The following is a 57671-nucleotide window of genomic DNA, read 5'->3' on the forward strand; positions in this document are numbered from 1 at the left end:
TGCCCCAGCCGGAGCCCAGGTTCACATCGCCCTTCTCGTGCAGCGCCCACAGCTGACCACCGGCGGTGACCTTGAGGACGTTGCCGTTCGGGTTGGTGCCGAGCCCCGAGGTGTGGATCAGGGTGTCGGTGCTGCTCGGCGGCCGGCTGAACGCGTAGTAACCGGTCGGCCCCTCGAAGCCGTCGCGGCCGCTGGAGCGGTAAGCCGAAATGGAGCCGCCGGCTTCACGGGCGATCAGGCTCTTCTTGCCGTAGGCGCCGTTCGGGGAGTCGTCACCGGCGAAGCCGAGGAAGTGCGGGAACTCCAGGTCGTAGCTGCCGGTCTGGTCCAGCCTGCCGTTGCCGAGGCTCGTGTAGACGAAGGCGCCGCCGTCGTTCTTGCGGGCCAGGAGCCGGACGTTGCCGTCCTTGTCGCCCTGGGCGAGGACCTGGTCGAACTGCTGCCAGCCGTGGCCGATCGGAACGGCGTCACCGAACGGGGCGTCGGTCTTGCCGGTGGCGGGCTTGAAGTACAGCAGGCCGTCCGAGCCCCGCATGATCAGGTCGGCCAGGCCGTCCTTGTCGAAGTCGTAGCCCGTTACGAGGTTGAAGAGGTTCCAATGGCCGCCCTTGACCTCGATCGGGTCCGCGTAAGGGCTGGTGGTGTCCGCCTTGCCGGTGCCCGGGTAGAGGAAGAGCTGCCCCTTGGTCGTACGGGCCAGCAGGTCCGGGTGGCCGTCGCCGGTCAGGTCGCCCGCACCCGCCACCTTGTTGAACACGTGCCAGCCGCCGGACGCCCAGCCGGTCGGCGTGGAGCCGTGCGTGGTCGCGGTGTGCAGCTGGATGCCGCCCTGGGTGTTGATGGTCAGGAGCTCGGGGCTGCCGTTCCCGTCGAGGTCGCCGACCGGCACGACCTCCTTGTGCTCGTCGACGTTCTTGATCTCCCCGGTGATCGGGAACTCGGCGGTGGCGCCGGAGTCGTAGCGCACCGACCAGCCGCCCCACACGTTGCGCAGGAGGAAGTCGTCCTTGCCGTTCCCGTCGATGTCCAGGCGCGGGGAGACGGCCGCCGCGGCCTTGCCGGCGGTCTTGGCCTTCGGGGCGGCGACGGCGCCGCCCGGCTGCGGGACGGCCTGTGCGGCGGCGGTCGACTTGCCGGGGACCACCGGCGGCTCGGAGGCGAGGGCCTGCCCGGCGGTGATCATCCCGGTGGCCAGGGCGAGGGCGGTGCAGGTGAGTACGCGCAAGCGGCGAGAGGTGGTGCGGGCGTTCATGAAAGTGTCCCCCAGGACTGCTGTCTCGACCTCCCCCCCTGGGAGGCAAGATGAAATCTAGATCATGCAAAACCCCTGGTGGAAGGGGGTTTTGAGGGCCGGGTGGTGCTGCGGCGGCGCGGTGACGGCGCTGTGACGGGCCGGTGACAATCGGGTCGGGAAGGGGTCGTTCCGATACTCGGGAAGGGGCGGTCCGATACGAGGGCCGATACGAGGGCCGATACGACGCGGGGTCGGACACGACGCCGGCCCGCCCCACCGAGGCGGTGGGACGGGCCGGCGTCGTACGACGGGGCGGGCGGATCAGCCGCGCAGCTCCTCGGCGACCAGCTCGGCGATCTGGACGGCGTTCAGCGCCGCGCCCTTGCGGAGGTTGTCGTTCGAGAGGAACAGCGCCAGGCCGTTCTCGGCCGTCTCGTCGGTGCGGATGCGACCCACGTACGAGGCGTCCTTGCCGGCGGCCTGGAGCGGGGTCGGGATCTCGGAGAGCTCGACGCCCGGGGCGTCCGCCAGCAGCTCGTAGGCGCGCTCGACGCTCAGCGGTCGCGCGAAGCGGACGTTGACCTGGAGCGAGTGGCCGGAGAAGACCGGCACGCGCACGCAGGTGCCCGAGACCTTGAGCTCCGGGAGTTCGAGGATCTTGCGGGACTCGTTGCGGAGCTTCTGCTCCTCGTCGGTCTCGAAGGAACCGTCGTCGACGATCGAGCCCGCGAGCGGCAGCACGTTGAAGGCGATCGGACGCTTGTAGACGCCCGGCTCGGGGAAGGCCACGGCCTCGCCGTCGTGCACCAGCGCGGTGGCCTCGCCCGCGACGGCCTTGACCTGGCCGTCGAGCTCCGCGACACCCGCGACGCCCGAGCCGGAGACGGCCTGGTAGGTGGTGGCGATCAGCGCGGTCAGGCCGGCCTCGTCGTGCAGGGGGCGCAGCACGGGCATGGCGGCCATGGTGGTGCAGTTCGGGTTCGCGATGATGCCCTTGGGGCGGTTCTTGATCGCGTGCGGGTTGACCTCGGAGACGACGAGGGGGACCTCGGGGTCCTTGCGCCAGGCCGAGGAGTTGTCGATCACGACGGCGCCCTGGGAGGCGACCTTCTCGGCGAGGGCCTTGGAGGTGGCGCCGCCGGCGGAGAAGAGCACGATGTCCAGGCCCGAGTAGTCGGCCGTGGAGGCGTCCTCGATGGTGATCTCGCGGCCCTCCCACTCCAGCGTCGAGCCCGCCGAACGGGCCGAGGCGAACAGCCGCAGCTCGTCCACCGGGAACTTGCGCTCGGCGAGGATGCCGCGCATGACTCCGCCGACCTGTCCGGTGGCTCCGACGATTCCGACCCTCACGGTGACTCCTCTTGGTACGTACGACGCGGGCGCGCGTGGAGCCATCATGCGTTCGACCCCACGAGCCTTGTCCAATCCATTGTCCGAGGTGCGGACGGTGTCCTGAATGTGAACCCCCGTGACGACTCCGTGGCGGGTGTGTTGCACCACCTCGAAAGGGCCGTTTACCCAGCGCAGAGCCGATTAGCGTCCGATCGGGCCGTGACCGTTATCCGGACACGGCGTATCGGACATCGAAACGACTGACTCGGGGAGAACCATCGTGCGAGCCATCCGCCACCGCCGCGGGCCCATACCGGCGCCGGCCGCCCTCGCGGCCGTCGCCGTCGCCGCATCCGTCCTGCTCACCTCCACCCCGGCGAACGCCCACGGGCCGCGCCAGGGAGCTTTGGCCAAGGAACTGGTCGAGGAGGTCACCGCCCGCGGGGCCTACCGGCACCTGGCCAGGTTCCAGCAGATCGCCGACGCCAACGGCGGCAACCGGGCCGCGGGCACGCCGGGCCACGCGGCGTCCGCCGCGTACGTCCACGACACGCTCAAGAAGGCCGGCTACCGGGTCTCGTACCAGGACTTCGACATCCACGAGGCCCACACCAGGACGGAGAAGGCCACCGTCGTCGGCGCCGGGGGCCGCGAGCTCGCCACCGCCGCCTTCACCTTCACCAAGTCCACCCCGGCCGGCGGGCTCACCGCCCCGCTCGCCCTCGCCCGGGTCGACGAGACCCCCGGCTGTGAGGCCGAGGACTACGCGGCGGGCTCCTTCGCCGGAAAGATCGCCCTGGTCAAGAGAGGCGCGTGCACCTTCTTCGAGAAGGAGAAGGCGGCCGTGGCGGCCGGCGCGGCCGGGCTGATCGTCTACAACCACAGCGGCACCACCCCGGTGCGCGGCACCTTCTCCTCGCCCGCCGAGGGACTCGTGCCGAGCGCGGGCATCAGCCTGGCCGACGGTGAGGCGCTCGCCGCGTCGGCCGCCGCGGGCGAGGTGACGATCCGCCTGGACCTGGACCAGGAGCACGTCAAGAAGACCACCCGGAACGTGATCGCGGAGACCAGGGGCGGCCGCTCCGACCGCGTCGTCACCGTCGGGGCCCATCTGGACTCGGTTCCCGAGGGCCCGGGCATCAACGACAACGGCTCCGGCTCGGCGGGTCTGTTGGAGGTCGCCCTGAAGCTGGCCGAGGAGACGCGCGGCGGGAAGGGCGGACAGCCCGCCAACAAGGTCCGCTTCGCGTGGTGGTCGGCCGAGGAGCTCGGGCTGCTGGGTTCGGAGCACTACGTGGCGAGCCTGTCCGAGAAGCAGAAGAAGGACATCGCCCTCTACCTGAATTTCGACATGATCGCCTCGCCGAACCCGGCGCAGTTCGTCTATGACGGCGACGACTCGGACAAGACGGGCGAGGGCGCCGGTCCGGCCGGGTCCGCGCAGATCGAGTCCCTGATCAACGGCTTCCTCGACAGGAAGGGCAAGCCGCACGAGGGCAGCGACTTCGACGGCCGCTCCGACTACGGCCCGTTCATCGCGAACGGCATCCCGGCCGGCGGCACGTTCACCGGCGCCGAGGGGATCAAGACGCCCGAGCAGGCCAAGCGGTACGGCGGCACGGCCGGCGCCCCGTACGACCCGAACTACCACGGGGCGGGGGACACGCTGAAGAACGTGGACCTCAAGGCCTTCGACACGAACCTCGACGTGATCGCGCACGCGGTCGGCACCTACGCCGCCGACCTGAGGTCGCTGGGCAGGTAGGCCCGGGGCGGCGGGAACGCCGAAGGGGCGGGCGCTCGGTTCGAGCGCCCGCCCCTCCGTCATGCGATCAGCCGGTCGCCGTTACGGCAGGACCTTCTCGATCTGCACGCTGCCGGTGCCGGCGGCGGTGCCGCGGGCGTTGAGCAGCTTGACCTGGCCGAAGAACTGACGGCCCTCGGGAGCCGCGCTGTTGACCAGGACGTTCGCCGAGACCTGCGCGGAGGCGCCGGTGGCGAGGTTCACCGCGGCGGCCTCGTCGACCTGGACGGAGCCCAGGGCGGCCGAGAAGAACACGTCGCGGTAGTCGTACGTGGTGGTACCGGCCGGGATCGCGTAGCCGATGACCTTCACGGAGTAGGTGCCGGCGGCCGGGTTGACCAGGCTCACGGCCTCCTCGGAGTCGCCGTCGGCGGAGGTGCCGACCTTGACGCCGTCCTTGTAGACCTCGAGGTCGAGGTCCGCACCGGTGTCGGAGACCTTGCCGATCGCGACGTCGAGGCGGGAGACGCCCTCGCCGATCGTGACCTCGCTGGTCTGGGTCTCACCGGCGGCGATGGTCGGCTTGGCGACCTTCGCGGAACCGAGCGGGCCGCCCTGGAGCTTGCCGCCGGAGATGGCCGCGGCCTCGTTCTTGACGGTCAGCTGGACCGGCGCCGGGGTGCCCTGCTTGACCTCGGGCAGCACCTTGACGGCCGGGTCGAAGACCGCGCCGAGGACGGAGACGTCCAGCTTGTACGGGTTGTCGAGCAGCGGCGACGTGCGACGCGACTCGACCTCGATCTCCCAGACACCGGGCTGCGGTTCGGCGTACGACCGCAGGTCGGGGCGGCAGGTGTTCGCCGGGTTGTTGTAGTTCGGGTAGCACTGGGTCGTCGCGCTGTCCTCGACGCCCACGCCGTACGGGTGGATCGAGATGAAGCGCGTCTGGCTGCCGTCCTTCAGACCGCCCAGGGCGACCTCAAGGGTCTTGGCGCCCTGCGGGACCGTCACGAAGTACGACTTGTGGCTGTTGCGCTGCACCGAGGAGGTGTCCGACAGCGTGAAGGACGGCTTCGCCAGCGGGGTGGCGGCGACGACCGTGGTGAGGATCTGCTTGTCGATGCCCTCGGTGGTCGGGTCGTCGAGCTGCAGGATGCCGCTGTGGACGCCGGCCGACTTGGCGTTGGCCTCGACCTTGATGGTGACGGGCTTGTTCAGCGGCAGCGTGACGTAGTCGTAGCCGCCGATGACCTTGAAGGTCCCGTCGTTGTTGCGCCAGGTCAGGTCGTGCCGGGTGCCGTACTTGACGCCCGTGGTGCGGGTGACGACGACGTCGTAGACCTTCTTCTGGCCGACCTTCAGGCCGCCTTCGCGGTCGTAGACGCCGGTGCCGAAGCCCGGGGTCTTCAGGAACTGGTCGATCGCGGTGTCGACCGGGGCCTTGACCGTGAACTCCTCGGCCTTGGCGTTGCGCTGGATGGACTCCCACGCGCCGACGACGTCGATCAGACCGGAGCCCTGGGCATGCGCCGGGACGTCGGCGATCTTCTTCGCGGTGCTGGTGAGCGCCACCCGCAGGCTCGCCGGGGTCAGCGCGATGTGCTGCTGCTTGGCGGCCGAGATCAGCAGGGCGCTCGCGCCCGTCGCCTGCGGCGAGGACATCGAGGTGCCCTGGAGCATGGAGTAGCCGGCCGGCAGGGTGTAGCCCGCCTCGGCCACCGGGGAGCCGGGCAGCCAGGTCTGGGTGGTGTTGATGGCCGCGCCGGGGGCGGTGATGGTCGGCGTGAAGCCGCCGTCCTCACGCGGACCGCGCGAGGAGAACGGGAACATGTTGTACTTCTTGCTCACGCCGGAGCCGTAGTTGGCGGCCCAGGTGTCCTTGGAGACGGCGGCACCCACGGAGATGACCTTGTCCGCGAGACCGGGGTCGCCGATGGTGTTGACACCGGGGCCCTCGTTGCCCGCCGAGATGACGAGCTGGACACCGTAGGTGTCGATGAGGTTCTTGTAGAGCTCGGAGCGCGCGTTGTTGCCGTCGTTCAGCGCCGGCAGGCCGCCGATCGACATGTTGACGATGTCCACGCCGCGGTTGACGACGAGGTCGATCATGCCCTCGGTCAGCGCGATGTTGGTGCAGCCGCCCGACCAGGAGCAGGCGCGCGAGGAGACGAGCTTGGCGCCCGGCGCCTCGCCGTTCATCTTGCCGCCGAAGAGGCTGTTGGCGGCGGTGATGCCGGCGACGTGCGTGCCGTGCTCGGACTCGATGATCCCGACGTTGACGAAGTCGGCCTTCTTGCCGACCCAGTCACCGCCCAGCGGGTCCATCGGGACGTCCTTGCGGATCTCGATCACGAACGGGATGCGCTCGGCGACATCGGTCGCCGGGTTGTCCGTGCCGAAGTAGCCGATCTGGTAGCCGTCCTTGTACGGCTTCATCGGCTCGTTGTTCGTGAAGTCGCCGTCCTGGTCGGTGTCGACGCGGACGGTCCCGGCGACCGGGTCGTAGAGCAGGCCGAACCGGTCGGTGGTGTCGCCGTCGCGGTTGACGTCGCCCTTGGCGTCGCCGGTCGCGGTGATCGACTCGCTGAAGCGGCTCCACTGGAAGGTGCCCTCGGGGGCCTTCCAGCTCTGGCCGCCCGCGGTGAAGCTGCCGCCGGCGGGGGTGACCGGGGTGATCTGGGCGCGCCAGGTGGCGTCGTTGTCCGTGATCGGGTCGGTCGCGGTGACCCAGTCGACGATCTTGCGCTCGCCGGTGGTGGTCTTCTGCAGGGCCGGGTGGCCGAGGTCGACACCCGAGTCCATGATGCCGATGGTCACGCCGCGGCCGTCGGCCTTCGGGTTCTTCTTGACGAAGTCCACCGCGCCGGTCTCGAAGGACGGGTTGTACGGGTTCTTCGCGGGGGTGTCCTTGCCCGGCGCCGGGTAGGTCTCGGCCGCGGTCTTCTTGGCCTTGCCGGTCTCCTTGCCCGCGTCGGGACGCGGGTCCGGGAGCTGGATCTCGTGCCGCAGGTCGATGCCGTGCACCGAGGACAGCTTGCCGGCCGCCTTCAGCGCGGCCTCGGCCTTGTCGGTCGGCAGGGTGGCGCGTACGTAGCCCAGCTTGTCGTACGTCCGGCCCACCGAGGCGCCCTGGACGGCGTCGAGCTGCTGTGCGACCTGCTTGGTCTCGCCCGGGGCGGTCGCGACCATGACGGTGACGTTCTTGTCACCCTTGGCCTTGGCCTCCTGGAGCAGTTCGGCGTCGGCCGAACCGAGCTTCTGGTCCGCGGACTTGACCGGCGCGGAGGAGCCGGGGTCAGTGGCTCCCGTCGCGGCGAAGACGGGAACGGCTCCGGTCGCGCAGAGCGCGGCCACCAGGCCTGCGGCGGCCGCGACGCGGGCGACGCGTCTGGCGCCGGGTATGGCCCCGGGCGTGGAGCTGGGGGATTCGAGGGTCATCAGCATCCCTGGCTAAGTGAAAGATACGGTCCGGATTTCGGTGCCGGATGACCGGTCAGCTTTGCGCAAGTGACAGCTGTTTGGGGAGTGTTGTCATTGACCGAGACCTGACATGGCGGACTCCCGCCGGCGCGCGGAACCCGCCATGGGCCCCGGACCAGGGCATAGCGGGACGCATCGCAGGGGTCGGAGAGTGGATTTATCGACTTACCGGTCGCATGTCGGCATCACGGTGGACTTCAGCCGTGGGGCAGGTGTGACAACTTTCGAGCGTTCAGCGCTCGCGCGTGCGCGCGTTGTGTCGCGGGCCCTCGACGCGGTCGCCGCACGCCGTCGAACACCACCGTCGGGTGCCGTCGCGCGAGACGTCGTGGAAGTGCAGCCCGCACGTCGGCGAGGCGCACACGCGGATCCGATCCGCGGCGCCGGCCGCCAGGTCCAGGTGGCCGCGGACGGCGATCCAGGCCGGGCCCCAGGTCGGATCGGCGAACTCGGCGCGCTCGCCCGCGCCTTCGGCGGTGAAGGTGATCCGGATCCGTCCGTGCTCCAACACGGCGTCGAGCAGGGCCCGCGCGCTCGCGTCGGCCGGATCCGCTACCGCCCGCGTCAGGGCCTCGCGGGCGGTCAGCAGGTGGACGAGGGTCGCGGCGTCGGCTCGGAAGCGGTCGGCCAGACCGGCGCTCTCCAGCCAGACCGCGAGCCCTTGCACCCGGGTCAGCCCGGCGGCGCCCGCGAAGAGGTCGACGGGCTCCCCGTCCTCGACCCAGCGGGTGTTCAGCAGGTCGAGCGAGACCGGCTCGCCGGTCAGCGGGCGCGGGTCCGCCCCGGTCCCTGTCGTCATGTCCTCGCCTCCCGCCGCCCCTCGCCAACCCTGCGAGGGTACGTGACCGCTCCGCCCCGCCGGTGGTCCCGCGTACGGGGCTCGGACGCCGTCCCGCACTCGGGTGCCGTCCGGGGCTCGGGCGCTCGGGCGCTCCGAGCTCACCGGGGGAGGACGACCAGGTAGGCCGCGGGCTCGCGGTCTCCCGACGCCGTCAGGGCCGTCCGTACCACCGAGGCCTGCTGTTCGGGCCAGTCGCGGAGCTTGCGGGGGGTGAGGTGCAGGACGGTCACCCCGAGCCGCTCCAGCGCCTCCCGCTTGCGGACGCACTCCGCCCACTCCTCGTCCTGGTCCTGGCGCGGGGCGCGGGTGTCGATCTCGATGGCGACGGCCTGCTCGGGCCAGTACGCGTCGACCCCGCCGAGGTGCGGGCCGCCGGGCAGCCGCAGGTCCACGTTCCAGACGGGCTCGGGCAGGCCGTGGCCCCGAACGAGCTGGTACAGCCGGTCCTCGGCGATGGCCCGGCCCTCGGCGAGCAGGGATTCGACGGCGTCGACCACGTGGGGCCGGTTCAGCAGCCGGGCCACGGTCAGCTCCCGGACGACGGCGGCCGGTTCGCAGTGCCCGCCGCGCACCGCCTCGCTCAGCAGGCGGCGTACGACCCCGGCGTCGGAGATCCGGGCGACGGCGTCGGCGACGGCCCGGGCGACGGGGGCCAGGGGGAGGCCGGACACCTCCTGTGGCCGGGGCGGGGTGTGGGACCGCAGGATCCGCACGTCGCCGGTGGAGCGCAGCCGGCGGGTGCCGGGTACGAGCACGTCGATGTGCGGGAGTCCGGCGAGCGGGGGAGCGGAGGTGAACCGGTACAGGGCCAGGGCCGCCATGCCGGTGATCATGGCCTCGCCGGCGGCGCGGCGGCCCGCGTAGAGCAGCGCCGCGTGCAGTCGCTCCTCGCTGGTCGCGGCGCCCGAGTGGAGCAGGAACACCCCGGGCAGGATCTGCCGCCAGGGCCGCCCGGCGGCGTCGGAGGCGCTGACGCCGTGCTCGCGGAGCTGCGCGAGGGTGAGCACGCGGGGACGGCTGCCGGTGAGGTGGGCGAGGGGGAGGGGCGTGTTGTGGTTCATGTGCCGGAGGTTCCCGCACGGCGGGCGCCCGCTAACCCTTGTTACAGTCCCGTCGACAAATCGGGACAACACCGCACTAAAGTACGGACGTTCGACTGCCGATAGCGCCGTTCGCCCGGGGCCGTTCACCTGCGCGGATCCGGCGCGCCGGCCCAGGCCCGCCGCCCGGCCCCCGCCCGGCCCGCGACCTGCCCGCGCCCGCCTCGCGTACGAGGCGGGCGCGGGTTCCGGGGCGGCGCGGGGCCTAAGCCGTCGTCGCCGCCGCGTCACAGGCCTGGGCGCGCAGGGCACGGGCCAGGTCGTCGCGGGACTCCAGGACCAGTCGGCGCAGCGCCGGCGGGGCCGACTCGTGTGCGGCCAGCCACGCGTCGGTGGCGTCGACCGTGCCCTGCGAGTCCTGGAGGGACGGGTACATCCCCTTCACCACGTGCATGCCGATCTGGATCGAACGGTCGGCCCACACCCGCTCGATGGCCTCGAAGTAGCGGCCCACGTACGGGGCCAACAGCCCCCGCTGCGAGGACTGCTGGGAACCGGAGATGGTCGCCTCGACCAGCGCGTTCGACAGCGCGTCCGATTCCACGACCGCGGCCCACGCCTGGTCCTTGACCGCGGCCGACGGGCGCGCCGCCAGGCACCGGACCTGGTGCCGCTTGCCCGACGCCGTGTCGTCGCGGGCGAGTTCCGCGGTCAGGGCCGCCTCGTCCACCGCCCCGTGTGTCGCCAGCGGCAGCAGGAAGTCCCAGCGCAGCTCCTGGTCCACGTCCAGCCCGTCGATCCGCGCCGAACCGTCCATCAGCCCCAGCAGCAACTGGAAGTCGCCCTCGGTCGCCGCGCTCGCCGCGAAGAACCGGGCCCACGTCAACTGGGACTCGGAGCCCGGCTCGGCCATCCGCAGTTCCTGGAGCGCGACCGCCGACAGCACCCGGCCGCCCTGCTCGCGCCACTCCGCCGCCGCGTAGTGGGAGACCGCCGACAGGGCCTGCGCGTGCAGCTGCTGGAGCACGCCGACGTCCGTCTCGCGCCCCGCGTGCGCCAGCACCAGGGACACGAAGTCCCGGGCCGGCATCAGCCCGTCGCGGGTCAGGTTCCACAGCGCCGACCAGCACAGGGCCCGCGCCAGCGGGTCGGTCAGGCTGCCCAGGTGCGAGCGCAGGGTGGACAGCGAGCGCTCGTCGAAGCGGATCTTGCAGTAGGTGAGGTCCTCGTCGTTGACCAGCACCAGGTCGGGCCGCTCCTGCCCGGCGAGTTCGGCCACGGCCGTCCGGGCGCCCGCCACGTCCGTCTCGGCGCGCGCGAAGCGCACCAGGGCGCCGTCCTCGATCCGGTACAGGCCCACCGCGACCCGGTGCGGCCGGAGTTCGTCGCCCTCCTGCACCACCGCGAGTTCGGTGATCCGACCGCCCGCGTCGTGGGTCACCACCGGCGTCAGCGCGTTCACGCCGGCCGTCTGGAGCCAGGCCCGCGACCATTCGGCCATGTCCCGCCCGGATACCTCGCCGAGCACCGACAGCAGGTCGTCCAGGGTGGTGTTCCCGTACGCGTGCGCCTTGAAGTAGCGCCGCGCGCCCTCCAGGAACGCCTCCCGGCCCACGTACGCCACGAGCTGCTTGAGGACCGCCGCGCCCTTGGCGTAGGTGATCCCGTCGAAGTTCAGCTTCGCGTCCTCCAGGTCACGGATGTCGGCCGTGATCGGGTGCGTGGACGGCAGCTGGTCGGCCCGGTAGGCCCACGCCTTGCGGTTGTTGGCGAAGGTCACCCACGCCTGGTCGAAGCGGGTGGCCTCGACGAGCGCGAAGGAGCCCATGAAGTCCGCGAAGGACTCCTTGAGCCACAGGTCGTCCCACCACTTCATCGTGACGAGGTCGCCGAACCACATGTGCGCCATCTCGTGCAGGATGACGTTCGCGCGGCGCTCGTACGAGGCCTGCGTGACCTTCCCGCGGAAGATGTACTCCTCCCGGAAGGTCACCATCCCCGGGTTCTCCATCGCGCCGAGGTTGTACTCGGGCACGAAGGCCTGGTCGTACTTCCCGAAGGGGTACGGGTAGTCGAACAGCTCGTGGAAGAGGTCGAAGCCCTGCTTGGTGACCAGGAAGACGTCGTCCGCGTCGAAGTGCTTCGCGAGCCCCTTGCGGCACATCGCGCCGAGCGGGATCGTCAGGTCCCCGCGCGTGTAGGTGTCCGTCACGTAGTGGTACGGGCCGGCCACCACGCAGGTGATGTAGGTGGAGATCGGCGCGGTCTCGGCGAACCGGCGGGTCAGCCCCTCGCGGGACTCCTCGACGCCGTTGCTCCACACCTGCCAGCCCTCGGGCGCGGTCACCTCGAAGCGGTACGGGGCCTTCAGGTCGGGCTGCTCGAAGTTCGCGTACACCCGCCGGGCGTCCGCCGGCTCGTACTGGGTGTACAGGTAGACCTCGCCGTCCTCGGGGTCGACGAAGCGGTGCATGCCCTCGCCGGTCCGGCTGTAGGCGCAGTTCGCGTCCACGACCAGGACGTTCTCGGCGGCCAGTGCCTCCAGGGCGATCCGGGAGCCGTCGAAGACGGCGGCGGTGTCCAGCTCGGTCCCGTTCAGGGCCACGGAGTTCACCGAGGGGGCGATCAGGTCCGCGAACGTGGTGGAGCCGGCGGCGGCCCGGAAGCGGATCGTCGTCACCGAGCGGAAGGTCCGGGGGCCCTCGGCCGGCTCGGCCTCGTCCACCGCCGACCGCAGGTCCAGGACCACCTCGTACCCGTCGACGGACAACAGCGCGGCCCGTTCGCGGGCCTCGTCACGGGACAGATTCTCTCCGGGCACGTGCACTCCTTCGTGCGTGATCGTCGTCTTCCGTCGAATCCTCGCACGGGGGGAATGCGGGGGGTTCCGGGCTGGTTGGGGAGGGGGAACACGACCAGAGACGCCTTATGTGACTTGAGGAGAGACATGCCCGACACGCAGGTGCGCGAGAAGACCCCGGTCGATTTCTGGTTCGACCCGCTCTGCCCCTGGGCCTGGATGACGTCCCGCTGGATGCTCGAAGTCGAGAAGGTGCGCGACGTCGAGGTCCGCTGGCACGTGATGAGCCTCGGCGTGCTCAATGAGAACAAGCTGGACGAGCTGCCCGAGTCCTACCGCAAGCTCCTCGGCCCCGAGGCCTGGATCCCGGTCCGCGTGGTCATAGCGGCGCAGCAGAAGCACGGCTCCGAGCTGACCGGCAAGCTCTACACGGCGCTCGGCACCCGTATCCACAACGAGGGCCGCGGCAACACCCCCGAGGTGATCGCCGAGGCGCTGGCCGAGGTCGGTCTCCCGGTGGAGCTGGCCGCGTACGGAACCTCCGACGAGTACGACGAGGCCCTGCGCGAGTCGCACAACGAGGGCATCAACCGGGTCGGCCAGGAGGTCGGCACCCCGGTGATCTCCGTGCCCGGCGACAACGGCAAGGACGTCGCCTTCTTCGGTCCCGTCGTCACGCCCGCCCCGCGCGGCGAGGACGCCGCCCGCCTGTGGGACGGCACCCTGCTCGTCGCCTCCACCCCGGGCTTCTTCGAGATCAAGCGGACCCGCGACAAGGGCCCGTCGTTCGAGTAGTCCCGCGAGCGGTACCCGGCCGGTCCGCCGGCCCGACACCACGAAAAGCCCCCGCGAGTCACGTCCTCGCGGGGGCTTTCCGTTGGACACGCCCGCACGTGAAGGTTGAGAAGACGATCACGGGGCGGACGGGACGGTGGCGCCGATCAGCCCTTGGCGGGGATCAGCAGCGGGGTGTTGGCCTTGGCGTCGGCGTACCGCTTGGAGACGTCCTGCCAGTTGACGACGTTCCACATGGCCTCGATGAAGTCCACCTTCTGGTTCTTGTACTGAAGGTAGAAGGCGTGCTCCCAGGCGTCGAACACGAGGACCGGCACGGAGGCCTGCCCGACGTTGCCCTGGTGGTCGTAGACCTGCTCGACGATCAGTCGGCCGCTGATGGGCTCGTACGCCAGCACGCCCCAGCCGGAGCCCTGCGTGGCGGACGCGGCGAAGGTCAACTGCTTCTTGAACTTCGCGAAGGAGCCGAACGACTCGGTGATCGCGTCGGTGAGGTCGCCCAGGCCGTCGGCCGCGGTCGGCTCGCCGCCGCCCTCGCCGGTCTTCGGGCTGGCCATGTTGTGCCAGTAGATGCTGTGCAGGATGTGGCCGGAGAGGTGGAACGCGAGGTTCTTCTCCAGGCCGTTCAGCGCGCCCCAGTTCTCCTTGTCGCGCGCCTCCGCCAGCTGCTCCAGCGTGTTGTTGGCCCCGGTGACGTAGGCCGCGTGGTGCTTGTCGTGGTGCAGCTCGATGATCTGCGGATTGATCACCGGCTCCAGCGCCGCGTAGTCGTACGGAAGCTCAGGAAGCGTGTAGATGGCCATGCGTGTATCCGGTCCCCTCAGCGTGCCAACCGCTCATGGTGCGACAGTTATTGCAATCAATGCGCAACTGCACGCTAGCAGTATCTATTCCTGTCGACGAGTAAGGGTTGCCTCTCTTGTCAAGACCGCCGGAACGCCGAAAGCCGGGCCCATGCGATGGCATGAACCCGGCCTTCGACCAGGGGTGGAGCGGGGGTGGAACGGCGGAGCGGGAGGTGTCGGAGGGTCAGACCGTTTCGCGCGACCCCGCCCGACGCTGCATCACATAGCCGGTGACCGCGAGGGCTACGGTCAGTCCGCCGGTGAAGAGGACCTGGACCCGCGTGTCGTCACCGCGGACCATCAGCGCCAGCACGCCGACGACCCCGGCCAGCGCCACCCAGGTCAGGTACGGGAAGCCCCACATCCGCACGACCAGCTTCTCGGGGGCCTCCCGCTCCAGCCGGCGGCGCAGCACGAACTGGGAGACGGCGATGAAGCCCCAGACGACCAGGATCACGCCGCCGACCATGTTGAGCAGCCAGGCGAACAGGGTGTCCGGGTACCAGTAGGACAGCAGCACGGTGACGAAGCCGAAGCCCGAGGAGGCGAGCACCGCGCGCCGAGGCACGCCCCCGGAGGCCTTGCCGAGCGCCTTGGGGCCCTGCCCGCGGGCGACCAGCGAGTAGGCCATGCGGGAGGAGCCGTAGATGTTGGCGTTCATCGCGGAGAGCAGCGCGATCAGGATGACCACGTTCATGATCTCGCCGGCCGCGGGGATGCCCAGGTGGTCCAGGGTCGCGGCGTACGGTCCGTCCTCGGGCACCGCCGGGTCGTTCCACGGCAGCAGGGTGACGATGACCAGCATCGAGCCGACGTAGACGATCGCGATCCGCCACATGGTGGTCTTCACGGCCTTGGCGACGCCCTTGACGGGGTTCTCCGACTCGGCCGCCGCGATGGTCACCGTCTCCAGGCCGCCGTACGCGACGACCGAGGCGAGCAGACCGACCAGCAGGCCGTCCATGCCGTTGGGCAGGAAGCCGCCGTCGTGGAGCAGGTTGGCGGAGCCGGGGGAGGAGGTCCCGGGCAGCAGGCCCAGGACGGCGAGCACGCCCAGGCCCAGGAACAGCGCGATGGCGCCGATCTTGAGGGCGGCGAACCAGAACTCGAACTCGCCGAAGTGGGAGACCGCCGCCAGGTTGGACCCGCAGAAGAGCGCCATGAACGCCAACACCCACATCCACGAGGGGGTGCCCGGGAACCAGCCCGTCATGATGTGCGCCGCGCCGATCGCCTCGATGGCCACGCCCACGCACAGCAGGGTCCAGAACATCCAGCCGGCCGTGAAACCGGCCCACGGGCCGATGGCGCGGTCGGCGTGCACGGAGAAGGAGCCGGAGGCGGGGTTGGCGGCGGACATCTCGCCGAGCATCCGCATCACGAACATCACGAGGATTCCGGACGCGGCGTACGCGATCACGATCGACGGGCCCGCGGCCGCGATGCCGGCCCCGGAGCCCACGAAGAGCCCGGCCCCGATGACCCCGCCGAGGGCGATCATCGAGAGGTGGCGCTGCTTGAGGCCGTTGCCGAGAGGGGAGGACCCCGGTTCGGTCGGCGGTGACTGCCGGTCGGACGGGTTCAGGGTGCTCTGACTCATGGGGGTGATGCCTTGTCCGGTGCGGGGACGGGATGGGGCCCAGTCTGCCGATCGTCCGATAACCGGACGTTCGCCGTCCAGCATGCGGACTCTCGCCTCACGGGACGTGATCACCCCCGCGCGGAGGCGGAACAGGCCCGGGACACCGGTGCCGGGCCTGTTCCGCGTACGTCGGCGAGCGGGCTCAGGCCCGCCGGGCCCGCAGCTCCCGCACTCCCGCCACGACCAGCACCGCGGCGGCCGCGCCCGTGGACCACAGCAACTGCGGCCGCGCCGAGTCGTCGAACAGCATCAGGACCAGCACCACGGCCATCCCGACCAGCGCCGCCCACGTCAGGTACGGGAACAGCCACATCCGCAGCGTCAGCCGCTCCGGCATCTCCCGCTCCAGCACGCGACGCAGCCGCAGCTGCGAGACCGCGATCAGCGCCCACACGAACAGCAGCACCGCGCCGACCGCGTTGAGCATGTAGAGGAAGACCGTGTCCGGCCACAGCAGGTTCAGCACCACCGAGACGAACCCGAACGCCACCGAGGCGAACACCGCCCGCCGCGGCACCCCGCCGCCCGAGACCCGCAGCAGCCCCTTGGGCGCCTCGCCCCGCTCGGCCAGCGAGAACACCATCCGCGAGGACCCGTACAGGTTCGCGTTGAGGGCCGAGAGCAGCGCCACGAAGACCACGATGTTCATGATCTGACCGGCCGCCGGGATGCCGATCGAGTCCAGCACGGCCACGTACGGGCTCTGGCCCGGCTCCAGGGAGTCCCACGGCAGCAGGGTCACGATGACCACCATCGAGCCGACGTAGAAGAAGAGGATGCGCCACACCGCGCTGCGCACCGCGCGGGCGACCGAGCGGGCCGGGTCGTCGGACTCGGCCGCCGCGATGGTGACGACCTCCAGGCCGCCGAAGGCGAAGACGACGGCGAGCATGCCGGCGACCACGCCGCCCATGCCCTGGGGGAAGAAACCGCCGTGGCCGGTCAGGTTGGCCGCGCCGATCGGGTCGGTGTCGGGCAGCAGGCCGAGGATGGCGAGGGTGCCCAGGATCAGGAAGAGGACGATCGCGCCGACCTTCAGCGCGGCGAACCAGAACTCGAACTCGCCGAAGTTCTTCACGGCGGCCAGGTTGCTCACGGTGAAGACCACCATGAAGATCAACACCCAGATCCACTGGTCGACCGACGGCACCCAGCCGTTCGCGATCTTCGCGGCGCCGGTCGCCTCCACGGCGAGCACCACGACCAGCAGGAACCAGTACAGCCAGCCGGCGGAGAAGCCGGCCCACCGTCCCAGGGCCTTCTCCGCGTACACGGAGAAGGATCCGGAGGCGGGCATCGCGGCCGACATCTCGCCGAGCATCCGCATCACGAGCATCGCGAGGACGCCCGCGAGCAGGTACGAGCAGATGATCGCGGGGCCGGCGATGCCGATGCCGGCGCCGGAGCCGACGAAGAGCCCGGCGCCGATGACGCCGCCGAGGCCCAGCATGGTCAGGTGGCGCTGCTTCAGGCTGTGGCTGAGGGGTTCGGAGGGGAGCTCACCCGTGGTGGCGGGCGGGTCGGGCAGGAGGTCGCGCATGAGGAGTGCTCGTACTCTCGTTCGGCCTGGCGGCGGTGGGGGCTCCGCGACTGGTTGGAGGGAACCTACAGTCTCGCTGGAGGCCGTCCATCCGCGCAAAACGGACGTGCGGGCGGTAGTTGCTCGTGATGCGGATCACTTCACCTGGGGTGTGACCCGGGCTCTTTGTGTACTCCCCACCAAACCGGGGAGTACGGCTTTGTCCCGGCCGGCGGTGGGGCGGAGCCCTGCACCGGACTAACGTCGGTGATCGTCCCGTCACCACCACCCCCGGAGCCTCCCGATGAGCACCGCTTCCGTCTCCTTCCGGCCCGGCGCCGTCCTCGCCGACCTGCTGCCCGCGAGCCGCGTCCGTGACATCGCGCTCGTCGTCGGCGGCGCCGCGCTCACCGGCATCGCCGCGCAGATCTCCGTGCCCGTCCCCGGCTCCCCGGTCCCGGTCACCGGCCAGACCTTCGCGGCCCTGCTGGTCGGCACCGCGTTCGGCGCGCGCCGCGGCTTCCTCGCGCTGGCCCTGTACGCGCTCGTGGGCATGGCGGGCGTGCCGTGGTTCGCGGGCGGCACCTCCGGCGCGGGCGGCGCCTCCTTCGGCTACGTGCTCGGCATGCTGCTCGCCGCCACCGTCGTCGGCGCCCTCGCGCGGCGCGGCGCCGACCGCTCGGTCGCGCGCACGGCGGCCACGATGGTGCTCGGATCCGCGCTCATCTACGCCGTCGGCGTGCCCTACCTGGCGCTGTCCACCGGGATGTCCTTCGGCGCGGCCGTCGCGGCGGGCCTGACCCCGTTCCTGCTCGGCGACGCGCTCAAGGCCGCGCTGGCCATGGGCGCCCTGCCGGCGGCCTGGAAGCTGGCCGGCCGCCGCGGCTGATCCCGTACGCGTCGACGACGCAGCCCCCGGACCGCGAGCGGCGGTCCGGGGGCTGCTGTCGTTCACGGGCGATCGATCGCTCAGACGCGCGCGGCGGCCTTGCGGCGCATGTCGCGCACCACGCCGATGGCCAGCACCACGGCCGCCACCAGCAGGGAGAGCAGGACGACCTGGCGGTTGTCCTTGTCGTAGACCATGTAGGCCAGGACGAAGGTGATCATCCCCGCGGTGGCCCAGGTGAGGTACGGGAAGAGCCACATCTTGACGGTGAGCTTCTCCGGGGCCTCGCGCTCCAGGATCTTGCGCATGCGCAGCTGGGTCAGGCAGATGACCAGCCACACGAAGAGGGCGATGGCACCCGAGGAGTTCAGCAGGAAGCTGAAGACCGTGTCCTTGAAGGCGTAGTTGAAGTAGACGGCGACGAAGCCGAACACCACGGAGCCCAGGATGGCGGCCGTCGGGACGCCCCTCTTGTTGACCTTGGCGAAGACCTTCGGGGCGTCACCGCGCTCGCCCAGCGAGAACGCCATGCGGGAGGCGGTGTACAGGCCCGAGTTCAGGCAGGACAGCACGGCGGTCAGGACGATCACGTTCATGATCTGGCCGGCGTGGGCGATGCCGATGGAGTCGAGGGCGGCCACGTAGGAGCCCTTGTCGACGATCGACTTGTCGTTCCACGGCAGCAGGGTCAGGACGATGAAGATCGAGCCCAGGTAGAAGATGCCGATGCGCCAGATCACCGAGTTGGTGGCCTTGGTGACCGCGCGGCGCGGGTCCTCGGACTCGCCGGCGGCCAGGGTGACGATCTCGCTGCCCATGAAGGAGAAGACGACCATCAGCACACCGGTGAGGATCGAGCCCCAGCCGTTGGGCATGAATCCGCCCGCGTCGGTGAGGTGCGCGAATCCGGCGCCGGGGTTGTCCGAGCCCGGCAGCACGCCGAAGACGGCCAGCATGCCGATGATCACGAACGCGCCGATGGCGACGACCTTGATGCCCGCGAACCAGAACTCGAACTCGCCGTACGAGGCGACCGAGCCGAGGTTGGTGACGGTCAGGACCGCCATGACGATCAGAGCCCAGGCCCACTGCGGGACGGCCGGGACCCAGCCTTCGAGGATCACCGCGCCGGCGGTGGCCTCCACGGCCAGCACGACGACCCAGAAGAACCAGTACAGCCAGCCGATGGAGAAACCGGCCCAGCGACCGAGCGCGCGGTCGGCGTAAGCGGAGAACGAGCCCGAGTTCGGGCTGGCGGCGGCCATCTCGCCGAGCATCCGCATCACGAAGACGACCATGGCGCCGACGAGTGCGTACGAGACGAGGATGGCGGGACCGGCCTTGGCGATGCCGCCGCCGGAGCCGACGAAAAGACCGGCGCCGATGACGCCGCCAATGGCGATCATGGACAGGTGGCGGTTCTTGAGACCGGCCTTCAGACCGTCGGAGGGCTTGGCGTCGCCGGGGGTGCCGGAGGGGTCGCCTGCCTTCTGAAGGGTCGTCGTGGAGCTCATGGACGATTCCTTAGGTTCTCGGGTTGCGAGCCCCGGCATTCAAACCTGAGTTACCTCCAATACGGAAGAGTTTCTTCCGATGGTTGCCTTGGGCACAAGGTCCGGGACGAAGGTCCCGACCCGTCCTGTCTGGGTTCTTTGGGTTTATTTGAGGTTGAGAAGTGATTTACGCGACACCCGCTGCGGGCCGCGGGTCCGGCTCGTGCCACACTCGACCCATGCGCGTGTACCTCGGATCCGACCATGCCGGCTTTGAGCTCAAGAACCACCTGGTGGACTGGCTCAAGAACAACGGCCACGAGCCCGTCGACTGCGGGCCCCACATCTACGACGCCGTGGACGATTACCCGCCCTTCTGCCTGCGGGCCGCGGAGCGGACCGCCGCGGACGGCGAGAGCCTCGGCATCGTGATCGGCGGCTCCGGCAACGGCGAGCAGATCGCCGCGAACAAGGTCAAGGGCGTCCGCGCGATCCTCGCCTGGAGCGTGGAGACCGCCAAGCTCGGCCGTGAGCACAACAACGCCAACGTGATCTCCGTCGGCGGTCGGATGCACACGCAGGACGAGGCCCTCAGCTTCATCGAGGCCTTCCTGGCGACCCCGTACTCCGGCGAGGAGCGCCACACCCGCCGCATCGACATGCTCTCCGCCTACGAGCTGACCGGCGAGCTGCCCCCGATCCCGGCCCACCACCCGCAGGCCTGACACCCCTCCGCCGTGCCGCCGGAAAGCCCCGGTGGCGCGGCGGTTTCATGCCGCCGTCCGGCCGTGCGGCGGCGCCGCGGCGCGTCCGCCCGGCCGCCCCGTCGTCGAGGCGTCCCGTCGTCCCGTCGTCCCGTCGTCGTGTCTCAAGGAGCAGCGCCGTGCCCGAGGGGCATACGATCCACCGCCTCGCCCAGGACCACACCGAGCGGTTCGCCGCCCGCCCGGTCCGGGTCAGCAGCCCGCAGGGCCGGTTCGCCGAGAGCGCCGCACTGCTCGACGGCCGGGAGCTGGAGAGCGCCGAGGCGCACGGCAAGCACCTCTTCCTGGAACTCGGGGACGCCTGGATCCACATCCACCTCGGCCTCTTCGGCAAGCTCGGCTTCGGTCCCGCCCCGGCCCCGCCCGCCACGGACACCGTGCGGCTGCGCCTGCTGAACGCGGACCACTGGGCCGACCTGCGCGGCCCCACCGCCTGCGCGCTGATCGGCGACGGCGAGAAGAAGGCGATACACGACCGGCTCGGCCCCGACCCGCTGCGCCCGGACGACGACCCGGACCGGGCCTGGGCGCGGATCTCCCGCTCCCGCACCACCGTGGCGGCCCTCCTCATGGACCAGAAGGTGATCGCGGGCGTCGGCAACGTCTACCGCGCGGAGGTCCTCTTCCGCCACGGGATCGACCCGTACCGCCTCGGCAGGGACCTCACCCGCCGCGAATGGGACGCGATCTGGGCCGACCTGGTCCTGCTGATGCGCGAGGGCGTACGGAACAACCGGATCGACACCGTCCGCGACGAACACCTGCCCGAGGCCATGGGACGCCCGCCCAGGGTGGACGACCACGGCGGTGAGGTGTACGTCTACCGGAGGGCGAACATGCCCTGTCACATCTGCGGGGGCGAGATCCGCACCGCCGATCTCGCCGCCCGCAACCTCTTCTGGTGCCCCGACTGCCAAACGCGCTAGCGCCCGACCGGGCGCCGCCCGCCGCAACGCGTGCGCCCGCCGGAACCCGTGCCGCGCTAGAACCCGTGCGGCAGCCAGGGGGCCACATCGCCCCGGAAGGCGCGCGAGGCCTCCGCCAGGGCGCCCGGGCGCAGCTCGCGGACCCGCCCGGCGGCGGCCAGCGAGCCCAGGGTGATCCCGCCCAGGTAGGCGGACCCGAGCTCCCGGACGGACAGCTCCAGCTCGGCCGGCTCGGCCGTCCGTACGCAGGTCGCACCGCCCTTCTCGTCGACGGTCAGCCGCCACCGCCCCTCGTTCCACGGGCAGAACGCGTCCTCCACCTCCAGGACCACGTCCAGCGGCGCCCCGTACGCCCGCGCCTCCAGCGCCGCGCTGACGTCCACGAGTCGCACGTGCAGCGTGTCGCGCGGGAACGGCCGGGACCGCCGGATGTCGCTGACCAGGTGCAGCACCGGATCGTCGACCGGCCGCCTGGTCGCCCGTACGGAAGAGGTCAGGTCGATCTCGAAGAGGTAGCGCCACAGCGCGGCCGTGGCCGTCGGATCCAGCGCGTCGAGGTCGGCCAGATCGACGCGGCCCTCGGCGCCGGTCAGCTTCCAGTCGGGCTTCACCCGATAGCGCGCGTACCCGACCACCTCCCCGTCCGGGCGCTGCGCCACCACGCACTTCAGCGGGGACGCCCCGTCCCGCATGCTCTCCGGGTCCAGCAGCGCCTGCCGTTCCCAGCCCGGCTGCCGGGCCGGCATCCCGGGCCGCCGGGGGACCAGCTCGGCGTACACCCGCTCGCAGTCGGGCAGCGCCTTCTCCGGGTCCACGAGCCGCAGCACGACCTCGTCCGTGCCCGGCGGCACGGCGAGCCGCACCCGGACCGTGTCGATGTCGACGGCCAGGCCGTACGCGCCGGTGCCGTAGCCGAATCGCCCGTAGATCGCCGGTTCCGAGGCCGTCAGCACGGCGAGCGCCTCACCACCCGCCCGGATGTCGTCCAATTGGCGGCGCATCATCGACGTCAACACCCCGCGCCGACGGTGCGTCGGCGCCACACCCACCATGGTCACCCCCGCCGCCGGCACCACCGAGCCGCCGGGTACGGAGAGTCGGAAACTGAACGCGCCGGCCGAACCCACGCAGGTCTCGCCGTCCCAGACGCCGAGCGAACGCTCGTGCTCCGTCAGAGACTTGTACAGTTCCCGCTCCGCCGGGGATTCGGGCACACCACCGAACGCCAGTTCCAGGTGGTCGTACCAGGCATCCCACTCATCAGCCTTCAATACGCGCGTCTCAAGAGCCATATGGCCATCCTTACCAGGGCATTCCGTCCCAGTCGAAATGATTTCGACCGGCGATGTGCCTCAGGTCCGGGGGTACCCCTGCGCACGCACAGCCAGGATGGATAGGGTCCCGATGCAATGGCCGGAGCACGTGTGGAGACGCTCATGGCCCGGACACGCATGCTGTGGCACCGGGCCCGCACCACCCTGCGCAAATCGGCGGTCGACTACTTCCGCGGCGACGGCTCGGACTGGCTCGCCTTCGGCGGCCTGCTCCTGACCATTCCCGCCATCGCCTGCGGCACGCTGATGATGCCCGTCTGGTTCTCGCCGGCCGCTCTGGTCCTGCCCATCGTCGCCGGCGGCCTGCTGCTGAGACCCGCCAGCCTGCTCGCGCTCTACGCCGCCTCCGCCGCCGCCCTGATCGTCGAGGCCCTGGTCCTCGGCCCGTACACCCAAGGCCCCGCCCGGGTCACCCCGGGCACCGTGCTCGTCGTCGCCGCCTGCGGGTTCTTCGGTCTGGTCATCGCCCAGTTCCGCAGCCGCGTCGGAGTGCCCTGGCGGCGCGGCGGCACCATGCTCTTCGACCTGCGCGAACGGATCCGGGTCCAGAGCAAACTGCCCTCCCTGCCACCCGGCTGGCATCGCGAGATGGCCCTGCGCCCGGCCGGCGGACAGTCCTTCTCCGGCGACTTCGTCGTCGCCGCCCGCACCAACGGCGGCCGCACCCTGGAAATCGTCCTGACCGACGTCTCCGGCAAGGGCATGGAAGCCGGCTCCCGCGCCCTCCTGCTGTCCGGCGCGTTCGGCGGCCTCCTCGGCGCCCTCCCGCCCCACGGCTTCCTGCCCGCCGCCAACGGCTACCTCCTGCGCCAGGACTGGGAGGAGGGCTTCGCCACCTCCATCCACCTCGTCCTGGACCTGGAGAGCGGCGACTACGAACTGCTGTCCGCCGGCCACCTCCCCGCCCTCCAACTCTCCGCCGGCACCGGCCGCTGGCAGGAGGTCTCCGGCGAGGGCCCGCTCCTCGGCGTCTACGACGGGGCCGAGTTCGAGCCCGCCCGCGGCAACCTCCGGCGCGGCGACGTCCTCATGCTCTTCACCGACGGCCTCGTCGAGACCGCCGACCGCGACATCAGCGAGGGCATCGACCGCCTCACCGGCGAAGCCGACCGGTACGTCGCCGCCGGCTGGGAGGGCGCGGCCTGGCACCTCATCGAGAAGGTCGCCAAGGACGTCAACGACGACCGCGCCCTGCTGCTCATCCGCCGCTCCATGTGACCCGGTGGTGGGGTTTACCCCACCACCGACCCGCCTGGTTCCGCCATGGTCCGCACCCCGACGTGCTCCGTAGCGTCGGAACCACGATCAGGACCTGATCGGCGGACACGGACGAACGGGCACACCATGGGGATCCTGCGGAACAGGCGGCGGCGCGAGGAGCGGGAACCGGCGGACGCCCGGTACGGATCCCCGTCCCCCACGGACGCCCCGTACGGCACCCCGCCGCCGGCCGCCGCCGTCGAACTGCGCGGCGTGCGGCGCCGCTACGGGCGCGGCGGCGGCGCCGTGCACGCCCTGCGCGGCATCGACCTCAGCCTGCCGCGCGGCAGCTTCACCGCCGTCATGGGCCCGTCCGGCTCCGGCAAGTCCACCTTTCTCCAGTGCGCCGCCGGCCTCGACCTGCCCACCGAGGGCTCCGTCCGCCTCGGCGGCACCGAGATCACCGGCATGAACGAGAACCAACTGACCGAACTGCGCCGCAGCCGCCTCGGTTTCGTCTTCCAGGCCTTCAACCTGCTGCCCTCCCTCACCGTCGAACAGAACGTCCTGCTCCCGATGCGCCTCGCCGGCGGCGGATCCGCCCGCCAGGGCCGGGCCCACGCCGCCGAACTGCTCGCCCGCGTCGGCCTGGAGGGCAAGGGACACCGACGCCCCACCGAACTCTCCGGCGGCCAACAGCAGCGCGTGGCCATCGCCCGCGCCCTCGTCACCCGCCCCGACGTGATCTTCGCCGACGAACCCACCGGCGCCCTCGACACCACCACCGCCGCCGAGGTCCTCGACCTGCTGCGCACCGCCGTCGACTCCCTCGGCGCCACCGTCGTCATGGTCACCCACGACCCCGTCGCCGCCACCCACGCCGACCAGGTGCTCTTCCTCGCCGACGGCCTCATCGCGGACCGGCTGCCGCGCACCGACGCCACCACCATCGCCGCCCGGATGCGCACCCTCACCACCCGCCCCGCCCTCGCGGGAGCGGCGGCCTGATGCCCACCCCGAACGGACTGGCCCGCGCCGCACTGCGGTTTCGCCCCGCGGCGTTCGCCGGCACCTTCATCGCCCTCCTCCTGACCGTCGCCATCGTGTCCGCCTGCGGAATCCTGCTGGAGAGCGGACTGCGGGCGAGCGTCCCGCCCACCCGCTACGCCCAGGCCCCCGTCGTGGTCGCCGCCGACCAGCGGGTCCACCTGCAAGCCGGAGCCGGCGAGGGCACCTACGAGGTCACCGCCGCCGTCCCCGAACGGGCCCGCGTCGACGCCGCCCTGCTGGAGCGGCTCACCCCGCTCGGCCGCACCGTCCCCGACGTGAGCTTCCCCGTACGGGACGACGCCGGAGCCACCCTCGACGCCTCCGGCTGGGGCTCCACCGCCTTCACCGGCGAACACCTCGCCACCGGCCGGGCCCCGACCCGCCCCGGAGAGGTCGCCCTCGGCACGGCCGGCCCCGACCGGATACGCCTGGACACCCCCGCCGGCCCCCGCGAGTTCCGCGTCGTCGGACGCGCCGACCGGCCCGGAGCCTGGTTCTCCGACACCGAGGCCCGCGCCCTGTCCGGCCACCCCGACGCGCTCGACGCCATCGTGCTCCTCGACGCGGACCCGCGCGCCGACACCCCGGCGGTCCGCGCCGCCGTCGGGAACCGCGCCCAGGTCCTCACCGGCACCGCCCGCGTCATGGACCCGCGGCTGGAGGGCGCCAAGGCCCTGCTGTCCGGCCTCGGCGGCTCCTTCGGCGGCGTCGCCACCCTCGTCGCCGTCTTCACCGCCGCCGGCACCGTCGCCCTCTCCGTCGGCCAACGCTCCCGCGAGTTCGCCCTGCTGCGGGCCATCGGCGCCACCCCCCGCCAGATCCGACGCACCGTCGCCACCGAGGCCCTGCTCATCGCACCCGTCGCCGGCGCGCTCGGCTGCGTACCCGGCATCGCCCTGGCCTCCTGGTGGTTCGGGCAACTCCAGGGGAAGGGCGCCATCCCCGACGCCGTCGAACTGTCCGTCTCCTGGATCCCCCTGCTGTCCGCCATCGGCATCGGCCTCGCCACCGCCCTGCTCGCCGGCTGGGCCGCCGCCCGCCGACCCGCCCGGATCCGGCCCGGACAAGCCCTCGCCGCGGCTGCCGTCGAACGCCTGCGCCCCGGCTGGATCCGCACCCCGCTCGGCCTCGCCGCCCTCGCCGGCGGGATCGTCTGCGCGGGCCTGGCCGCCGGGAACACCGGCGAGGACGCCGCCAACGCCTCCCTCGGCGTGGTCATGCTCTTCATGCTCGCCGTCGCCCTGCTCGGCCCGCTCGTCGCCCGCGCCTGCGCGGCCGTGTTCGGCCTCCCGCTGCGCGCCACCGGACCCGCCGGCCGCCTGGCCGCCGCCAACTCCCGTACCAACGCCCGCCGACTCGCCTCCGCGATCACCCCCATCGTGCTCGCCATGGCCTTCTCCTCGACCCTCGTCTTCCTGCACACCAGCCAGGACCGGGCCACCCGCCAACAACAAGAGGCCGGACTGATCGCCGACCACGTCGTCACCGACCCGCGCTCCACCGACGGCGGCATCGCCGTCACCCGGACCTCCGTCCTCGCCGTGATGGGCTCCGGCGCCGACCGGTGGCTCCAGTCCGCCACCGCCCAGGGCGTCTCCGGCGACCCGACCCCCGTCCAGGACCTGGGCGTACGCTCCGGCTCCCTCGCCCGCCTGCGCCCCGGCACCGTCGCGGTCGACCGCAGCCTCGCCGACTCCGCGCACGCCTCGGTGGGCGACCGCATCGACCTGCGGCTCCCCGACGGCACCCCGACCCGCCCCGAGATCACCGCCGTCTACACCCGCGGCCTCGGATTCGCGCAGGTCACCCTCCCCGCCGCGGACCTCGCCGGGCACACCACCTCGGGCCGCCCCACCGAACTCCTCGTCCGAGGCCCCGTACCGGCCGCCGCCGGCCCGGCGATCCCCGCCTCCCGATGGACCGCCGCCCAGGACCTCGACCGCGCCCTCAACGCCTGGGCCAACACCACCATGGCGGCCGTACTCGGCGGTTTCGCGGCCGTCGCCGCCGCCAACACCCTCGTGATGACCGTCCTCGACCGCCGCCGCGAACTGCGCATGCTGCGCCTCGTCGGCTCCACCCGCCGGCAGGTCCTGCGCATGCTCCGCTGGGAGGCCCTGCTGATCACCGGCGCGGGCATCACCCTCGGCTCCGCCATCGCCCTGGTCACCCTGATCCCGCTGACCAAGGCCGTCACGGGCGAGGGCCCGTACGTCCCACCCCTGGTATACGCGTCCTTCGCGGCGTCCGCACTGCTCCTCGGCCTCACCGCCACGGCCCTCCCCGGCCGCCTCCTCACCCGCCGCCCGTCGCCGACGACCTGACCCGCGGTCCGGGGGAGGGGGCATCCCCCTGGGGCTCAGGGGGCCGGGCCAATCCCCCCCGATTGGCCCGCCCCCGAAGCCCCGCGAAGACCTAACGTGCCCCCATGCACCACACGCTCGCCGCCGACCTCGCCCGTCTCCCGGACCTCCTCGACGCCACCCGCCGGGCCGCCGTCGAGGCCCTCGCCGGCCTGGACACGCGTCCCGTCGTACCCCCGCGCCCCACGACGGATCCGCACCCCGAACCCCTCCCCGTCCACGGGGCCGGCGCCGCAGCCGCCCTGGACGCCTTCCAACACCGCTGGGCGCCCCTCCTGTCGGCCTCCGCCGGCCCCCGCTACCTCGGGTTCGTCACCGGCGGCGCCACCCCCGCCGCCCTCGCCGGCGACTGGCTGACCGCCGCCCACGACCAGAACTCCAACTCCGCCCTCGACGGCGCCGGCCAAGACCTGGAACGCGAGACCGTCTCCTGGCTCCGCGACCTCTTCGGCCTCTCCGACGCCCACACCGGCACCTTCCTCAGCGGCGCCACGATGTCCAACACCACCGGCCTCGCCATCGCCCGCGAATGGGTCGGCGAACGGCGTGGGATCTCCGTCTCCGAGGACGGCGCGGCAGCGCTCGGCCCCGTCCGCGTCCTCTCCGGCGCCCCGCACTCCTCCATCGCCAAGGCCCTCTCCGTCCTCGGCCTCGGCCGTAACGCCCTGGTGCCCGTCCCCACCCTCCCCGGTCGGGAAGCCGTCGACCCCGCCGCCCTGGACCGGGCCCTCGCGGACACCCCCGGCCCGGCCGTCGTCGTCGCCAACGCCGGCACCGTCAACACCGTCGACTTCGACGACCTCCGCGCCATCGCCGCCCTGCGCGAACGCCACGACTTCTGGCTCCACACCGACGCCGCCTTCGGCGCCTTCGCCGCGCTCTCCCCGGAACACGCCCACCTCGTCGACGGACTCGACGCCTCGGACTCGGTCTGCGTCGACCTGCACAAGTGGCTGAACGTCCCCTACGACAGCGCCGTCCAGTTCACCCGACGCCGCGACCTCCAGGCCCGCGTCTTCCAGAACGCCGCCGCCTACCTCGGACCGCTCGGCGAACACCCCGACCTGGTCCACCTCACCCCGGAGAACTCCCACCGACTGCGCGCCCTCGCCGCCTGGTTCACGCTCCGCGCGTACGGCCGCGAGGGCCACCGGGAGATCGTCGAACGCGACATCGCCTGCGCCCGCTCCCTGGCCGCGGAACTCGCCGAGGACCCCGCCTTCCGCATCCTGGCCCCGGTACGCCTCAACGTCGTCTGCCTCACCCTCGCCGAGGCCCCCACCGCGGCCCGCCTGACGGCCCTGCGCGAAGCCGTCCAGACGGAGGTCTTCCTCACCCCCACCGTCTACGCGGGAACCCCCGCCCTGCGCGCCGCGTTCTCCAACTGGCGTACCACGCAGGCGGACGTACGCCGAGCCGCACAGGCTCTCCGTACGGCGACAAGGGAGCTCACATGACGGATCGTGCCCTGACCCTCATCGAGGTCGAGGCCCTCGCCCGCGCGGCACACGAGGGCCAGACCGACAAGGCCGGCCGCCCCTACGCCGAGCACCTCGCGGCCGTCGCCGAAGGCGTCCGCCTGCGCGGAGGCACCGCCGAACAACAGGCGGCGGCCTGGCTCCACGACGCGATCGAGGACGACGCCCTCACCCCGGACTGGCTCGAATCGGCCGCTCTGCCCACCCCCGTCAAGGACATGGTCCTCGCCCTCACCAAGATCCGGGGCGAACCGGTCGAGGGGTACGCCGCCCGCATCCTCGCCACCCCGGGCGCCCTCCTGGTCAAGGAAGCCGACCTGGCGCACAACGCCGACCCGGTACGCCTGTCCGTACTCGACGCCCCCACCCGCGACCGCCTGTCAGCCAAGTACGCGCACGTGCGCTCCCTCCTCGGCCTCACCACCCCGTGACCCCCGCGCCGCGCCCGAAACACGCGCCCCTCACATCCCATTGACGGCAAAGTCACCATGCCCATTCCTCACGGGACGGATAGTCAGGCCCGGTTGGTGGGAGGATGGTGCGTGTGGGGGCATGGGCCCCAGGCCGACCAGGGGACGACCGAAGGTGTGATCAGAAGTGGCCATTTCGCTGTCAGTGGTGGTTCTGTTGGCGATCATCCTGGTGATCCTGATCCGCGGCAAGCACATCAAGGCCGGCCCCGCGATCATCGCGGTCCTCTTCGGCTTCTTCCTGGCGTCCAGCTCCATCGCCCCGGACGTCAACCGCTTCCTCAACTCCCTGGCGGACACGATCGCCGGCATCAAACTCTGAACCCCAGGTCACGGCAACCGAACGAGCCGGCCGCACCACGGCGCGCCCGGCCCGTCCGCCACACCCCCCCACGCCCCGACGCTTCAGCCCGTCACCAGGTGGCGATCGTCGCGCGATAGTGCGAACCGATCACATCACGGTCGAGCCCGACCCCCTCGGGAACCGCCGGCGCGCGGGAGTTGACGTCGCGCATGGGCCACAGCACCGCCCGCGCCGCGCTGGTCTGCCGGCACGCCAGTGCCGATCGGGACCGGTTGATCGCCGACGCGTTGAGCGGGCTCGTGAAAAAGGGGCGCAGGAAGATCCACGGCGCAAGGGGCGCGCAGGGGACACGGAGAGCCGGTCTCGCCCCCCGGAACGGCGAAGGGCCAGGTCGAGGAGATGATCCTCTGACCTGGCCCTTTTCGCTTCAGAGCGGGTGACGGGAATCGAACCCGCGTAGCTAGTTTGGAAGACTAGGGCTCTACCATTGAGCTACACCCGCAAGACGTGCGACGCAGGTCCGGGGACTGCGGCACGGACAGCATCCTAGCGGGTCGCGGCGGGGGATCGCACACCGCTTTCGGGGGCGGCGTCGTGTCCGGTGTCGGTCCGCGGCCACGCGCGTGCACGCCTCTGCGGGAAACGCGCGCGTCGGAGGGTCTCCGGGCATGTACCCTACGTGTCGCACCGACGGGGTGTGGCGCAGCTTGGTAGCGCGTCCGCTTTGGGAGCGGAAGGTCGTCGGTTCGAATCCGGCCACCCCGACCAGCCAGCCTTACCCGCACGATGATCGCGTTCGATGATCGCGTTGTGGGCTGATTGCCGCTTGCGGTTACTATGCAAGCTGCGTGCCCGTGTGTCTGATGCCGGGCCGAATCCGCTGAACCGCTGAATCACAGCGTGACGGCAGAACCCCCAGCAGTCAGCCACAAGGAGACCGAACCGTGAAGAGCGCCGTGGAGACCCTGAACCCGACTCGGGTTCGGCTCACTGTTGAGGTGCCCTTCGAGGAGCTCAAGGACAGCCTCGACGCGGCCTACAAGAAGATCAACCAGCAGGTCACGGTGAAGGGCTTCCGCAAGGGCAAGATCCCGGCCCGCGTCATCGACCAGCGCTTCGGCCGCGGTGCGGTGCTGGAGGAGGCCGTCAACGACGCCCTCCCGAAGTTCTACACCGAGGCCGTCAACGAGGCCGACCTGAACCCGCTGGGCCAGCCCGAGGTCGACATCAAGGAGCTGAAGGACGGCGAGCTGCTGTCCTTCACCGCCGAGGTGGACGTCCGCCCCGAGATCGAGATCCCGGACTACGCGGGCATCGAGGTCGAGGTCGACGCCATCGACGTCTCCGACGAAGAGGTCGAGACGGCCGTCGAGCAGCTGCGCGGTCGCTTCGCGTCCACCAAGGACGTCGAGCGCGCGGCCGAGGACGGCGACGTCGTCACCATCGACCTTGAGGCCAAGGTCGACGGCGAGGTCCTCGAGGACGGCGTCGCCCAGGACGTCTCCTACACCATCGGCTCGGGCGAGCTTCTCGAAGGCATCGACGAGGCCGTCAAGGGCCTGGAGGCCGGTGGCGAGGCCACCTTCACCTCCCAGCTGAAGGGCGGCTCCGCCGAGGGCAAGGACGCCGAGGTCACCGTCAAGGTCACCAAGGTCTCCGCCCGTGAGCTGCCGGAGCTGGACGACGAGTTCGCGCAGATGGCGAGCGAGTTCGACACCCTCGACGAGCTCAAGGCGGACAGCCGTACCCGCCTGGAGAACCAGAAGCAGTACGACCAGGCCACCCAGGCCCAGGAGCGCGTCCTGGAGAAGTTCCTGGAGCTCGCGGAGATCCCCGTTCCCGAGAAGCTGCTCGCGGACGAGGTCCAGACCCGCAAGCACAACCTGGAGCACCACCAGCTCGGCCAGATGGGCCTGACCATCGAGAAGTTCCTGGAGATCCAGGGCAAGACGGTCGAGGAGTTCGAGGCCGAGACCGGCGAGCAGGCCGTCAAGGGCATCAAGACCCAGTTCCTGCTGGACGCCCTGGTCAACAAGGAGAAGCTGGGCGTGACCCAGGAGGAGCTCACCGAGCACCTCATGCGCCGCGCGCAGTCCTCCGGCATGTCCCCCGACCAGTTCGCCCAGGCGGTCGTCGAGGGTGGCCAGGTTCCGATGCTGGTCGGCGAGGTCGCTCGCGGCAAGGCCCTCGCGGTCGTCGTCGAGAAGGCCAAGGTCACCGACACCAACGGTGAGGTCGTCGACCTGTCCGACGAGGACGAGGACGAGGCCGCCGTCGAGGCGAACGCCGAGGTCGTCGAGGCCGACGCGGACGCCGACGCCGACGAGGCCAAGGCCGACGAGGCCAAGTAACACCTCGGGCGACGCCTCGCGCGGAGCCCGCCCCGCATGGCTTGAAACATGCCCCGAAGGGCCCGGACGCAGCAGCGTGCGGGCCCTTCTGCGCTTGCCGGCGACGGCTCTGACCTTGCGCTCCGAGCGAACAGTTCGGGAAGCGGGATGGCGTTGTCCCACCTGCGCGTTAGGGTCCATGAATACGAGGGCACGGGAGTACCCGAAGCCGGCGGACGTCGTCCGTACCGGTTGGTCCGCGCCCCAGAACGAGACGCTGAGACGGCATGTGGCCGTCGGAGACGAGCAGGTGGATACGTGACGAATCTGAAGCCTTACGCCGCGGGTGAGCCGTCCATCGGTGGCGGCCTCGGCGACCATGTCTACAACCGGCTGCTCGGCGAGCGCATCATCTTCCTCGGCCAGCAGGTAGACGACGACATCGCGAACAAGATCACGGCGCAGCTCCTGCTCCTGGCCGCCGAGCCGGAGAAGGACATCTTCCTGTACATCAACAGCCCCGGCGGCTCGGTGACGGCCGGCATGGCGGTCTACGACACCATGCAGTACATCCCCAACGACGTCGTCACCATCGGCATGGGCATGGCGGCCTCCATGGGCCAGTTCCTGCTGACCGGCGGCGCCAAGGGCAAGCGCTTCGCCCTGCCGAACACGGACATCCTGATGCACCAGGGTTCCGCCGGCATCGGTGGCACCGCGTCCGACATCAAGATCCAGGCCCAGTACCTGCTGCGCACCAAGCAGCGCATGGCCGAGATCACGGCGTTCCACTCGGGCCAGACTGTCGAGGCGATCATCCGCGACGGTGACCGCGACCGCTGGTTCACCTCCGAGGAGGCCAAGGAGTACGGCCTCATCGACGAGATCATCTCGGCCGCGTCCAACGTTCCGGGCGGCGGCGGCACCGGGGCCTGATCCCCGGCGAGCACCGTCAGTCCCCAGTCGACAGCCCGCAGAACGCCACCAGGATGGTGAACACCCAGATGCACATGAACAACCTCTCTCCCGCGAGCGGCCTTTACACCGGCGCTCAGGTGGACAACCGCTACGTCATCCCGCGCTTCGTCGAGCGCACCTCGCAGGGCGTGCGCGAGTACGACCCGTACGCGAAGCTCTTCGAGGAGCGCGTGATCTTCCTCGGCGTGCAGATCGACGACGCCTCCGCCAACGACGTGATGGCGCAGTTGCTGTGCCTGGAGTCGATGGACCCGGACCGCGACATCTCGATCTACATCAACAGCCCCGGTGGCTCCTTCACCGCGCTGACGGCGATCTACGACACCATGCAGTTCGTGAAGCCGGACATCCAGACGGTCTGCATGGGCCAGGCGGCCTCCGCCGCCGCAGTCCTGCTCGCCGCCGGCAGCCCCGGCAAGCGCATGGCCCTTCCGAACGCCCGTGTGCTGATCCACCAGCCCTCCGGCGGCACCGGTCGCGAGCAGCTCTCCGACCTGGAGATCGCGGCCAACGAGATCCTGCGCATGCGTGACCAGCTGGAGACCATGCTGGCCAAGCACTCGACGACGCCGCTGGAGAAGATCCGCGACGACATCGAGCGCGACAAGATCCTGACGGCCGAGGACGCCCTGGCGTACGGCCTGATCGACCAGATCGTTTCCACCCGCAAGAGCAACGCGGTCTGATCCTTGCCGCCAGTTGGCGTGGGCGTGTCGTCGGACGAGGCGATGTGAACCACGTCAAGGGGGCCCCGCAGGGGCCCCCCGGCAAGGTACCGTCGGATATGAGGCACCAGGAGCGCTGAACCAGGCGTCTCCCAGGCGAAGGGGAAGCACCTCGTGGCACGCATCGGTGACGGCGGCGACCTGCTCAAGTGCTCGTTCTGCGGAAAGAGCCAGAAGCAGGTGAAGAAGCTCATCGCAGGACCCGGTGTGTACATCTGCGACGAGTGCATCGACCTCTGCAACGAGATCATCGAAGAGGAACTCGCGGAGACCTCCGAGGTTCGGTGGGAGGAACTCCCCAAGCCCCGTGAGATCTACGAGTTCCTGGAGAGCTACGTCGTCGGCCAGGAGCCGGCGAAGAAGGCGCTCTCCGTCGCGGTCTACAACCACTACAAGCGGGTCCAGGCCGGCGAGAACGGCGGCGCGCAGGGCCGGGACGACGCGATCGAGCTCGCGAAGTCCAACATCCTGCTGCTGGGCCCGACGGGTTCCGGCAAGACGCTGCTGGCGCAGACGCTGGCCCGCATGCTCAACGTCCCGTTCGCCATCGCCGACGCGACGGCGCTGACGGAGGCCGGCTATGTCGGCGAGGACGTCGAGAACATCCTGCTCAAGCTGATCCAGGCGGCCGACTACGACGTCAAGAAGGCCGAGACCGGGATCATCTACATCGACGAGATCGACAAGGTCGCCCGCAAGAGCGAGAACCCGTCGATCACCCGCGATGTGAGCGGCGAGGGCGTGCAGCAGGCCCTCCTGAAGATCCTGGAAGGCACGACGGCCTCCGTCCCGCCGCAGGGCGGGCGCAAGCACCCGCACCAGGAGTTCATCCAGATCGACACGACGAACGTCCTCTTCATCGTGGGCGGCGCGTTCTCGGGTCTGGAGAAGATCATCGAGTCGCGCGCGGGCGCCAAGGGCATCGGCTTCGGGGCGACGATCCGCTCGAAGCGCGAGATCGAGGCGAGCGACCAGTTCCACGAGGTCATGCCGGAGGACCTGGTGAAGTTCGGGATGATCCCCGAGTTCATCGGCCGTCTGCCCGTGCTGACCTCCGTGCACAACCTGGACCGCGAGGCCCTGCTCCAGATCCTGATCGAGCCGCGCAACGCCCTGGTCAAGCAGTACCAGCGGCTGTTCGAACTCGACGGTGTGGAACTGGACTTCGAGCGCGAGGCGCTGGAGGCCATCGCCGACCAGGCCATCCTGCGCCAGACGGGTGCGCGAGGCCTGCGCGCCATCATGGAAGAGGTCCTGATGTCGGTGATGTACGAGGTTCCGTCCCGCAAGGACGTGGCCCGCGTGGTCATCACCGCGGACGTGGTCCGCTCCAACGTCAACCCGACGCTGGTCCCGCGGATCGTCCCGAAGGACCAGGGCCCGCACGAGAAGTCGGCGTAACGGCAACGTAGTTGTGTGAAGGGGGCGCCCCGGCCGGTCGGCCGGGGCGCCCCCTTCTTCACGTCGCGTGACGCGCTGAACTCACTTCTTGACGCGGGAGGTGTTGTAGAGCTTCGCCGCGAGGTCGGCGTTCTGCTCCAGCGTGTAGCCCGTCTTGCCGCTCATCACGGCGGCGAAGTCGACCGTCGTGACGATGCCCACGGTGCTGAAGTCCCCCCAGATGCAGACGGGGGCGACGACCTCCTTGGGGCCGAGACCCGTGGTCTTCTTGGAACTGAGCTTGATCTCCTGGCACTTCATGACGGCGCCCTCGAACCCCTTCGGGCTGATCTCCTTGGGGGTGCCGATGAGTTCGGCCGTGGCGTCCTTGCTGCCCTTGGCCGCGTTGAGCTTCGCCAGGGCGAAGTAGCCGTCGATCGTCTTCTCGGGGCTCGCGATCTCGCCGTAGAAGCCCTGGAAGTCAATGGTCTTGATCGACAGGGGGTTGCTCGGGTCGCCGCTCTGGTAACCCATGCTCACCTTGTTCGGGCCCTTGATGCCCGCGGCCTCGGCCTTCTGGCGTTCTTCGTCCGTGAACTCCGGCTTGTTGTACTTCGGGTTCTGCTTGAAGTCGTCCACGTTCGCCGGGGCGACCAGCTTGTAGCCCTTGGTGTCGTCCGACACCGCGCCCGCGCCGCCGCTGCCCAGGAAGTACCAGGCGCCGCCCGCGACGGCCGCCACCAGGACGACCGACAGGACGATCACGCCGGCCTTGGACTTCTTCGGCGGCTGCTGCGGCGGCATTGCGCCGTACGGCGGCTGCTGGGGAGGGACCCCCGGTTGCTGCGGGTAGCCGTAACCCTGCTGCTGCGGGGGCTGCTGGGGGTAGCCGGGCTGCTGCGGGTAACCCTGGGGGGCGCCCGGCGGAGGCGGCTGCTGCGGGTATCCGTAGCCGGGCTGCGGGGCCGGCTGGCCGTACGGGTTCGGCTGCTGCGGAGGCGGACCTCCGTAGGGCCCGGGCTGCTGCGGCTGCCCGCCGCCGTACGGTCCCGGCTGGTTGTAACTCATGACCGCGTCCCCCTTTAGGAACTTCTTATGTTGCTCTCATCCTGACGGAAGGACGGCGGGTTCCGGCCGCCGGGGCCCCAGGCGTTACGGAACCACGACGCCGACGCGGCCCCGAACCGCGCGATCGGCCGGAGAGCGGGCCGGGAGACGGAACGGATTCGTGGCCGGGGCGGCGCCGCCCGTATCCTGTGCCCCGTGACCGAGAACACGCAGACACCCAGCGCCCCCACCTCCGACCTGCCGACCCAATACGCGCCGGCCGAGGTAGAGGGAGAGCTCTACGAGCGCTGGGTCGAGCGCGGTTACTTCACCGCCGATCCGGCGAGCGAGAAGCCGCCGTACACCATCGTCATCCCGCCGCCGAACGTCACCGGCTCGCTCCACCTGGGACACGCCTTCCAGCACACGCTCATGGACGCCCTGACCCGCCGCAAGCGGATGCAGGGTTACGAGGCGCTGTGGCTGCCGGGCATGGACCACGCCGGCATCGCCACCCAGAACAAGGTCGAGCAGCAGCTCGCCGAGGAGGGCAAGTCCCGCCACGACCTGGGCCGCGAGGAGTTCATCGAGCGCGTCTGGCAGTGGAAGGAAGAGTACGGCGGCAAGATCCTCGGTCAGATGCGTCGCCTCGGCGACGGCGTCGACTGGTCGCGTGAGCGCTTCACCATGGACGAGGGCCTGTCCAAGGCCGTCCAGACCATCTTCAAGAAGCTCTACGACGACGGCCTGATCTACCGCGCCGAGCGCATCATCAACTGGTGCCCCCGCTGTCTGACCGCCATCTCCGACATCGAGGTGGAGTACCAGGACGACGCGGGCGAGCTGGTCTCGATCCGCTACGGCGAGGGCGAGGACAGCCTCGTCGTCGCGACGACCCGCGCCGAGACGATGCTCGGTGACACCGCCGTGGCCGTCCACCCCGACGACGAGCGTTACAAGCACCTCGTCGGCACCCGGATCAAGCTTCCGCTGACCGACCGGACCATCCCGATCGTCGCCGACACGCACGTCGACCCGGAGTTCGGCACCGGCGCCGTCAAGGTGACGCCCGCGCACGACCCGAACGACTTCGCGATCGGGCAGCGCCACGGCCTCGAATCCATGACGATCATGGACGAGCGGGGCGTCATCACCGTCCACGGCCCCTTCCAGGGCCTGGACCGCTTCGAGGCCCGTTCGGCCGTCGTCGGCGCACTGCGCGAGCAGGGTCGGATCGTCGCCGAGAAGCGTCCGTACCAGCACTCCGTGGGGCACTGCTCCCGCTGCCGCACCACCGTGGAGCCGCGCCTGTCGCTCCAGTGGTGGGTCGGCGTCAAGCCGCTCGCCACGGCGGCCGGTGACGCGGTCCGCGACGGGCGGGTCACCATCCACCCGCGCGAGATGGAGAAGCGCTACTTCGACTGGGTCGACAACCTCAACGACTGGTGCATCTCGCGCCAGCTGTGGTGGGGCCACCGGATCCCGATCTGGTACGGCCCGGAGGGCGAGATCGTCTGCGTCGGACCGGACGACGAGATCCCCACCGGCGAGGGCTGGACGCAGGACACCGACGTCCTCGACACGTGGTTCTCCTCCGGCCTGTGGCCGTTCTCCACGCTCGGCTGGCCGGAGAGGACCCCGGACCTGGAGAAGTTCTACTCCACCGACGTCCTGGTCACCGGCCACGACATCATCTTCTTCTGGGTCGCCCGGATGATGATGTTCGGTTTGTACGCCATGGACGGCGAGGTCCCCTTCAAGACGATCGCGCTGACCGGCCTGGTCCGTGACGAGCGCGGCAAGAAGATGTCGAAGTCCTTCGGCAACGTCGTCGACCCGCTGGACTGGATGGACAAGTACGGCTCCGACGCCGTCCGGTTCACCCTCGCCAAGGGCGCCAACCCCGGCACCGACGTCCCGATCGGCGAGGACTGGGTCCAGGCGTCCCGGAACTTCGCCAACAAGATCTGGAACGCGACCCGCTTCGCCCTGATGAACGGCGCCACCGTCGAGGGCGAGCTGCCGGCCCCCGAGCAGATGTCGGCGACCGACCGCTGGATCCTGTCGCGGCTGAACAAGACCGTCGAGCAGGTGGACGCGTACTACGAGGATTTCCAGTTCTCGAAGCTCAGCGAGGCGCTCTACCACTTCGCGTGGGACGAGGTCTTCGACTGGTACGTCGAGCTGTCGAAGACGACGTTCTTCGCGGGCGGCGAGGGCGCCAAGGTCTCCGGCCGCGTCCTCGGCGAGGTCCTCGACGTCACGCTGCGCCTGCTGCACCCGGTGGTCCCCTTCGTCACCGAGACCCTGTGGACCACGCTCACCGGCGGCGAGTCCCTCGTCATCGCCGACTGGCCCAAGGACAGCGGCTTCCGCGACGAGGCCGCCGAGCGCGAGATCGAGAACCTCCAGGCCGTCGTCACCGAGGTCCGCCGCTTCCGCGCCGACCAGGGTCTCCAGCCGGGCCAGAAGGTCCCGGCCCGACTGGACCTGGCCGGTACCGCGCTGGCCGCGCACGAGGGTGCGATCCGGCAGCTGCTGCGCCTCCAGCCGGAGGGCGAGGACTTCAGCGCCACCGCGACCCTGCCGGTCGCCGGCGCCACCGTCGCGCTGGACCTGTCGGGCACCATCGACGTGGCCGCCGAGCGCAAGCGGCTGTCGAAGGACCTGGCCGCCGCGGAGAAGGAGAAGCAGCAGGCGGAGGGCAAGCTCGGCAACGAGGCCTTCCTGGCCAAGGCCCCCGACAACGTCGTGGACAAGATCAAGGGCCGGCTCGCCAAGGCGGAGTCGGACATCACCCGGATCCAGGCCCAGCTGGGGACGCTGCCGCCCGCCTAGCAGCCGGCAGGGCACGGGCCAAGGCCCCCACACCGTCGAGCGGCGTGGGGGCCTTCGCCGTACACCGCCCACGCCGACCCTGCCGGAAATCACCCCGAGTGCCACAAATCACTTCTTATGCCCCGTCACCTGATTCGATCGGGGCCGCTCACCACGGATGATGGGGGACATGCACGCCAAGCCCGTCGTCTCGGCGCTCCGCCAAGCCGTGGCCACCGGCCGCCGGCTCAGCGAGGGATGGGCCGGGTCTCCCCGGGCCATGGACGTCCTGACCGCCCTGAGCTGCCTCGCCCTGATGGCGCTGGACCTGCCGGGCCTGGCCGCCGCCGACAACTCGCTCAACGGCTGGATGGCCGCCGCCGTACTCACCGCGGGCTGCGCGAGCCTGCTGGTACGGCGCCGCATGCCCTGGCTCGCGTACCTCACCGCCCTGCTGTTCGTCGGGTGGCTGCACGAGCTGACGCTGATCCAGTTCGCCCTGTACTCGGTCGGCCGCTACCGGGGCCGCCGGGCCGGAATCCTGGCCACCCTCGGGTACGTGGCCTTCGCGCTCGCGGTGTTCAGCATCCCGGGATGGCCCGAGCCGCGGGCGCAGAGCCTCAGCGCCTTCCTCGGCCTGGTCGTGCCGATCGGGGTGCTCGCCTCGGCCGTCGGGATCGCCGCGTACCGGCACGACCTGGTGCGGGAGCTCGACGTCCGGCGGGCCGAGTCGGCCGTCCTCCAGGCCGTGCAGCAGGAGCGCACCTCCGTCGCCCGGGACGTGCACGACTTCGTCGGGCGGGAGCTGACCCTGCTGACCGTGCGCTCCGAGGTGCTGTCGACGCGGGCGCGCGAGACGACGTACGCGAAGGACTTCGAGGAGCTGGCCGACACCGCGCGCCGAGCCCACCTGGTGCTGAACGAGATCATCGTGCAGCGCGGCGGACCGTCCGCGACCCCTGGTGTCGAGGGCCTGGCGGCGCTGGCGCAGGAGAGCGGACGGGCCGGTTCACCCGTCCGCCTGGTGATGGATCCCGAGGTGCACGAGGTGTCGCCGCTGCGCCAGGCGGCGGTCTACCGGGTGGTGCAGGAATGCCTCACCAACGCGGCCAAGCACGCCCGGGGCGAGACGATCGACGTGTCGATCGAGGCCGCCGGCCCGCACCTGCGGATCGCCGTCATCAACAGCCTCCCCGAGCGCACCCCGACCCGCGCCCCCGTCTCGGCGGGCTCGGGCACGGCGAGCATGTCCGAACGCGTGCGCAGCCTGGGCGGAACCCTGAAGGCGAAGCGGACCGACGAGTCGTACGTGGTGATCGCCACGCTGCCGCGCGGCTAGGCCGCCCCTTTCGGATCCGCGGCCCGGCGGTCAGGCCTTGGCGGGGGACAGCAGGCCGTTCAGTGTGTCGAGGTCCTCGACGCACTTGCCCGACCCCAGTGCCACGCAGTCCAGCGGGGCGTCCGCGACGAACACCGGGATGCCGGTCGCGGAGGCCATGCGCAGGTCCAGGCCGGGAAGCAGGGCGCCGCCGCCGGTGAGGACGATGCCGTGCTCCATCACGTCGCCGGACAGTTCCGGCGGGCATTCCTCCAGGGTGCCGCGCACGGCGGCGATGATCGCCTCGACCGGTTCGTCGAGGGCGGCCCGTACGCCGACGACGGTCAGCTCCAGGGTCTTCGGCATTCCGCCGACCTTCTCGCGGCCCCGCACGGTGAAGGCGCCGGTCTCCAGCTCCGGCCGCTCCGGGACCGGCCAGGCCGAGCCGATGGCGACCTTGACGTCCTCGGCGGTGCGCTCGCCGATGAGCAGCCCGTGCTCCTTGCGGACGTGGTCCATGATGGCCGCGTCCAGTCGGTCCCCGCCGACCCGCAGCGACCGGGCGGTGACGATGCCGCCGAGCGAGATGACGGCCACCTCGGTGGTTCCGCCGCCGATGTCGACCACCATGGAGCCGCGCGCCTCGGACACGGGCAGCCCGGCGCCGATCGCCGCCGCCATCGGCTCCTCGATCAGGTGCACGGTCTTGGCGCCGGCCCGGGTGGACGCCTGCACGATGGCCCGTCGTTCGACCGGGGTGACCCCGGACGGCACGCAGACCACCATGCGGGTGCGCGGCCGGCGGCCCGGGACGGCCTTGCGGACGAAGTGCCGGATCATCTCCTCGGCGGCCTCGTAGTCGCAGATCACCCCGCCCTGGAGGGGGCGGATCGCGGTGATGGAACCGGGGGTGCGGCCGATGGTCTCCTTGGCCTCGGTTCCGACGGCCAGCGCGGTGGTCGTACCGGCCTTCACGGCGACCACGGACGGCTCATTGAGGACGATTCCGTGGCCCCGGGCGTAGACGAGCGTGTTCGCGGTCCCCAGGTCGATCCCTATGTCGCGGCTGGAATTCGTCTTGTTGCTGCTGGCCTGCGGCATTTGTTCCCCTATCTCCTGCCCGCAAGGCTTGCATAACGATCCGGTCGCTTTGATCGCCCAAGGTCCCGAAACGGCCGGGCCGAAAGTCCCGGGGGTCCTCGTCCGTAGACTGGCCCTGTGAGTGAGCAGCAGCCCGAGAGCCATGGCCCCGACGAACCGGGCCGCCCCTTCGACGGGATCGACGCGTTCGACCAGATCATCGCGGAGGAGTCCGACCGCGACGCCGACCTGGCGGTGATCGAGGCCGGCAGTCGCACCCTGCGCGCACACGGCGGAGCGCCGCTGGGCGACCAGGTGCCCGCCGTCCCCACCGACCCGGAGGCGGCCAAGGCGCTGCAGGAGGTGGAGCAGGAGCTGGCCGGCCGCTGGGGCGAGACGAAGCTGGAGCCGTCCGTCTCGCGGATCGCCGCGCTGATGGACGTCCTGGGCGAGCCGCAGCGCGCGTACCCGTCCATCCACGTCACCGGCACCAACGGCAAGACCAGCACCGCCCGCATGATCGAGGCCCTGCTGAACGCCTTCGAACTGCGCACCGGCCGCTACACCAGCCCGCACGTGCAGTCGGTCACCGAGCGGATCAGCCTGGACGGGGCGCCGATCACCCCGGAGCGGTTCGTGGAGACCTACCACGACGTCAAGCCGTACGTGGAGATGGTCGACGCCGCCGAGGAGTACCGGCTGTCGTTCTTCGAGGTGCTCACCGGGATGGCTTACGCGGCCTTCGCGGACGCCCCCGTGGACGTGGCGGTCGTCGAGGTCGGCATGGGCGGTACCTGGGACGCCACCAACGTGATCGACGGCGTGGTCGCCGTGGTCACCCCGATCAGCCTCGACCACACCGACCGGCTCGGCTCCACCCCCGGCGAGATCGCGCAGGAGAAGGGCGGCGTCATCAAGCAGGACGCCACCGTCATCCTGGCGCAGCAGCCGGTCGACGCGGCGCAGGTGCTGCTGAAGAAGGCCGTCGAGGTCGACGCGACCGTGGCCCGCGAGGGCATGGAGTTCGGGGTCGTCTCCCGCGAGGTGGCGGTCGGCGGCCAGATGCTGACCCTGCGCGGCGTGGGCGGCGAGTACGACGGCATCTTCCTCCCGCTGTACGGCGCCCACATGGCGCACAACGCGGCCGTGGCGCTGGCGGCGGTCGAGGCCTTCTTCGGGGTCGGCGCGGAGCACGCGCGGGAGCTGGACACGGACACCGTGCGCAAGGCCTTCGCCTCGGTGACCTCGCCGGGCCGCATGGAGGTCGTCCGGCGCAGCCCGACCGTGGTCCTGGACGCGGCCCACAATCCGGCGGGGGCCCGGGTGACCGCCGAGGCCGTCACCGAGGCATTCGGCTTCAGCCGGTTGATCGGGGTCATGGCCGCCAGCGAGGGCAAGGACGTCAGGGGCGTCCTGGAGGCCTTCGAGCCGATCTTCGCGGAGATCGTGGTCACGGAGAACTCCAGCCACCGGGCGATGTCGGCCGACGAGCTGGCGGGCGTGGCGGTGGAGGTCTTCGGGGCCGACCGGGTGCAGGTGGAGCCGAGGCTGGACGACGCCCTGGAGGCGGCGATCACCCTGGCGGAGGAAGAGGCCGAATACGGCGGGGCCGGGGTCCTGGTGACCGGCTCGGTGATCACGGTGGGCGAGGCCCGCCTGCTGTTCAAGAGGGGCTGAGGGAATGCGCACGCTCTGCGCGAGCACGCTGATCGGCGAGTTCTTCGTGATCGGTTTCGCGGGCCTGGTGGCCATGAAGGACCCGGACCTGACCCAGGCGACCGTGTGGACGGTGTGCGGCGTCGCGATGCTGCTGTCGATCCTGCTGTGCGGGATGCTGTCGCGGCCCGGCGCGGTGCAGCTCGGATGGGCCCTTCAGGTGGGCCTGATCCTCAGCGGTTTCGTGGTGCCGACGATGTTCTTCCTCGGGGCGGTCTTCGCCGGCCTGTGGTGGTGCTCCGTGCACTACGGACGCCGCATCGACGACGTGAAGGCCCGTTGGGCCGCCGCCCATCCGGAGCACGAGGCGCAGGCCTGAGGTCACGGGTGCGTCACCCCTGGGCGGCCGGCACCCGGCGGGGCCGGTCCGGCCCCGGCGCACCTGTAGATTCGTCCCACCGCACCCGTTTGCCGCAAGGAGTTTCCACATGACCCAGCGCACGCTCGTCCTGCTCAAGCCCGACGCCGTCCGTCGTGGCCTGATCGGCGAGATCATCGGCCGCATCGAGCGGAAGGCCGGCTGGACCATTCCCGCGCTGGAGCTGCGCACGCTCGACCAGGAGACCCTGGAGGCGCACTACGGCGAGCACAAGGGCAAGCCGTTCTACGAGCCCCTCATGGGCTTCATGTCCGGCGGCCCGGTCGTCGCTCTCGTGGTCGAGGGCGAGCGCGTGATCGAGGGCGTTCGCGGCCTCGCCGGCCCGACCGACCCGATCGCCGCGGCGCCCGGCTCGATCCGCGGCGACTTCGGTTCCATCACCCGGGAGAACCTGATCCACGCCTCGGATTCCGAGGAGTCCGCGGAGCGCGAGCTGAAGCTGTTCTTCCCCGCGCTCTGAGGCCGTTCCCCCATCAAGCGGAACGCTGTCACCGCAGTCTCCTCTGACGCGAGATCAGCCGAATAGCGCTCACGACCTGGGGCGACCGAAGTAATTTCGGTCGCCCTTCGGTATTACCGGCGCGGACGGGGAACGCATGTGCAGGACACGACGTCACCACTAAGGGGGCGGGTATCCGTTCCGGCGGGATTGCCGGAGTCCCGTCGCGCGATGTCCGTACATGCGGCACTACGATGGGGCCTCCACCCACACACCCACCTCGCCGACCTGACAGCAGCCGCTATCAACTGGAAGGCCAGACGCTCCTCATGGGGAACAAGGGGAACACTATGTCGTTCATCGGCCGTGACATGGCGATCGACCTCGGGACCGCCAACACGCTGGTGTACGTGAGGGGCCGGGGGATCGTCCTGAACGAGCCGTCCGTGGTCGCCATCAACACGAACACCGGTGGCATCCTGGCGGTCGGCTCCGAGGCGAAGAAGATGATCGGCCGGACGCCCGGCAACATCGTCGCCGTCAGGCCCCTCAAGGACGGCGTGATCGCCGACTTCGAGATCACCGAGCGCATGCTCCGGTACTTCATCCTCAAGATCCACAAGCGCCGTTACCTGGCGCGTCCGCGCGTCGTGGTGTGCGTGCCCTCCGGCATCACCGGAGTGGAGCGCCGCGCCGTCATCGAGGCGTCCACGCAGGCCGGCGCCCGCCAGGTACACATCATCGAAGAGCCCATGGCCGCCGCCATCGGCTCGGGCCTGCCCGTCCACGAGGCCACCGGCAACATGGTCGTGGACATCGGCGGCGGCACCACCGAGGTCGCCGTCATCTCCCTCGGCGGAATCGTCACGGCGCAGTCCATCCGGGTGGCCGGTGACGAGCTGGACAACGCGATCATCCAGCACATCAAGAAGGAGTACTCGCTCCTCCTCGGTGAGCGCACCGCCGAACAGATCAAGATCACCATCGGTTCGGCGTACGACCTCGACAAGGACGAGCACACCGAGATCCGCGGCAGGGACCTGGTGTCCGGGCTGCCGAAGACGGTCGTGATCTCGGCCGCCGAGGTCCGCAAGGCCATCGAGGAGCCGGTCAACGCCATCGTCGACGCGGTCAAGACGACGCTGGACAAGTGCCCGCCGGAACTCTCCGGCGACATCATGGACCGCGGCATCGTCCTGACCGGCGGCGGCGCGCTGCTGCGCGGCCTGGACGAGCGACTGCGCCGTGAGACCGGCATGCCGATCCACATCGCGGAGGATCCGCTCGACTCGGTCGCGCTCGGCTCCGGCAAGTGCGTGGAGGAGTTCGAGGCACTCCAGCAGGTTCTGGACGCCCAGCCCCGGCGGTGATCGACTCCCCGTCACGGGGCACGCGGAACACAAGGATCCGCCGTACGGGTGCTAGCGCGCCGGTGCGGCGGATCGTTGATATACAGGCAACAGTCCGGTGCGATCACAGCTGCACGTCTCACCGGAGCGGCTCTGCCGCACGGGTATCTACGAGGAAGGCACGGCCGCCGCACGTGAGGGACACACGAGAGAGCCGGCTGCTCCTGGTGCTTCTGATCGCCATCGCGTTCGCATTGATCACGGTGGACATCAGAGCGGGCGAGGAGTCACCGGTCGACGGTGCCCGACAGGCCGCCGCAGCGGTCTTCGGCCCCGTCGAGAAGGGCGTGGCGACGGCGGTGGATCCGGTGGCCCACGCCATAGGAGCCGTACGCGACTCCGGCGAGCGCCACAATCGGATCGCGACGCTGGAGCGCGAGAACACCGCGCTCAAGGCCAAGCTCGGCAGCGACGACCAGAACCGCAGCCGCGTCCGCGAGCTCGACGAGATGCTCAAGCGGGCCGGCGCGGGACAGTACGGGATCAAGGGCGCCGAGGTCATCGCGATAGGAGCGGCCCAGGGCTTCTCCTGGACCGTCACCATCGACGCGGGCAGCAAGGACGGCATCGAGCGCGACATGACCGTCCTGAACGGGGAGGGCCTCGTCGGCCGGGTCTCCACCGTCGGCCCCGACACCGCCACCGTGGTCCTCGCCAACGACCCCGACTTCACCGTCGGCACCCGACTGGAGAAGACCGGCGAACTCGGCTTCGCCACCGGCCAGGGCGACCGTGCCCTGTCCGTGCAGATGCTCAACGGCAAGGCCAAGATCAACGCGGGCGACCGGCTCGTCACCTTCGGCTCGCGCGGCAACAAGCCGTTCGTGCCCGGCGTGCCGATCGGCGAGGTGGTCAAGGTGGACCCCTCCCGCGGAGACCTCACCCGTACCGTCTGGGTGCGCCCGTTCGTGGGCTTCTCGCGCCTGGACATCGTCGGCGTCGTCGTGATGCCGCCGCGCGAGGACCCGCGCGACGCGGTCCTCCCGCCGAAGCCCGCGGCCCCCAAGCCCACCCCGACGGTCACCGTCACGGTCACCCCGTCCGCCAGTGTGCCCGGCAAGCCGGACGACGAGTAGGAGCTGACCGACCATGCGTTTCAACCGGATCCTGCTCTCGGCCACGCTCGTGGTGGTCGCCCTCGTGGTCCAGGTCGCCGTTCTCGGCCGGCTCCAACTGCCCGGCGCGGTACCCGACCTGGTCCTCCTCACCGTCGTCGCCCTCGCCCTGGTGTACGGCCACCTCAGCGGAGCCATCATCGGCTTCGGCGCCGGCCTGCTCGCCGACCTGGCGCCGCCCGCCGACCACGCCGCCGGGCGGTACGCGCTCGTGCTGTGCCTCATCGGCTACCTCGTCGGCCTGGCCCGCCCCGACAACGGGCGGTTCCGCTCGGCCTGGGGGCCGATGCTGACCGTCGTCGCCGCCGCGATCGGCTCCACCCTGCTGTACGCGGGCGTCGGCGCCCTCGTCGGGGACACCGCCGCCCGCCACGTCGGCCTGGCCGGCCTGCTGTTCACGGCGACCCTCTACGACCTGCTGCTCGCGCCCTTCACCGTGCCGTTCATCATGGCGCTCGCCCGGCGCGCCGAGAACGACCCGATGGCCGTCGAGGCCGGCGGCGGCCCGCCCCAGGGCAAGGACGTCTCCTCCGGCTGGCTGGCCGGCGGCACGGGGCTGCGCATCGGCAGCCAGCGCGGTGGACTGCGCCTGAAGACCGCACGCGGACGCGCCAACCGGGCCGGCCGCATAAAGGGCGTCAAGGGTGTGAAGAGCGTCAAGAAACTGTGAGGGAGGAGAAGGCGTGAGCAACAACCCCGACACCGGCCGCACCTCCCGGGTACGGATCCGACTCGTCATCATCCAGGTGCTCGTCTTCTCCCTGCTCCTCACCCTCGGCGGGCGCCTCTGGTACCTCCAGATCCGCAACGGCGACGAGTACTACCACGAGGCGAAGAACAACCACGTCCAGCAGGTCGTCCAGCCCGCCGTGCGCGGTTCGATCCTCGACGCGCGCGGCATCGCGCTCGCCGACAACGAGACCCGTCTGGTCGTCTCCGCCAGCCGCACCGAGCTGATGAAGATGAAGGACAAGGGCAAGGGGGTCCTCACCCGGCTCTCGGACGTACTGGACATGACGCCGCAGGACGTCATGGACAAGGTCCGGCTCTGCGACTCGCGGACCCCCCAGCCCTGCTGGAACGGCTCCCCCTACCAGCCGATCCCGGTCACCAACAAGGCCACCACCCAGCAGGCCCTGCAAATCCGCGAGCGCCCCGAGGAGTTCCCCGGCATCACGGCCGAGCCCACCGCGGTCCGCCGCTACGCCGCCCCCGGGGGAGCCAACACCGGACAGGCGCTGGGCTACCTCTCCCCGGTCACCGACGGCGAGATCACCCGGGCGAAGGACACCAACTCGCCCTTCCTGCGCTCCGACCAGGTGGGCCGCTTCGGCCTGGAACGCACCTACGACAGGCCCCTGCGCGGCAAGTCCGGCGTGACCCGCTACGAGGTGGACAACCTCGGCCGGGTCATCGGCATGGCCCAGAACGATCCCGCGATCCCCGGCGCCAACCTCGTGACGAGCATCGACGCGCGCGTCCAGGCCGTCGCCGAGTTCGAGCTGAACGCGGCCATGGTCGAGGCGCGCAAGCAGATCGACCGCAACACGGGCGTTCCCTACAAGGCCGACGCGGGCGCCATCGTCGTCCTGGAGTCCAAGACCGGCCGCGTCGTCGCCATGGCCTCCAACCCGACCTACGACCCGAACGTCTGGGTCGGCGGGATCTCCGCCAAGGACTACGCGAAGCTGACCGCCAAGGACTCCAACGTCCCGCTGATGAACCGGGCGATCCAGGGCCAGGCCGCGCCGGGCTCCATCTTCAAGGTGATCCCGACCGCCGCCGCCGTCAACGCCGGGTACAAGTTCGACGGCGAGTACCCCTGCCCCAGTTCGTACTCCATCGGCGGACAGGTCTTCAAGAACTTCGAGTCCCAGGGCCACGGCTCCATCACCCTCGGCCGGGCACTGGAGGTCTCCTGCGACACCGTCTTCTACGCCCTCGGCCACCAGCAGTGGCTGAAGGACGGCGGGCTCAAGCCGAAGAAGCGCCCGGCCGAGATCTTCTACAAGACCGCCCACCAGTTCGGGCTCGGCGCCGAGACCGGCGTCGACCTGCCGGGCGAGGAGAAGGGCCGGGTCCCGGACCGCCAGTGGAAGCAGCGGTTCTGGACCGCCAACAAGGACATGTGGTGCAAGACGGGGAAGAAGGGCGGCACCTACGTCGAGCTGCTGTCCTACGAGAACTGCCTCGAAGGCAACCTGATGCGCGCCGGTGACGCCGTCAACTACTCCATCGGCCAGGGCGACACCCTCGTCACGCCGATCCAGATGGCCACCATCTACGCGGCCATCGCCAACGGCGGCACCATGTGGAACCCGACCATCGGCAAGGCGATCATCAGCGCCGACGGCAAGCGGGTCGAGAAGATCCCGCCGCGCGCCCACGGCCGGCTGCCGGTCACCCCGGAGACCCTCCGCAAGATGGACGGGGCCCTCGCCGGCGTCGCCACCGAGGGCACCGCCGCATGGCGGTTCGGCGGCTGGCCGCAGAAGGAGATCCCGATGCACGCCAAGACCGGCACCGCCGAGGTCTACGGCAAGCAGACGACCTCCTGGTTCGCCACCTACACCTCGGACTTCACGATCGTCATGACGATCTCCCAGGGTGGTACCGGTTCCGGGGCATCCGGCCCCGCCGTGCGCAACGTGTACAACGCCATCTACGGTCTGGACATGGCCGGCAAGCAGGACGTCAAGCGCGCCCTGCTGATCAAGCCGGAGGCGAACCTGCCGACCATCCAACCCGACGGATCCATCGACGCCCCCGTGGTCAGGCCCTACGTGCCCCCGTCCCCGGAGGAGGTGCCCGCGCTCGCCGGGCCGCCCGCACCGCCCGCAGCAAGGCAGGACTGATGCAGACCGCGAACAAGTTCTCCGTATCCCGGTACGCCCCGGAACGCGGAGCCATGGCCAAACTCACCGCCCGCGACTCGGTGGTGCGCCGGCTCGACTGGCCGATACTGCTCTGCGCACTGGCGCTGTCCTTCATCGGCTCCATGCTGGTGTGGTCGGCGACCCGCAACCGGACCTCCCTGAACCAGGGGGACCCGTACTACTTCCTTTTCCGGCACGCCCTGAACACCGGCATCGGCCTGGTGCTGATGATCGGCACGATCTGGCTCGGGCACCGCACCCTGCGCGGCGCGGTCCCGGCCCTCTACGGGCTCTCGCTGCTGCTGATCATCGCCGTGCTCACCCCGCTCGGCGCGACCATCAACGGCGCGCACGCGTGGATCGTGATCGGCGGCGGATTCTCCATCCAGCCCTCCGAGTTCGTCAAGATCACGATCATCCTGGTCATGGCGATGCTGCTGGCCACCCGGGTGGACGCGGGCGACCTCGCCCACCCCGACCACCGCACCGTCGTCAAGGCGCTGTGCCTGGCCGCCGCCCCGATGGGCATCGTCATGCTGATGCCCGACCTGGGCTCGGTCATGGTGATGGTCGTCATCGTGCTCGGCGTGCTGTTGGCCTCCGGCGCCTCCAACCGCTGGGTGCTGGGCCTCATCGGCGCGGGCGCCGGCGGGGCCATCCTGATCTGGCAGCTCGGCGTCCTCGACGAGTACCAGATCAACCGCTTCGCCGCCTTCGCCAACCCCGAACTCGACCCGGCGGGCGTCGGCTACAACACGAACCAGGCGCGCATCGCCATCGGCTCCGGCGGACTGACCGGCTCGGGCCTCTTCAAGGGCTCGCAGACCACCGGCCAGTTCGTGCCGGAGCAGCAGACCGACTTCGTGTTCACGGTCGCGGGGGAGGAGCTGGGCTTCGTCGGGGCCGGGCTGATCCTCGTCCTGCTGGGCATCATCCTGTGGCGGGCCTGCATCATCGCCCGCGAGACCACCGAGCTGTACGGGACGATCGTCTGCGCCGGGATCATCGCCTGGTTCGCCTTCCAGGCCTTCGAGAACATCGGGATGACGCTGGGGATCATGCCGGTCGCGGGACTGCCGCTGCCGTTCGTGTCCTACGGAGGCTCGTCGATGTTCGCCGTGTGGATCGCGGTGGGGCTGCTGCAGTCGATCCGGGTGCAACGGCCCCTTTCGGCCTGATCACCCGGGCGGCGGGTTTGGCTCCTGCCGACCTTCTCGCCGCCGGCCGGGCGGGACTAGATTCGATGCATGGCCGAGACGAAGCGCGAGATCGAGCGGAAATTCGAGTTCACGCGAGCCGACGCGGGTCGGGGGAGCGGTTCGGGCTCCCCCGACCGGTCCGGTCCCCCCGACCGGAAGCCGGCCCCTGAGGCCCGCCCCCGGGTACCGGACCTCACGGGCACCGCGGGCGTCGAGACCGTCTCCCCGCAGGGCACCGTCGACCTCGACGCCGTCTACTGGGACACCCCCGACCAGCGGCTCGCCGCCGACGGGCTGACCCTGCGCCGCCGCACCGGCGGCGCCGACGCCGGCTGGCACCTCAAACTCCCCGTCTCCCCGGACGTCCGCGACGAGGTCCGGGCACCGCTCAGTGACACCGTCCCCGACCGGCTCGCCGAACTGGTCCGCTCCCGGGTACGCGACGGCCGGCTGGAACCGCAGGTACGGCTGCGCTCCTCCCGCGAGGTCAGCCACCTCCTCGACGCCGACGGAGCCGTGCTCGCGGAACTGTCCACCGACACCGTCCGGGCCAGGCGGGGCAAGGCCAGGGCCACCTGGACCGAGGTGGAGGTGGAACTCGCCGACGGGGTGGACCCCGAACTGCTCGACGCCGTCGAACGGCGTTTCCGCGAAGAGGGCCTGCGGGTCTGCGAGGCCCCCTCGAAACTGGCCCGGGCACTCACGGAGACGGGCGGCGCGCCCCCCGCCCGGACCGAGACCGGGCCCGCCGAGGACACCGCCGGCGCGCAGGTGCTCCGGTACCTGCGCGAACAGCGCGACACCCTGGTCGCCCAGGACCCCGCCGTCCGCAGGGAGCTGCCCGACTCCGTCCACCAGATGCGGGTCGCGATGCGGCGGATGCGCAGCGCCTTCAAGACGTACCGCAAGGTCCTCGACCGGGCGGCCACCGACCCGCTCGGGGAGGAACTGCGCCGGCTCGCCGCCGAACTCGGCGTCGCCCGCGACCAGGAGGTCATGGCCGAACGCCTCCTGGCGCACCTCGGCGAACTCCCCGACACCCTGCGGCTCGGCCCGGTCCGCGGCCGACTGCGCGTCTGGGACACCACGCGCGGTCACGCCGCCCGGCAACAGGCCCTCGCCGCACTCGACAGCGACCGGTACGTCGCCCTGCTGGACGCCCTCGACGCCCTGCTGGCCGACCCGCCCCTGCGCGGGGCCGCCGGGCACCCGGCGGCCGACGTCCTGCCCCAGGCGGTGACGCACGACTTCGAACGGCTCGCCGGCCGGGTCGAGACGGCACTCGACCTCGCCCCCGGACACGACCGCGACCTGGCCCTGCACGCCGCCCGCAAGGCCGCCAAGCGGGCCCGCTACGCGGCGGACGCAGCCGTACCCGCCCTCGGCAAGCCCGCCGCACGCCTGTCCAAGGCCGCCAAGAAGGTCCAGACCCTGCTCGGTGACCACCAGGACGGCGTGGTCGCCCGCGAGGCCCTGCGAACGATCGCCGTCCAGGCGACCGCCGCGGGCGAGTCCGCCTTCACCTGGGGCCTGTTGTACGCCCGAGAGGAAGCGTTGGCCGAGCGGAGCGAACGCCGGCTCCCGGAGGTCTGGCGCAAGGCGGCGGCCGTGCGGGACCGGGTGGACCTCACCGGGTAGGTCCCGTCGTGGCCGGTGATCTTGGCGGCGGGCGGCTGCCGGGCATCGGGGTACGCTTGAGAGTCGCCCCCTGCCCGCTTCACGAAAGTCGCGTGATGTCCGAGTCGGTCTTCCCACAGCTCGAAGCTCTGCTCCCGCATGTGCAGAAGCCCATCCAGTACGTCGGTGGTGAGCTGAACTCCACCGTGAAGCCCTGGGAGAGCACGGACGTCCGCTGGGCGCTCATGTACCCGGACGCGTACGAGGTCGGTCTGCCCAACCAGGGCGTCATGATCCTTTACGAGGTGCTGAACGAGCGCGAGGGCGTCCTCGCGGAGCGCACCTACAGCGTGTGGCCGGACCTCGAAGAGCTGATGCGCGAGCACAAGGTGCCGCAGTTCACCGTCGACTCCCACCGCCCCGTCGGTGACTTCGACGTCTTCGGGCTCTCCTTCTCCACCGAGCTCGGCTACACCAACATGCTCACGGCGCTGGACCTCGCGGGCATCCCGCTGGAGGCCCGCAACCGCACCATCGACCACCCCATCGTCCTCGCGGGCGGCCACGCGGCCTTCAACCCCGAGCCGATCGCGGAGTTCATCGACTGCGCGGTCATCGGCGACGGCGAGCAGGCCGTCCTCGACATGACCGAGATCATCCGCGCCTGGAAGGCCGAGGGCCGGCCCGGCGGACGCGAGGAGGTGCTGCTGCGCCTCGCCAAGACCGGCGGCGTCTACGTCCCCGGGTTCTACGACGTCGAGTACCTGCCCGACGGCCGTATCGGCCGCGTCGTCCCGAACCGCTCCGGCGTGCCGTGGCGCGTGTCCAAGCACACCGTCATGGACCTCGACGAGTGGCCCTACCCGAAGCAGCCGCTGGTCCCGCTCGCCGAGACCGTCCACGAGCGGATGTCCGTGGAGATCTTCCGCGGCTGCACCCGCGGCTGCCGTTTCTGCCAGGCCGGCATGATCACGCGCCCCGTGCGGGAGCGAAGCATCACCGGCATCGGCGAGATGGTGGAGAAGGGCCTCAAGGCGACCGGTTTCGAGGAGGTCGGCCTCCTGTCGCTCTCCTCGGCGGACCACACCGAGATCGCCGACATCGCCAAGGGCCTGGCCGACCGCTACTCGGACGACAAGGTGGGCCTGTCCCTCCCGTCGACCCGCGTGGACGCCTTCAACGTGGACCTGGCCAACGAGCTGACCCGCAACGGTCGCCGCTCCGGTCTGACCTTCGCCCCCGAGGGCGGCTCCGAGCGCATGCGCAAGGTCATCAACAAGATGGTCTCGGAAGAGGACCTGATCCGCACCGTCGCCACCGCGTACGGCAACGGCTGGCGCCAGGTGAAGCTGTACTTCATGGTCGGGCTGCCGACCGAGACCGACGAGGACGTGCTCCAGATCGGCGACATGGCGGTCAACGTCATCGCCAAGGGCCGCGAGGTCTCCGGCCAGAACGACATCCGCTGCACGGTGTCGATCGGCGGGTTCGTGCCGAAGCCGCACACCCCCTTCCAGTGGGCGCCGCAGCTGTCGGCCGAGGAGACCGACGCCCGCCTCGGCAAGCTCCGCGACAAGCTCCGCGGCGACAAGAAGTACGGCCGTGCCATCGGCTTCCGCTACCACGACGGCAAGCCCGGCATCGTCGAGGGCCTGCTCTCCCGCGGCGACCGCCGCATCGGTGACGTCATCCGTGCCGTGTACGAGTCCGGCGGCCGTTTCGACGGCTGGCGCGAGCACTTCAGCTACGACCGCTGGATGCAGGCTGCCGAGAAGGCGCTGCCCGCGTACGGCGTGGACGTCGCCTGGTACACGACCCGCGAGCGCACCTACGAGGAGGTCCTGCCCTGGGACCACCTCGACTCCGGTCTCGACAAGGACTGGCTCTGGGAGGACTGGCAGGACGCCCTCGACGAGACCGAGGTCGAGGACTGCCGCTGGACCCCGTGCTTCGACTGCGGTGTCTGCCCGCAGCTCGACCTCGACATCCAGATCGGCCCCACCGGCAAGAAGCTGCTGCCGCTCACGGTCGTCAAGTGACCGTCGTGCGAAGGCGGTGACCCGACGGCCGTTGAAGGCGGCCATCGGGTGACGCCCCTCGGTCACATTCGGTAACGCCTCGGTCTCGACAGGCCCCCACCCGCAACGGTGGGGGCCTGTCCCGTGTCCCTACCTGCATGGAACTCGACAAGGGGCGACCGGCGAACGGTGGCGAGGGCTGCCTCGTCGGCGTCGTCCGCATCCCCGTGAAGATCGTGGCCGTGCTCGTCGTACTGCCCGTACGGGTGGTGTGGGACCTGCTCGTGGCGTTCGGGCGGACACTGAACCGGCACCTCTTCGGCCCGATCGGCCGCGGCCTGTCCTGGTGCCACCGGACGGTCGTCCGCCCGGTGGCACGCGCCCTCGGCCTGGTCCTCGTGACCCTGCTGAAGCTGGTGTTCGTCTGGCCCTGGGCGGGGCTGTGGCGGTACGTCCTGGTCCCGGTCGGGCAGGGCCTGACCCGGCTCGGGAGCGCCCTGACCAGCCACGTCCTGGCCCCGATCGGCGGCGCGCTGCTGCGGTACCTGCTCCGGCCCGCCGGACAGGGGATCTCCCGGCTGGCCCGCGCCGTGTACGCCCACCTGCTGACCCCCCTCGGTCACGGGTCCGCCCGCGTCCTGTCGTTCCTGGGCAAGGCGCTTTTCGTGTGGCCCTGGGTTGCTTTGTGGCGGTACGTCCTGGCACCCGTCGGGCGGGGCGTGGCCTGGTCGGCGCGGTGGAGCGGTGCGGGTCTCGGGTGGCTGGCGAAGGCGCTGCTCGTATGGCCCTGGGTGGCTTTGTGGCGGTACGTCGTCACCCCGATCGCGGTCGGCGCGTACCGGTACGTGCTCGCCCCGGTCGGGCGGGGGCTGTACACGTACGTCCTCACCCCCCTCGGACACCTGCTGCGCGGAGCCTGGTACCTGGCCGGCCGGATCAGTCGCGCCCTCGGCCGCGGCCTGCTCCTCCTGTGGCGCGGGCTCGTGGTCCGGCCCGCCCGCTGGGCGCACCGGCGCATCGCCACCCCCGTCGGACATCTGGTCCGGGAGGTGTGGCGGACCTCCCGCACCGCGGTGCGCGAGGCGCGCGCCGAGGTGCGACGGGCGCTGTTCGGTACTCCTCCCGGGGAACCGGCGAGGTCACGGGCGCGTAGTCTGGGTAGTACGACAGCCGCAGGCAACACGCCCGCCCCCGAGATCTCCCTCCACAAACGGCAGGGGTGAGCCGGCCGGTGGGGCGTGGCCGGCAGGCTCACCAGACCTCAGGGCGACGTGCGAGCCGCGGAGCCCCGCACAAGGAGAAGAACCACTGGGCAAGCGACAGCCCGAAGGCCCGCCTCCCGCACCGGTGGTGCAGCGCATCCGACTGCGCTACACCAAGCGCGGCCGCCTCCGGTTCACCAGCCACCGAGACTTCCAGCGTGCCTTCGAGCGGGCCCTGCGCCGCTCCGAGGTGCCCATGGCGTACTCGGCAGGCTTCACCCCCCACCCCCGGGTCTCCTACGCGAACGCCGCACCCACCGGCACCGGCAGCGAGGCCGAGTACCTGGAGATCGCCCTCGCGGCACCCCGCGACCCCGACAAACTCCGGATCCTGCTCGACGAATCGATGCCGGTCGGCCTCGACATCGTCGACGCGGTGGAGGCCAGGACGTCCGGGCTCGCCGAGCGACTGACCGCCTCCGTGTGGGAGCTGCGCCTGGACGGCGTCGAGCCCGCGGACGCCGAGCGGGCCGTGGCCGCGTTCCTCGCGGCCGAGGCCGTCGAGGTCCAGCGCCGCACCAAGAACGGCATGCGGACCTTCGACACGCGCGGCGCCGTGGTCAGTCTCGAAGCACATCCGGCCCCGGCTGATAGGCCTCTGGACAATGCTTGTGCGATACTGCGGCTGGTTGTTCGGCATTTGACACCTGCCGTACGACCCGACGACGTCCTGTCCGGTCTCCGAGCTGTGGCCGACCTGGCGCCGCCGGTCCCCGCAGCGGTGACCAGGCTGGCGCAGGGGCTCTTCGACGAGGAGTCCGGCACGGTGACCGACCCGCTCGCGCCCGACCGCGAGGCTGTCACGGCCGCCCCACCCACGGCCGCCGTAGCCGCCGACGCGAAGGCGCCGGAAGGTCCCGCCGCGTAAGGAACGCCGTTGTCGCGCCGCCCTGGCACTCGGAAGCCTCCTGTGCCGGGCAGCGCACACAGACCTGAAGACTTCCGCCAGGCCGTACGGACAACACGTACGGAACCGGCGGCCATGAAACTGAGCTCCCGTGTGGCGAACGCGCCCCGGAGGCCGGTTCCGCGCTCATTACGCGGCGCCGTGCCGGACCGGATGTCAGCCGCGGCGCCCGGGAGCGTGACGGGAGAACCGCCCGCAATGCTCAACAACGAAACGTCTGAGAACAACCACACCGCCGGCAACGCCGACGGTGGAAGCCCCAGCGACAACCTGCCCCCGCGCAGGCGTCGCCGCGCCGCCTCCCGGCCCGCGGGCCCGCCCGGCGCCACCGCCGCCGAGGCCGTGACCGAGACCCCGGCCGCCGCCCCCGCCGCTCCCGCCGTCGAGGAGCCCGCAGCCCCCGCGCCGCGTGCCCGTCGTCGCGCCACCCGCGCCGTGACCGCGCCGGCCGCTCCGACGGCCGAGGCCACCCCGGCGCCCGCAGTCGAGGCCCCGGTCGTCGAGACCCCGGCCGCTCCCGCCGTCGAGGAGTCCGCAGCCCCCGCGCCGCGTGCCCGTCGCCGTGCCACCCGCGCCGTGACCGCCCCGGCCGCTCCCGCCCCCGAGGCCGCCCCGGCCCCCGCGGTCGAGACCCCCGCGCCGGCCGCCGAGGCCCCGGTCGCCTCCAAGGCCACCGTCACCGTCGCCGACGCAGTGGACTCCCCGAAGCGCGGCGGCCGTCGCCGCGCCACCCGCTCCGGCGCCGTCACCCCCGCCGCCGCCCCCGCGCAGCCCGCCGCCGAGGCCGAGGCGCCCGCCGCGCCGGCCCAGTCCCGCGCCGGCCGTCGCGCGGCCCGCCCCGCCGTGGCCGTGTTCCAGGCCCCGGTGTTCGCCGAGCCGATGTTCCAGACCCCGGAGACCGCCGCCATGGCGGCCGCTGCCGCTGCCGCCGCCGGCCAGGTCGACGACGAAGAGGACGAGGACGACACGGAGGTCGTGGCCGAGGCCGTACAGGCCCCCGCCGCCCAGCCGGCCGGCCGTCGCCGTCGCCGCGGTCGCGGCGCCGCCGAGCCCGCGGCCCCGGCCGTCGAGTCCGCCCCCGTCTCCCTCGCCGACGTGGAGCTCCACGAGGCCGAGGAGACCGAGGCCGACTCCGCCGACCTCGACGAGGACGACAACGAGAACGACGGCGAGCGTCCGTCGCGTCGCCGTCGTCGTGGTGGCCGTCGCCGCCGTCGCGGCGAGTCCGCCGACCTCGACGAGTCCACCGACGAGGACACCGAGGCCGAGTCCGCCGACCAGGAGAGCGAAGAGGAATCCGCCGAGGAGGACGACGAGTCCGACGAGGGCGCCCTCGGCTCCAGCTCCAGCCGTCGTCGCCGGCGTCGCCGCCGTCGCAGCGGTGACGGCGGTACCGACGCCGACGCGGCCGAAGAGGACGGCGTACGCACCGTCGTCAAGGTGCGCGAGCCGCGCCCCGCGCGCGAGCGCTCAGAGTCCGCCGCCGGTTCCGGTTCCACCTCCTCCGACGAGGTCC

Annotated in this window: 43 protein-coding genes and 2 tRNA genes (2 of these 45 only partly in view); 31 read left to right on the forward strand and 14 right to left on the reverse strand. The window is 71.0% G+C overall.

Annotated features, from left to right (window positions below; genetic code table 11):
- Both ADK55_RS00740 and ADK55_RS00745 read right to left on the reverse strand, forming a co-directional pair.
- On the reverse strand, window positions 1-1252 hold the 5' portion of the coding sequence (locus ADK55_RS00740; protein WP_053674882.1) for an FG-GAP repeat domain-containing protein. It extends 497 nt beyond the left edge of the window; 1252 of the gene's 1749 nt are visible here — the first part of the coding sequence; its start codon is at window positions 1250-1252; the stop codon falls past the left edge of the window.
- A gap of 303 nt (window positions 1253-1555) precedes the next feature.
- A complete protein-coding gene (locus ADK55_RS00745) occupies window positions 1556-2584 on the reverse strand; it encodes an aspartate-semialdehyde dehydrogenase (protein ID WP_053674884.1) in 1029 nt (342 codons plus the stop codon).
- A 262-nt stretch (window positions 2585-2846) separates the two neighbouring features.
- On the opposite strand from ADK55_RS00745, the gene ADK55_RS00750 reads away from it, so the two are divergent.
- Window positions 2847-4331: a M28 family metallopeptidase gene (locus ADK55_RS00750; RefSeq protein WP_053674886.1), complete on the forward strand. Its 1485-nt coding sequence runs from the start codon at window positions 2847-2849 to the stop codon at window positions 4329-4331.
- An 81-nt stretch (window positions 4332-4412) separates the two neighbouring features.
- On the opposite strand, the gene ADK55_RS00755 is transcribed toward ADK55_RS00750, so the two are convergent.
- The 4 genes from ADK55_RS00755 to pepN all read right to left on the reverse strand — a co-directional run bounded on the left by ADK55_RS00755 (window position 4413) and on the right by pepN (window position 12492).
- Window positions 4413-7748: a S8 family serine peptidase gene (locus ADK55_RS00755; protein ID WP_053675031.1), complete on the reverse strand. Its 3336-nt coding sequence runs from the start codon at window positions 7746-7748 to the stop codon at window positions 4413-4415.
- Window positions 7749-8022: 274 nt separating this feature from the next.
- Window positions 8023-8589, reverse strand: coding sequence for a CGNR zinc finger domain-containing protein (locus tag ADK55_RS00760; RefSeq protein ID WP_053674888.1), 567 nt, complete (start codon window positions 8587-8589; stop codon window positions 8023-8025).
- Window positions 8590-8729: 140 nt separating this feature from the next.
- Window positions 8730-9692: a hypothetical protein gene (locus ADK55_RS00765; protein WP_053674890.1), complete on the reverse strand. Its 963-nt coding sequence runs from the start codon at window positions 9690-9692 to the stop codon at window positions 8730-8732.
- 244 nt (window positions 9693-9936) lie between these two features.
- On the reverse strand, window positions 9937-12492 hold the full coding sequence (gene pepN, locus ADK55_RS00770; protein WP_053675033.1) for an aminopeptidase N: 2556 nt from the start codon (window positions 12490-12492) through the stop codon (window positions 9937-9939).
- 126 nt (window positions 12493-12618) lie between these two features.
- On the opposite strand from pepN, the gene ADK55_RS00775 reads away from it, so the two are divergent.
- Window positions 12619-13266 carry a DsbA family protein gene (locus tag ADK55_RS00775; RefSeq protein WP_053674892.1) on the forward strand — a complete coding sequence of 216 codons (648 nt, stop codon included), beginning with the start codon at window positions 12619-12621 and terminating at the stop codon, window positions 13264-13266.
- Between the two features lie 146 nt (window positions 13267-13412).
- Here ADK55_RS00775 and ADK55_RS00780 read toward each other — a convergent pair whose 3' ends face one another.
- The 3 genes from ADK55_RS00780 to ADK55_RS00790 form a co-directional block, all read right to left on the reverse strand.
- Entirely contained in the window at window positions 13413-14069 is a 657-nt protein-coding gene (locus ADK55_RS00780; protein WP_053674894.1) for a superoxide dismutase, read from the reverse strand.
- A 226-nt stretch (window positions 14070-14295) separates the two neighbouring features.
- On the reverse strand, window positions 14296-15711 hold the full coding sequence (locus ADK55_RS00785; RefSeq protein ID WP_053674896.1) for an amino acid permease: 1416 nt from the start codon (window positions 15709-15711) through the stop codon (window positions 14296-14298).
- A gap of 184 nt (window positions 15712-15895) precedes the next feature.
- Complete coding sequence (locus tag ADK55_RS00790) at window positions 15896-17293, reverse strand: amino acid permease (protein ID WP_053674898.1); 1398 nt, start codon at window positions 17291-17293, stop codon at window positions 15896-15898.
- Window positions 17294-17576: 283 nt separating this feature from the next.
- On the opposite strand from ADK55_RS00790, the gene ADK55_RS00795 reads away from it, so the two are divergent.
- Window positions 17577-18161, forward strand: a complete 585-nt coding sequence (locus ADK55_RS00795) for a biotin transporter BioY (protein WP_053674900.1) — start codon at window positions 17577-17579, stop codon at window positions 18159-18161.
- Window positions 18162-18241: 80 nt separating this feature from the next.
- Here the strand turns inward: ADK55_RS00795 and ADK55_RS00800 are convergent, their stop codons facing one another.
- A complete protein-coding gene (locus ADK55_RS00800) occupies window positions 18242-19675 on the reverse strand; it encodes an amino acid permease (protein ID WP_053674902.1) in 1434 nt (477 codons plus the stop codon).
- A 218-nt stretch (window positions 19676-19893) separates the two neighbouring features.
- On the opposite strand from ADK55_RS00800, the gene ADK55_RS00805 reads away from it, so the two are divergent.
- Together ADK55_RS00805 and ADK55_RS00810 are read left to right on the forward strand one after the other, a co-directional pair.
- Entirely contained in the window at window positions 19894-20379 is a 486-nt protein-coding gene (locus ADK55_RS00805) for a ribose-5-phosphate isomerase (RefSeq protein ID WP_053674904.1), read from the forward strand.
- A 158-nt stretch (window positions 20380-20537) separates the two neighbouring features.
- Window positions 20538-21344 carry an Fpg/Nei family DNA glycosylase gene (locus ADK55_RS00810; protein ID WP_053674906.1) on the forward strand — a complete coding sequence of 269 codons (807 nt, stop codon included), beginning with the start codon at window positions 20538-20540 and terminating at the stop codon, window positions 21342-21344.
- A 56-nt stretch (window positions 21345-21400) separates the two neighbouring features.
- On the opposite strand, the gene ADK55_RS00815 is transcribed toward ADK55_RS00810, so the two are convergent.
- Window positions 21401-22636, reverse strand: coding sequence for a GNAT family N-acetyltransferase (locus ADK55_RS00815; RefSeq protein WP_053674908.1), 1236 nt, complete (start codon window positions 22634-22636; stop codon window positions 21401-21403).
- A gap of 144 nt (window positions 22637-22780) precedes the next feature.
- On the opposite strand from ADK55_RS00815, the gene ADK55_RS00820 reads away from it, so the two are divergent.
- The 6 genes from ADK55_RS00820 (at window position 22781) to ADK55_RS00845 (ending at window position 29561) form a co-directional block, all read left to right on the forward strand.
- Window positions 22781-23896 carry a PP2C family protein-serine/threonine phosphatase gene (locus ADK55_RS00820; protein WP_371591377.1) on the forward strand — a complete coding sequence of 372 codons (1116 nt, stop codon included), beginning with the start codon at window positions 22781-22783 and terminating at the stop codon, window positions 23894-23896.
- Window positions 23897-24022: 126 nt separating this feature from the next.
- Window positions 24023-24886 (forward strand): ABC transporter ATP-binding protein, encoded by an 864-nt coding sequence (locus ADK55_RS00825; protein WP_053674912.1) that lies wholly within the window; start codon window positions 24023-24025, stop codon window positions 24884-24886.
- On the forward strand, window positions 24886-27252 hold the full coding sequence (locus ADK55_RS00830; protein WP_053674914.1) for an ABC transporter permease: 2367 nt from the start codon (window positions 24886-24888) through the stop codon (window positions 27250-27252). The genes ADK55_RS00825 and ADK55_RS00830 overlap by 1 nt, the downstream gene beginning before the upstream one ends.
- A gap of 104 nt (window positions 27253-27356) precedes the next feature.
- Window positions 27357-28748 (forward strand): pyridoxal phosphate-dependent decarboxylase family protein, encoded by a 1392-nt coding sequence (locus tag ADK55_RS00835; protein WP_053674916.1) that lies wholly within the window; start codon window positions 27357-27359, stop codon window positions 28746-28748.
- Window positions 28745-29200, forward strand: a complete 456-nt coding sequence (locus ADK55_RS00840) for an HD domain-containing protein (RefSeq protein ID WP_053674918.1) — start codon at window positions 28745-28747, stop codon at window positions 29198-29200. Before ADK55_RS00835 ends, ADK55_RS00840 begins: the two co-directional genes overlap by 4 nt.
- 166 nt (window positions 29201-29366) lie before the next feature.
- Entirely contained in the window at window positions 29367-29561 is a 195-nt protein-coding gene (locus ADK55_RS00845) for a hypothetical protein (protein WP_053674919.1), read from the forward strand.
- A 413-nt stretch (window positions 29562-29974) separates the two neighbouring features.
- Here ADK55_RS00845 and ADK55_RS00850 read toward each other — a convergent pair.
- Window positions 29975-30045: transfer RNA gene (locus ADK55_RS00850), tRNA-Gly, on the reverse strand.
- A 189-nt stretch (window positions 30046-30234) separates the two neighbouring features.
- On the opposite strand from ADK55_RS00850, the gene ADK55_RS00855 reads away from it, so the two are divergent.
- From ADK55_RS00855 to clpX, 5 genes are all read left to right on the forward strand, one after another.
- Window positions 30235-30311: transfer RNA gene (locus ADK55_RS00855), tRNA-Pro, on the forward strand.
- Window positions 30312-30487: 176 nt separating this feature from the next.
- Complete coding sequence (gene tig / locus ADK55_RS00860; protein WP_053674921.1) at window positions 30488-31894, forward strand: trigger factor; 1407 nt, start codon at window positions 30488-30490, stop codon at window positions 31892-31894.
- 297 nt (window positions 31895-32191) lie between these two features.
- A complete protein-coding gene (locus ADK55_RS00865; RefSeq protein ID WP_053674923.1) occupies window positions 32192-32809 on the forward strand; it encodes an ATP-dependent Clp protease proteolytic subunit in 618 nt (205 codons plus the stop codon).
- Window positions 32810-32862: 53 nt separating this feature from the next.
- Window positions 32863-33537 (forward strand): ATP-dependent Clp protease proteolytic subunit, encoded by a 675-nt coding sequence (locus ADK55_RS00870; RefSeq protein WP_053674925.1) that lies wholly within the window; start codon window positions 32863-32865, stop codon window positions 33535-33537.
- Window positions 33538-33690: 153 nt separating this feature from the next.
- Entirely contained in the window at window positions 33691-34977 is a 1287-nt protein-coding gene (gene clpX, locus ADK55_RS00875; protein ID WP_053674927.1) for an ATP-dependent Clp protease ATP-binding subunit ClpX, read from the forward strand.
- A gap of 81 nt (window positions 34978-35058) precedes the next feature.
- Here the strand turns inward: clpX and ADK55_RS00880 are convergent, their stop codons facing one another.
- Window positions 35059-36024: a hypothetical protein gene (locus ADK55_RS00880; protein ID WP_053674929.1), complete on the reverse strand. Its 966-nt coding sequence runs from the start codon at window positions 36022-36024 to the stop codon at window positions 35059-35061.
- Between the two features lie 195 nt (window positions 36025-36219).
- Between ADK55_RS00880 and ADK55_RS00885 the strand changes: the two genes are divergently transcribed.
- Together ADK55_RS00885 and ADK55_RS00890 are read left to right on the forward strand one after the other, a co-directional pair.
- A complete protein-coding gene (locus ADK55_RS00885; RefSeq protein ID WP_053674931.1) occupies window positions 36220-38841 on the forward strand; it encodes a valine--tRNA ligase in 2622 nt (873 codons plus the stop codon).
- A gap of 169 nt (window positions 38842-39010) precedes the next feature.
- Complete coding sequence (locus tag ADK55_RS00890; protein ID WP_053674934.1) at window positions 39011-40159, forward strand: sensor histidine kinase; 1149 nt, start codon at window positions 39011-39013, stop codon at window positions 40157-40159.
- 30 nt (window positions 40160-40189) lie between these two features.
- Here the strand turns inward: ADK55_RS00890 and ADK55_RS00895 are convergent, their stop codons facing one another.
- The gene (locus ADK55_RS00895; protein WP_053674936.1) at window positions 40190-41239 is read right to left on the reverse strand and encodes a rod shape-determining protein; all 1050 of its coding nucleotides are present in this window, start codon (window positions 41237-41239) and stop codon (window positions 40190-40192) included.
- A 117-nt stretch (window positions 41240-41356) separates the two neighbouring features.
- Here ADK55_RS00895 and folC point away from each other — a divergent pair, with 117 nt between their 5' ends.
- From folC to ADK55_RS00960, 13 genes are all read left to right on the forward strand, one after another.
- Window positions 41357-42895 (forward strand): bifunctional tetrahydrofolate synthase/dihydrofolate synthase, encoded by a 1539-nt coding sequence (gene folC / locus ADK55_RS00900; protein ID WP_053674938.1) that lies wholly within the window; start codon window positions 41357-41359, stop codon window positions 42893-42895.
- Between the two features lie 4 nt (window positions 42896-42899).
- Window positions 42900-43253: a DUF4233 domain-containing protein gene (locus ADK55_RS00905; protein WP_053674940.1), complete on the forward strand. Its 354-nt coding sequence runs from the start codon at window positions 42900-42902 to the stop codon at window positions 43251-43253.
- A 109-nt stretch (window positions 43254-43362) separates the two neighbouring features.
- Window positions 43363-43773 carry a nucleoside-diphosphate kinase gene (gene ndk / locus ADK55_RS00910; protein ID WP_053674942.1) on the forward strand — a complete coding sequence of 137 codons (411 nt, stop codon included), beginning with the start codon at window positions 43363-43365 and terminating at the stop codon, window positions 43771-43773.
- Window positions 43774-44102: 329 nt separating this feature from the next.
- A complete protein-coding gene (locus ADK55_RS00915) occupies window positions 44103-45122 on the forward strand; it encodes a rod shape-determining protein (protein WP_008738981.1) in 1020 nt (339 codons plus the stop codon).
- A gap of 173 nt (window positions 45123-45295) precedes the next feature.
- On the forward strand, window positions 45296-46237 hold the full coding sequence (gene mreC / locus ADK55_RS00920) for a rod shape-determining protein MreC (RefSeq protein WP_053674944.1): 942 nt from the start codon (window positions 45296-45298) through the stop codon (window positions 46235-46237).
- Between the two features lie 13 nt (window positions 46238-46250).
- Window positions 46251-46946, forward strand: a complete 696-nt coding sequence (gene mreD / locus ADK55_RS00925) for a rod shape-determining protein MreD (RefSeq protein ID WP_053674946.1) — start codon at window positions 46251-46253, stop codon at window positions 46944-46946.
- Window positions 46947-46959: 13 nt separating this feature from the next.
- On the forward strand, window positions 46960-49131 hold the full coding sequence (gene mrdA / locus ADK55_RS00930; RefSeq protein WP_053674948.1) for a penicillin-binding protein 2: 2172 nt from the start codon (window positions 46960-46962) through the stop codon (window positions 49129-49131).
- A complete protein-coding gene (gene rodA, locus ADK55_RS00935; protein WP_053674950.1) occupies window positions 49131-50330 on the forward strand; it encodes a rod shape-determining protein RodA in 1200 nt (399 codons plus the stop codon). Before mrdA ends, rodA begins: the two co-directional genes overlap by 1 nt.
- 69 nt (window positions 50331-50399) lie before the next feature.
- Window positions 50400-51989 carry a CYTH and CHAD domain-containing protein gene (locus tag ADK55_RS00940; RefSeq protein ID WP_053674952.1) on the forward strand — a complete coding sequence of 530 codons (1590 nt, stop codon included), beginning with the start codon at window positions 50400-50402 and terminating at the stop codon, window positions 51987-51989.
- A gap of 92 nt (window positions 51990-52081) precedes the next feature.
- Window positions 52082-54007 (forward strand): TIGR03960 family B12-binding radical SAM protein, encoded by a 1926-nt coding sequence (locus tag ADK55_RS00945; RefSeq protein ID WP_199826411.1) that lies wholly within the window; start codon window positions 52082-52084, stop codon window positions 54005-54007.
- A 137-nt stretch (window positions 54008-54144) separates the two neighbouring features.
- Window positions 54145-55209, forward strand: coding sequence for a hypothetical protein (locus ADK55_RS00950; protein WP_053674957.1), 1065 nt, complete (start codon window positions 54145-54147; stop codon window positions 55207-55209).
- 127 nt (window positions 55210-55336) lie between these two features.
- On the forward strand, window positions 55337-56116 hold the full coding sequence (locus tag ADK55_RS00955) for a TIGR03936 family radical SAM-associated protein (protein ID WP_053675035.1): 780 nt from the start codon (window positions 55337-55339) through the stop codon (window positions 56114-56116).
- A 237-nt stretch (window positions 56117-56353) separates the two neighbouring features.
- A protein-coding gene (locus tag ADK55_RS00960) for an Rne/Rng family ribonuclease (RefSeq protein ID WP_053674959.1) crosses the window boundary here: on the forward strand, window positions 56354-57671 show its 5' portion. 2405 nt of this gene lie beyond the right edge of the window; 1318 of the gene's 3723 nt are visible here — the first part of the coding sequence; its start codon is at window positions 56354-56356; its stop codon lies beyond the right edge, outside the window.

Origin of the sequence: Streptomyces sp. WM4235 (genome assembly GCF_001279725.1) — a bacterium.
Classification (GTDB): Bacteria; Actinomycetota; Actinomycetes; order Streptomycetales; family Streptomycetaceae; genus Streptomyces.

Bases quoted from the DNA above. Each gene is read 5' to 3' on its own strand.
- ADK55_RS00760 (WP_053674888.1), bottom strand. From the start codon at position 8,589: ATGACGACAGGGACCGGGGCGGACCCGCGCCCGCTGACCGGCGAGCCG.
- ADK55_RS00870 (WP_053674925.1), top strand. From the start codon at position 32,863: ATGGTGAACACCCAGATGCACATGAACAACCTCTCTCCCGCGAGCGGC.
- ADK55_RS00835 (WP_053674916.1), top strand. From the start codon at position 27,357: ATGCACCACACGCTCGCCGCCGACCTCGCCCGTCTCCCGGACCTCCTC.
- ADK55_RS00890 (WP_053674934.1), top strand. From the start codon at position 39,011: ATGCACGCCAAGCCCGTCGTCTCGGCGCTCCGCCAAGCCGTGGCCACC.
- ADK55_RS00755 (WP_053675031.1), bottom strand. From the start codon at position 7,748: ATGACCCTCGAATCCCCCAGCTCCACGCCCGGGGCCATACCCGGCGCC.
- ADK55_RS00840 (WP_053674918.1), top strand. From the start codon at position 28,745: ATGACGGATCGTGCCCTGACCCTCATCGAGGTCGAGGCCCTCGCCCGC.
- ADK55_RS00785 (WP_053674896.1), bottom strand. From the start codon at position 15,711: ATGAGTCAGAGCACCCTGAACCCGTCCGACCGGCAGTCACCGCCGACC.
- ndk (WP_053674942.1), top strand. From the start codon at position 43,363: ATGACCCAGCGCACGCTCGTCCTGCTCAAGCCCGACGCCGTCCGTCGT.
- ADK55_RS00940 (WP_053674952.1), top strand. From the start codon at position 50,400: ATGGCCGAGACGAAGCGCGAGATCGAGCGGAAATTCGAGTTCACGCGA.
- ADK55_RS00800 (WP_053674902.1), bottom strand. From the start codon at position 19,675: ATGAGCTCCACGACGACCCTTCAGAAGGCAGGCGACCCCTCCGGCACC.
- rodA (WP_053674950.1), top strand. From the start codon at position 49,131: ATGCAGACCGCGAACAAGTTCTCCGTATCCCGGTACGCCCCGGAACGC.
- ADK55_RS00775 (WP_053674892.1), top strand. From the start codon at position 12,619: ATGCCCGACACGCAGGTGCGCGAGAAGACCCCGGTCGATTTCTGGTTC.
- mreD (WP_053674946.1), top strand. From the start codon at position 46,251: ATGCGTTTCAACCGGATCCTGCTCTCGGCCACGCTCGTGGTGGTCGCC.
- ADK55_RS00895 (WP_053674936.1), bottom strand. From the start codon at position 41,239: ATGCCGCAGGCCAGCAGCAACAAGACGAATTCCAGCCGCGACATAGGG.
- ADK55_RS00765 (WP_053674890.1), bottom strand. From the start codon at position 9,692: ATGAACCACAACACGCCCCTCCCCCTCGCCCACCTCACCGGCAGCCGT.
- ADK55_RS00830 (WP_053674914.1), top strand. From the start codon at position 24,886: ATGCCCACCCCGAACGGACTGGCCCGCGCCGCACTGCGGTTTCGCCCC.
- ADK55_RS00790 (WP_053674898.1), bottom strand. From the start codon at position 17,293: ATGCGCGACCTCCTGCCCGACCCGCCCGCCACCACGGGTGAGCTCCCC.
- ADK55_RS00795 (WP_053674900.1), top strand. From the start codon at position 17,577: ATGAGCACCGCTTCCGTCTCCTTCCGGCCCGGCGCCGTCCTCGCCGAC.
- ADK55_RS00805 (WP_053674904.1), top strand. From the start codon at position 19,894: ATGCGCGTGTACCTCGGATCCGACCATGCCGGCTTTGAGCTCAAGAAC.
- ADK55_RS00825 (WP_053674912.1), top strand. From the start codon at position 24,023: ATGGGGATCCTGCGGAACAGGCGGCGGCGCGAGGAGCGGGAACCGGCG.
- ADK55_RS00820 (WP_371591377.1), top strand. From the start codon at position 22,781: ATGGCCCGGACACGCATGCTGTGGCACCGGGCCCGCACCACCCTGCGC.
- ADK55_RS00950 (WP_053674957.1), top strand. From the start codon at position 54,145: ATGGAACTCGACAAGGGGCGACCGGCGAACGGTGGCGAGGGCTGCCTC.
- ADK55_RS00780 (WP_053674894.1), bottom strand. From the start codon at position 14,069: ATGGCCATCTACACGCTTCCTGAGCTTCCGTACGACTACGCGGCGCTG.
- ADK55_RS00905 (WP_053674940.1), top strand. From the start codon at position 42,900: ATGCGCACGCTCTGCGCGAGCACGCTGATCGGCGAGTTCTTCGTGATC.
- ADK55_RS00880 (WP_053674929.1), bottom strand. From the start codon at position 36,024: ATGAGTTACAACCAGCCGGGACCGTACGGCGGCGGGCAGCCGCAGCAG.
- ADK55_RS00915 (WP_008738981.1), top strand. From the start codon at position 44,103: ATGTCGTTCATCGGCCGTGACATGGCGATCGACCTCGGGACCGCCAAC.
- ADK55_RS00815 (WP_053674908.1), bottom strand. From the start codon at position 22,636: ATGGCTCTTGAGACGCGCGTATTGAAGGCTGATGAGTGGGATGCCTGG.